General features: G+C 52.5%; 56 protein-coding genes and 1 riboswitch. Of the genes, 16 read left to right on the top strand and 40 right to left on the bottom strand.

Annotation, left to right across the window (positions count from 1 at the left end; genetic code table 11):
- The first annotated feature begins 284 nt into the window (after nucleotides 1-284).
- The 3 genes from BLW97_RS08860 (at nucleotide 285) to dmeF (ending at nucleotide 2,886) form a co-directional block, all read left to right on the top strand.
- Complete coding sequence (locus BLW97_RS08860) at nucleotides 285-1,055, top strand: COG4705 family protein (RefSeq protein WP_065957824.1); 771 nt, start codon at nucleotides 285-287, stop codon at nucleotides 1,053-1,055.
- Between the two features lie 296 nt (nucleotides 1,056-1,351).
- Nucleotides 1,352-1,630, top strand: a complete 279-nt coding sequence (locus BLW97_RS08855) for a metal/formaldehyde-sensitive transcriptional repressor (RefSeq protein WP_024895334.1) — start codon at nucleotides 1,352-1,354, stop codon at nucleotides 1,628-1,630.
- An 8-nt stretch (nucleotides 1,631-1,638) separates the two neighbouring features.
- On the top strand, nucleotides 1,639-2,886 hold the full coding sequence (gene dmeF, locus BLW97_RS08850) for a CDF family Co(II)/Ni(II) efflux transporter DmeF (protein ID WP_024895333.1): 1,248 nt from the start codon (nucleotides 1,639-1,641) through the stop codon (nucleotides 2,884-2,886).
- A gap of 198 nt (nucleotides 2,887-3,084) precedes the next feature.
- Here dmeF and BLW97_RS08845 read toward each other — a convergent pair whose 3' ends face one another.
- The 14 genes from BLW97_RS08845 to BLW97_RS08775 all read right to left on the bottom strand — a co-directional run bounded on the left by BLW97_RS08845 (nucleotide 3,085) and on the right by BLW97_RS08775 (nucleotide 14,299).
- Nucleotides 3,085-3,654, bottom strand: coding sequence for a TMEM165/GDT1 family protein (locus BLW97_RS08845; protein ID WP_024895332.1), 570 nt, complete (start codon nucleotides 3,652-3,654; stop codon nucleotides 3,085-3,087).
- Nucleotides 3,655-3,661: 7 nt separating this feature from the next.
- Nucleotides 3,662-3,850, bottom strand: a riboswitch (yybP-ykoY riboswitch).
- Between the two features lie 500 nt (nucleotides 3,851-4,350).
- The gene (locus tag BLW97_RS08840; protein ID WP_024895331.1) at nucleotides 4,351-5,367 is read right to left on the bottom strand and encodes a tyrosine-type recombinase/integrase; all 1,017 of its coding nucleotides are present in this window, start codon (nucleotides 5,365-5,367) and stop codon (nucleotides 4,351-4,353) included.
- Nucleotides 5,357-6,328: a tyrosine-type recombinase/integrase gene (locus BLW97_RS08835; RefSeq protein ID WP_075322954.1), complete on the bottom strand. Its 972-nt coding sequence runs from the start codon at nucleotides 6,326-6,328 to the stop codon at nucleotides 5,357-5,359. Before BLW97_RS08835 ends, BLW97_RS08840 begins: the two co-directional genes overlap by 11 nt.
- On the bottom strand, nucleotides 6,325-7,581 hold the full coding sequence (locus tag BLW97_RS08830; protein ID WP_024895329.1) for a site-specific integrase: 1,257 nt from the start codon (nucleotides 7,579-7,581) through the stop codon (nucleotides 6,325-6,327). The genes BLW97_RS08835 and BLW97_RS08830 overlap by 4 nt, the downstream gene beginning before the upstream one ends.
- Nucleotides 7,582-8,066: 485 nt before the next feature.
- Nucleotides 8,067-8,345: a hypothetical protein gene (locus BLW97_RS08825; protein WP_024895328.1), complete on the bottom strand. Its 279-nt coding sequence runs from the start codon at nucleotides 8,343-8,345 to the stop codon at nucleotides 8,067-8,069.
- A gap of 97 nt (nucleotides 8,346-8,442) precedes the next feature.
- Entirely contained in the window at nucleotides 8,443-8,997 is a 555-nt protein-coding gene (locus BLW97_RS08820) for an AP2 domain-containing protein (RefSeq protein ID WP_065973851.1), read from the bottom strand.
- A gap of 35 nt (nucleotides 8,998-9,032) precedes the next feature.
- Nucleotides 9,033-9,596 carry an ATP-binding protein gene (locus BLW97_RS08815; protein WP_143214866.1) on the bottom strand — a complete coding sequence of 188 codons (564 nt, stop codon included), beginning with the start codon at nucleotides 9,594-9,596 and terminating at the stop codon, nucleotides 9,033-9,035.
- A 258-nt stretch (nucleotides 9,597-9,854) separates the two neighbouring features.
- A complete protein-coding gene (locus tag BLW97_RS08810) occupies nucleotides 9,855-10,868 on the bottom strand; it encodes a hypothetical protein (RefSeq protein ID WP_065957769.1) in 1,014 nt (337 codons plus the stop codon).
- Nucleotides 10,869-10,872: 4 nt separating this feature from the next.
- Entirely contained in the window at nucleotides 10,873-11,199 is a 327-nt protein-coding gene (locus BLW97_RS08805) for an H-NS histone family protein (protein ID WP_075322952.1), read from the bottom strand.
- A 142-nt stretch (nucleotides 11,200-11,341) separates the two neighbouring features.
- A complete protein-coding gene (locus tag BLW97_RS08800) occupies nucleotides 11,342-12,031 on the bottom strand; it encodes an EcsC family protein (protein ID WP_326923816.1) in 690 nt (229 codons plus the stop codon).
- A 61-nt stretch (nucleotides 12,032-12,092) separates the two neighbouring features.
- The gene (locus BLW97_RS08795) at nucleotides 12,093-12,425 is read right to left on the bottom strand and encodes an N-6 DNA methylase (protein ID WP_024893663.1); all 333 of its coding nucleotides are present in this window, start codon (nucleotides 12,423-12,425) and stop codon (nucleotides 12,093-12,095) included.
- A 1-nt stretch (nucleotide 12,426) separates the two neighbouring features.
- The gene (locus tag BLW97_RS08790) at nucleotides 12,427-12,888 is read right to left on the bottom strand and encodes a type I restriction endonuclease (RefSeq protein ID WP_024893664.1); all 462 of its coding nucleotides are present in this window, start codon (nucleotides 12,886-12,888) and stop codon (nucleotides 12,427-12,429) included.
- Nucleotides 12,889-12,976: 88 nt separating this feature from the next.
- Nucleotides 12,977-13,531 (bottom strand): superinfection immunity protein, encoded by a 555-nt coding sequence (locus tag BLW97_RS20020; RefSeq protein WP_226831200.1) that lies wholly within the window; start codon nucleotides 13,529-13,531, stop codon nucleotides 12,977-12,979.
- Between the two features lie 117 nt (nucleotides 13,532-13,648).
- Entirely contained in the window at nucleotides 13,649-14,299 is a 651-nt protein-coding gene (locus BLW97_RS08775; protein WP_235180040.1) for an MOSC domain-containing protein, read from the bottom strand.
- A 292-nt stretch (nucleotides 14,300-14,591) separates the two neighbouring features.
- Here BLW97_RS08775 and BLW97_RS08765 point away from each other — a divergent pair.
- A protein-coding gene (locus BLW97_RS08765; RefSeq protein ID WP_423230364.1) for an ISNCY family transposase occupies nucleotides 14,592-16,077 on the top strand; the annotation gives its coding sequence in 2 pieces (ribosomal slippage) (nucleotides 14,592-15,062 and nucleotides 15,064-16,077; 1,485 coding nt in all).
- 145 nt (nucleotides 16,078-16,222) lie between these two features.
- Here the strand turns inward: BLW97_RS08765 and BLW97_RS08760 are convergent.
- From BLW97_RS08760 to BLW97_RS08750, 3 genes are all read right to left on the bottom strand, one after another.
- The gene (locus tag BLW97_RS08760) at nucleotides 16,223-16,534 is read right to left on the bottom strand and encodes a hypothetical protein (RefSeq protein ID WP_075323634.1); all 312 of its coding nucleotides are present in this window, start codon (nucleotides 16,532-16,534) and stop codon (nucleotides 16,223-16,225) included.
- Nucleotides 16,535-16,836: 302 nt separating this feature from the next.
- The gene (locus BLW97_RS08755; protein WP_024893667.1) at nucleotides 16,837-17,235 is read right to left on the bottom strand and encodes a type II toxin-antitoxin system VapC family toxin; all 399 of its coding nucleotides are present in this window, start codon (nucleotides 17,233-17,235) and stop codon (nucleotides 16,837-16,839) included.
- On the bottom strand, nucleotides 17,235-17,447 hold the full coding sequence (locus BLW97_RS08750; RefSeq protein WP_024893668.1) for an AbrB/MazE/SpoVT family DNA-binding domain-containing protein: 213 nt from the start codon (nucleotides 17,445-17,447) through the stop codon (nucleotides 17,235-17,237). Before BLW97_RS08750 ends, BLW97_RS08755 begins: the two co-directional genes overlap by 1 nt.
- A gap of 341 nt (nucleotides 17,448-17,788) precedes the next feature.
- On the opposite strand from BLW97_RS08750, the gene BLW97_RS19780 reads away from it, so the two are divergent.
- Nucleotides 17,789-18,034 carry a hypothetical protein gene (locus BLW97_RS19780; protein WP_024893669.1) on the top strand — a complete coding sequence of 82 codons (246 nt, stop codon included), beginning with the start codon at nucleotides 17,789-17,791 and terminating at the stop codon, nucleotides 18,032-18,034.
- 85 nt (nucleotides 18,035-18,119) lie between these two features.
- Here BLW97_RS19780 and BLW97_RS08740 read toward each other — a convergent pair whose 3' ends face one another.
- Nucleotides 18,120-19,259 (bottom strand): hypothetical protein, encoded by a 1,140-nt coding sequence (locus BLW97_RS08740; protein ID WP_065973562.1) that lies wholly within the window; start codon nucleotides 19,257-19,259, stop codon nucleotides 18,120-18,122.
- A gap of 21 nt (nucleotides 19,260-19,280) precedes the next feature.
- A complete protein-coding gene (locus tag BLW97_RS08735) occupies nucleotides 19,281-20,264 on the bottom strand; it encodes a site-specific integrase (protein ID WP_075322947.1) in 984 nt (327 codons plus the stop codon).
- 357 nt (nucleotides 20,265-20,621) lie between these two features.
- Here BLW97_RS08735 and BLW97_RS08730 point away from each other — a divergent pair, with 357 nt between their 5' ends.
- The 6 genes from BLW97_RS08730 to BLW97_RS08705 are packed head-to-tail and all read left to right on the top strand — an operon-like array spanning nucleotide 20,622 to nucleotide 25,354.
- Complete coding sequence (locus BLW97_RS08730) at nucleotides 20,622-21,464, top strand: type IV secretory system conjugative DNA transfer family protein (protein WP_024893672.1); 843 nt, start codon at nucleotides 20,622-20,624, stop codon at nucleotides 21,462-21,464.
- Nucleotides 21,461-23,035 (top strand): ATPase, T2SS/T4P/T4SS family, encoded by a 1,575-nt coding sequence (locus tag BLW97_RS08725; protein ID WP_024893673.1) that lies wholly within the window; start codon nucleotides 21,461-21,463, stop codon nucleotides 23,033-23,035. Before BLW97_RS08730 ends, BLW97_RS08725 begins: the two co-directional genes overlap by 4 nt.
- Nucleotides 23,001-23,276, top strand: coding sequence for a hypothetical protein (locus tag BLW97_RS08720; RefSeq protein WP_139111664.1), 276 nt, complete (start codon nucleotides 23,001-23,003; stop codon nucleotides 23,274-23,276). Before BLW97_RS08725 ends, BLW97_RS08720 begins: the two co-directional genes overlap by 35 nt.
- On the top strand, nucleotides 23,276-23,797 hold the full coding sequence (locus BLW97_RS08715) for a hypothetical protein (protein WP_024893675.1): 522 nt from the start codon (nucleotides 23,276-23,278) through the stop codon (nucleotides 23,795-23,797). The genes BLW97_RS08720 and BLW97_RS08715 overlap by 1 nt, the downstream gene beginning before the upstream one ends.
- Nucleotides 23,797-24,705 (top strand): ParM/StbA family protein, encoded by a 909-nt coding sequence (locus tag BLW97_RS08710; RefSeq protein ID WP_024893676.1) that lies wholly within the window; start codon nucleotides 23,797-23,799, stop codon nucleotides 24,703-24,705. Before BLW97_RS08715 ends, BLW97_RS08710 begins: the two co-directional genes overlap by 1 nt.
- Nucleotides 24,695-25,354, top strand: a complete 660-nt coding sequence (locus tag BLW97_RS08705; protein WP_024893677.1) for a hypothetical protein — start codon at nucleotides 24,695-24,697, stop codon at nucleotides 25,352-25,354. Before BLW97_RS08710 ends, BLW97_RS08705 begins: the two co-directional genes overlap by 11 nt.
- A gap of 53 nt (nucleotides 25,355-25,407) precedes the next feature.
- Here BLW97_RS08705 and BLW97_RS08700 read toward each other — a convergent pair whose 3' ends face one another.
- The 8 genes from BLW97_RS08700 to BLW97_RS08670 are packed head-to-tail and all read right to left on the bottom strand — an operon-like array spanning nucleotide 25,408 to nucleotide 29,189.
- Entirely contained in the window at nucleotides 25,408-25,731 is a 324-nt protein-coding gene (locus tag BLW97_RS08700; RefSeq protein ID WP_024893678.1) for a hypothetical protein, read from the bottom strand.
- A 26-nt stretch (nucleotides 25,732-25,757) separates the two neighbouring features.
- A complete protein-coding gene (locus tag BLW97_RS08695; protein ID WP_024893679.1) occupies nucleotides 25,758-26,549 on the bottom strand; it encodes a DotD/TraH family lipoprotein in 792 nt (263 codons plus the stop codon).
- 34 nt (nucleotides 26,550-26,583) lie between these two features.
- Nucleotides 26,584-27,717 (bottom strand): DUF7146 domain-containing protein, encoded by a 1,134-nt coding sequence (locus tag BLW97_RS08690; RefSeq protein WP_075322946.1) that lies wholly within the window; start codon nucleotides 27,715-27,717, stop codon nucleotides 26,584-26,586.
- Complete coding sequence (locus BLW97_RS08685; RefSeq protein WP_024893681.1) at nucleotides 27,701-28,027, bottom strand: hypothetical protein; 327 nt, start codon at nucleotides 28,025-28,027, stop codon at nucleotides 27,701-27,703. The genes BLW97_RS08690 and BLW97_RS08685 overlap by 17 nt, the downstream gene beginning before the upstream one ends.
- Complete coding sequence (locus BLW97_RS08680) at nucleotides 28,024-28,413, bottom strand: hypothetical protein (protein ID WP_024893682.1); 390 nt, start codon at nucleotides 28,411-28,413, stop codon at nucleotides 28,024-28,026. The genes BLW97_RS08685 and BLW97_RS08680 overlap by 4 nt, the downstream gene beginning before the upstream one ends.
- Entirely contained in the window at nucleotides 28,410-28,553 is a 144-nt protein-coding gene (locus BLW97_RS19440) for a hypothetical protein (protein WP_158006078.1), read from the bottom strand. The genes BLW97_RS08680 and BLW97_RS19440 overlap by 4 nt, the downstream gene beginning before the upstream one ends.
- Before the next feature lie 59 nt (nucleotides 28,554-28,612).
- Nucleotides 28,613-28,957, bottom strand: coding sequence for a hypothetical protein (locus BLW97_RS08675; protein ID WP_024893683.1), 345 nt, complete (start codon nucleotides 28,955-28,957; stop codon nucleotides 28,613-28,615).
- Nucleotides 28,947-29,189, bottom strand: a complete 243-nt coding sequence (locus tag BLW97_RS08670; RefSeq protein ID WP_024893684.1) for a hypothetical protein — start codon at nucleotides 29,187-29,189, stop codon at nucleotides 28,947-28,949. The genes BLW97_RS08675 and BLW97_RS08670 overlap by 11 nt, the downstream gene beginning before the upstream one ends.
- A gap of 82 nt (nucleotides 29,190-29,271) precedes the next feature.
- On the opposite strand from BLW97_RS08670, the gene tnpA reads away from it, so the two are divergent.
- Complete coding sequence (gene tnpA / locus BLW97_RS20425; protein WP_024893685.1) at nucleotides 29,272-29,700, top strand: IS200/IS605 family transposase; 429 nt, start codon at nucleotides 29,272-29,274, stop codon at nucleotides 29,698-29,700.
- A gap of 64 nt (nucleotides 29,701-29,764) precedes the next feature.
- Here tnpA and BLW97_RS08660 read toward each other — a convergent pair whose 3' ends face one another.
- The 3 genes from BLW97_RS08660 to BLW97_RS08650 all read right to left on the bottom strand — a co-directional run bounded on the left by BLW97_RS08660 (nucleotide 29,765) and on the right by BLW97_RS08650 (nucleotide 31,420).
- Nucleotides 29,765-30,139 (bottom strand): hypothetical protein, encoded by a 375-nt coding sequence (locus tag BLW97_RS08660; RefSeq protein ID WP_024893686.1) that lies wholly within the window; start codon nucleotides 30,137-30,139, stop codon nucleotides 29,765-29,767.
- Nucleotides 30,140-30,154: 15 nt separating this feature from the next.
- Nucleotides 30,155-30,460 carry a glycine zipper domain-containing protein gene (locus BLW97_RS08655; protein ID WP_024893687.1) on the bottom strand — a complete coding sequence of 102 codons (306 nt, stop codon included), beginning with the start codon at nucleotides 30,458-30,460 and terminating at the stop codon, nucleotides 30,155-30,157.
- Between the two features lie 126 nt (nucleotides 30,461-30,586).
- Nucleotides 30,587-31,420 (bottom strand): BRO-N domain-containing protein, encoded by an 834-nt coding sequence (locus tag BLW97_RS08650; protein ID WP_024893688.1) that lies wholly within the window; start codon nucleotides 31,418-31,420, stop codon nucleotides 30,587-30,589.
- 200 nt (nucleotides 31,421-31,620) lie between these two features.
- On the opposite strand from BLW97_RS08650, the gene BLW97_RS08645 reads away from it, so the two are divergent.
- Both BLW97_RS08645 and BLW97_RS08640 read left to right on the top strand, forming a co-directional pair.
- On the top strand, nucleotides 31,621-31,842 hold the full coding sequence (locus BLW97_RS08645; protein ID WP_077218333.1) for a DUF4258 domain-containing protein: 222 nt from the start codon (nucleotides 31,621-31,623) through the stop codon (nucleotides 31,840-31,842).
- Nucleotides 31,839-32,027 (top strand): DUF2283 domain-containing protein, encoded by a 189-nt coding sequence (locus BLW97_RS08640; RefSeq protein WP_024893690.1) that lies wholly within the window; start codon nucleotides 31,839-31,841, stop codon nucleotides 32,025-32,027. The genes BLW97_RS08645 and BLW97_RS08640 overlap by 4 nt, the downstream gene beginning before the upstream one ends.
- A gap of 722 nt (nucleotides 32,028-32,749) precedes the next feature.
- Here BLW97_RS08640 and BLW97_RS08630 read toward each other — a convergent pair.
- The 9 genes from BLW97_RS08630 to BLW97_RS08600 all read right to left on the bottom strand — a co-directional run bounded on the left by BLW97_RS08630 (nucleotide 32,750) and on the right by BLW97_RS08600 (nucleotide 40,455).
- Nucleotides 32,750-34,951 (bottom strand): DotA/TraY family protein, encoded by a 2,202-nt coding sequence (locus BLW97_RS08630; RefSeq protein ID WP_024893692.1) that lies wholly within the window; start codon nucleotides 34,949-34,951, stop codon nucleotides 32,750-32,752.
- A gap of 86 nt (nucleotides 34,952-35,037) precedes the next feature.
- Complete coding sequence (locus BLW97_RS19435) at nucleotides 35,038-35,184, bottom strand: BRO-N domain-containing protein (protein WP_158006079.1); 147 nt, start codon at nucleotides 35,182-35,184, stop codon at nucleotides 35,038-35,040.
- Between the two features lie 56 nt (nucleotides 35,185-35,240).
- Nucleotides 35,241-35,459, bottom strand: a complete 219-nt coding sequence (locus BLW97_RS08625; RefSeq protein ID WP_024893693.1) for a hypothetical protein — start codon at nucleotides 35,457-35,459, stop codon at nucleotides 35,241-35,243.
- A 29-nt stretch (nucleotides 35,460-35,488) separates the two neighbouring features.
- A complete protein-coding gene (locus BLW97_RS08620) occupies nucleotides 35,489-36,595 on the bottom strand; it encodes a hypothetical protein (RefSeq protein WP_024893694.1) in 1,107 nt (368 codons plus the stop codon).
- Nucleotides 36,596-36,605: 10 nt separating this feature from the next.
- Complete coding sequence (locus BLW97_RS08615; protein WP_024893695.1) at nucleotides 36,606-37,835, bottom strand: hypothetical protein; 1,230 nt, start codon at nucleotides 37,833-37,835, stop codon at nucleotides 36,606-36,608.
- A gap of 10 nt (nucleotides 37,836-37,845) precedes the next feature.
- Nucleotides 37,846-38,430, bottom strand: a complete 585-nt coding sequence (locus BLW97_RS08610; RefSeq protein ID WP_024893696.1) for a hypothetical protein — start codon at nucleotides 38,428-38,430, stop codon at nucleotides 37,846-37,848.
- Nucleotides 38,427-39,884: a zincin-like metallopeptidase domain-containing protein gene (locus BLW97_RS08605; protein WP_075322944.1), complete on the bottom strand. Its 1,458-nt coding sequence runs from the start codon at nucleotides 39,882-39,884 to the stop codon at nucleotides 38,427-38,429. Before BLW97_RS08605 ends, BLW97_RS08610 begins: the two co-directional genes overlap by 4 nt.
- The gene (locus BLW97_RS19430; protein ID WP_158006080.1) at nucleotides 39,874-40,044 is read right to left on the bottom strand and encodes a hypothetical protein; all 171 of its coding nucleotides are present in this window, start codon (nucleotides 40,042-40,044) and stop codon (nucleotides 39,874-39,876) included. The genes BLW97_RS08605 and BLW97_RS19430 overlap by 11 nt, the downstream gene beginning before the upstream one ends.
- A gap of 69 nt (nucleotides 40,045-40,113) precedes the next feature.
- On the bottom strand, nucleotides 40,114-40,455 hold the full coding sequence (locus BLW97_RS08600) for a hypothetical protein (RefSeq protein ID WP_024893698.1): 342 nt from the start codon (nucleotides 40,453-40,455) through the stop codon (nucleotides 40,114-40,116).
- A gap of 86 nt (nucleotides 40,456-40,541) precedes the next feature.
- Between BLW97_RS08600 and BLW97_RS08595 the strand changes: the two genes are divergently transcribed.
- Both BLW97_RS08595 and BLW97_RS08590 read left to right on the top strand, forming a co-directional pair.
- Nucleotides 40,542-42,362 carry a hypothetical protein gene (locus tag BLW97_RS08595; RefSeq protein ID WP_024893699.1) on the top strand — a complete coding sequence of 607 codons (1,821 nt, stop codon included), beginning with the start codon at nucleotides 40,542-40,544 and terminating at the stop codon, nucleotides 42,360-42,362.
- Between the two features lie 472 nt (nucleotides 42,363-42,834).
- Entirely contained in the window at nucleotides 42,835-43,107 is a 273-nt protein-coding gene (locus BLW97_RS08590) for a carboxymuconolactone decarboxylase family protein (RefSeq protein WP_024893700.1), read from the top strand.
- Between the two features lie 97 nt (nucleotides 43,108-43,204).
- Here BLW97_RS08590 and BLW97_RS20015 read toward each other — a convergent pair whose 3' ends face one another.
- Nucleotides 43,205-43,333, bottom strand: a complete 129-nt coding sequence (locus tag BLW97_RS20015) for an ANTAR domain-containing protein (protein ID WP_278278524.1) — start codon at nucleotides 43,331-43,333, stop codon at nucleotides 43,205-43,207.
- Nucleotides 43,334-43,344: the final 11 nt, after the last annotated feature.

The raw sequence follows: 43,344 nt of genomic DNA, 5'->3' as shown, positions 1-43,344 counted from the left end.
GGAAGTCCATCTCATCCATTCATTCTGGAACAGAACCTGGTACGAATTATTTAATTGCTTTAATCGGTGCATCACTTTGGTATAAAATCTCTATTCCAGATTAATAGCTTCTGGGTATTCCAGCCTGTAGTGACATTGTGAATACCCTTTTGTCCTTATTTCCAGGCTTTTCGCTTTGATCTAAGGATGGCGTTAATCCTATCAAGAACTTTTGACAGACTGGGTAGACAAGCTGATTTGCCACCTTGCTAACAGTTTCATGAGAGAGAAAATAAGGAACGTCAATGAACACAGCTGTCTTCAACCGCACTTCCGGAAATGCACCCCTCCTGAAGGTACCTAAAATTACCGCCTATTTTTGGATAGCGAAACTCCTGACTACTGCCATGGGAGAGGCCACGTCAGATTTTCTCGTATTTCACACGAACCCCTATCTGGCTGTTATTGGTTGCGGGTTATTATTCCTGATTGCTCTCTGGCTGCAGATGCGTAGCAATCAATATAAGGCACACTATTACTGGTTTGCTGTTATCATGGTAAGCATTTTCGGGACTCAAATAGCGGACGTTACCCATGTCGTACTGGGTGTCCCCTATGATATCTCGACATCCGTTTTTCTGATGGCATTGATCGGGATTCTGGGAATCTGGAAGCTCAAAGAAAAGACGCTTTCCATTCACAGTGTACATACACCTCGGCGCGAGGCTTTTTATTGGGCAACCATTGTAGCCACCTTTGCGTTGGGCACCGCCGCTGGTGACATGACTGCATCGAGCCTGGATTTAGGCTACCTTGAATCGGGGATCTTGTTTGTCATAATGTTTGGCATTCCCGTGATTGCATATTTCATGTTCGATCTTAATGAAATAGCTGCCTTCTGGATTGCCTATATTTTGACCAGACCATTGGGGGCCTCTTTCGCAGATTGGACAGACAAACCCATTCAGTTCGGTGGCCTTGGTCTGGGTACGGGCCCGGTGAGCATATCGCTAACACTGGTCATTCTGATGCTGCTCACCTACTTGATAATTTACAGAGTGGACGATCCCAACTAAAATTTAATGCGAAAGAGAGGGGTTTATGGTCACAGAAACCCCCGGCCTGTGAATGCCATTTTACGGGATATGAAAACATCTATGCCGGATCGGGCAGGAATCCTAACCTGATCGGCTTTTTTATCCAGCGTACGGCATTGCTCTGGACACACGAGGCTTCATAATCGGTGGCGGCATCCCTGTATTATGTGTGTGCCACGAACCAAGGGAATAACGCAGTACCTGACGATATATGAGGCCGCGTCGCCTTCTTTGGGCGCATTGCATAGGGTAGGGGGGTACTCTATACTGACTCTATGGCACATACCATTAAAGAGAAGCAACAGCTGCTTGCCCGCCTGCGCAGAATACGGGGGCAGATTGAAGCCATGGAACATGCATTAGAGGAAGAAAGAGGCTGCGAAGTGATTATGCAGCAAATCGCCAGTGTGCGTGGTGCCATTGCTGGATTTATGGCAGAGGTCGTTGAAGATCATGTCCGCACCCATCTGGTAGATACAACCAGTTTTCCAAAGGCTCTGAATCAGGAAGCGACAGAACAGCTTATAGCAGTAATTCGTACCTACTTGAAGTGAGGCAATATATGGCCGTTCAATCTGCCAATCTACGGCATGGACACATTTTTCTGCGAACCGACCACGAACATAATGAACGAAGAACCTGGTGGGTGGTCTGGATATGTATTGTAATGATGTTGGTAGAAATTGTCGGTGGCTTTTTATCTGGATCTATTGCCCTGATAGCCGATGGCGTACACATGAGCACGCATGCAGGTGCCTTATTGCTAACAGCATTAGCCTATCGCTATGCACGCAAACATGTTCATGACCCACGTTTCAGCTTTGGGACTGGGAAAATCGGTGATCTTGCTGGTTTTAGTAGTGCCATTGTCATGGCAATGATTGCAGTGGTGATAGGGTTTGAGGCTGTGAGACAATTTTTTGCTCCAATGCCGGTCAATTATACTGAGGCGTTGCCTATTGCTGGCCTGGCCTTATTGGTTAATGTGATTACCGGATGGATTCTTATCGGTGGCCACTCTCACCATCATGAGCACCACTCCATGCACACACATCCGCATATAACTGACCATGAAGATGAGCGAAAATCCTTGTTCCTTAACAATAAAATTATTCATCTAGAAATTTATGAGCGGGGTGTGCCGCCAAGATTTCGCATCTATAGTGACCATGCCACCGATCTAGCCAACTTGCCTGTATCCGTCGAGACCGTACGCCCCAATGGCCAGCGCCATGTATTCCTCATGGCGACTCAAAAAGGTTATCTGGAATCTGTTGAAGAAATTCCCGAACCACATGAATTTTCGGCCATAGTTGACTGCAATGGAACAAGCAGTTTGGTCCAATTTTCTGAACACGAGCACACACATGAGTCGATCGGGCGGGATAACAATATGCGTGCGGCGATTGCTCATATTGTAACAGATTCAGCGGTATCCGCTCTTGTTGTTGTTGGGCTATGGCTGGGATTTACTTTTAATTGGCTCTGGATGAACCCATTGGCCGCTATTGTTGGGGCAATTGTTATCGGAAATTGGGCATATGGATTAGTCCGGGACACCGCCAAAATTCTTTTGGATATGACCCCTGATCAAAGTCTAGCCCAGCAGATACAGGAGAAAATTGAAATGGATGGTGACACAGTGTCAGATTTGCATCTCTGGCGCCTTGGTCCGGGTCATCTTGGTGCAATTCTTTCTGTGCAGACATCCACGCAATCTAGTATTAAAGAATATCAGCAGAAATTATCATGTTTTAGGTCCATATCCCACTTAACTATTGAGATCTATAGAACTGAACCTCCAAATTGAGTGAGTGGGTGATCGAGGTGATTTATCGACTGCCTTGGTCGGTATTCTTCGGTTGGATGTGAATCTGGTACATCTGGCCACTGGAAATGCTTTGTGAGATGGATGAATAGAGGGCGTAAGCCAGATGAGCATGCGCCATCCCTACTCACCCGTTGTCGGTAAATATTACCTTTTTGGGACTACTACTTGTTGATTTTCCTACGAGGCCAAAGCTTTGTGCAAAGCAACGGCACCTAAAACCAGGAAAAGCACAGCCGCTATTGCATGTACCCAACGAGTTGGAAGACGGTCAGCAAAACGGTGCCCAAAAAACACAGCGGGACCATTGGCGAGCATCATGCCAATGGTGGTCCCAGCCACAACCGGTAACCAGACTTGAAAATGTGCTGCCAGGGCAATGGTCGCCACTTCGGTTTTATCCCCAATTTCGGCGACAAAAAAAGTGATAAGAGTAACCATGAATACCCCCCAGTGTTTACGCATGGCGAGATTCATATCGCTCTCCTTATCAGGAATAAGGATCCAAATACCCATCCCTAAAAATGAGAAGACTATGGCCCAATTCAATATCGTTGGTGTCAGCCACTGGGAAAGCCAGTCTCCAAGCCAAGCCGTGATGCCATGGTTTGCTATGGTTGCGACCAGCACACCCAACAGAATGGGAACAGGTCTGCGATAGCGCGCAGCAAGGGTAAGGGAAAGAAGCTGGGTTTTGTCGCCCATTTCGGCTAATGCCACAACAGTGGCCGATGTAAACAGTGCTTGCATAGAAAGTGCTCCTGACGGCTGCGGCTCTATGACGATGAACTCCGTCGCCGCAGCCTGCGGAACGAAATTCATCGGTCTGGCCAGGCAGGTGCTGCTTACGCCATGAATGCCTCAAAGAGGCCTCCAAGAATGTTGACGTAAGCCCCAATATCACTACTGAATACTGGGCGGCTACTCCCCAATGTGTTACCGATTTTAATCACTTCTCAGGGTTAAGGCAATGCGATCCTTCAAGAGTGTGGTAAACTTGCTATAATTTTAACCAATTGATTTTATATGCCAGAATACGAGTCGGACCACTAACAAGCTGCTGCTATTGCCTGTGCGCCCTTTTCACACAAATATTATGGCCAACATTTCGTTTTTACTTGAAAATATATTTAGGGTGAATTCGATAACGAATGAAGATATTCCCGGGTCGTTTTCGAAAGTCTTCAGATAGTGGTGAATGCTGCGCCGTAAACCAAATGGTTAGAATTCTTGAAATTCGTTCTCAAAAGACTGCCACGATTTACAGTAATACTGATGAGTTTCAAGAAGATGATGGTCTGTCCGCTGAACGACCGCTTCCGCTGCTTATGTATATATATACATAAGCAGCGTTATGTATACCTCGTGATTATGTATAGCAGTAAAGACGCGAGCCTTGCTACGATTGGTTTGTGTGGCTGAGGTAGGCTCGCGAGTTCTACATAATCAAAGCCCTTTTAGAAATTCCATCAGAGAGTCTGGTGCGTGATAACGGCTTGTGCTTGCACCTGGTTCTTGCAGATGTGCGAGCGCCCGATCCTTCATCGCCAAATCAGCTTCCACGTAGTGATGGGTGGTCGCGGGATTTTCGTGCCCGAGCCAGAGCGCGATTACATCAATTCCAACTCCTGACTGCAGGAGGTGCATGGCTGTGGTATGCCGGATCGTGTGCGGCGTGATGTGCAGTTTGACCAGATCAGGATTGGCCATAGTGGCTGTCTGAACGGCCAACTCCAAGCGTTTTGCTACGTTGTTCCTGGTCATTTCCTCCCCATCACGGTTGGGTAACAGCGCCGATGCAGGTCCAAGATAGGGATTTCGCTTCAACCACGCCCGGACTTCTTTGACGGTGGTCCGCCAGAGTGGAACCGAGCGCTGTTTACGGCCCTTGCCATGCAAATGCACAAATGAGGATTTATCAAGGACGACGTCGGATACGCGCACACCGATAATCTCGGACACTCTCGCCCCTGTGTTGTATAGTAATCCCAGCAGCAGATGATCACGCTGACTGGTCCAGCCGCTGCCTGGTGCACCAATCACCGCCAGCATCTCATCGCGAGATAAGTATCCCAGCGTGGGCCTTTCGAAGCGTTTCATCGGGATGCCCAGGGCTTTTTCGATGACATGTAACGAAGTGACATCACGATGCGCGGCGAATTTGAGAAACGACCTCAGCGCAGCAAGACGGGCATTGTGGCTCCGTATAGTGTTGTGACGTTCTTGTTCAAGATGATCAAGGAACGCCAGGATTAATTCTGGCGTAATATCGGTCATTTTCATCGTTGCGGGCGACTGCACGCAGCGGACACTCGCAAAGTTAAGGAACAGCATGAATGTATCCCTGTACGCAGCCACCGTGCACGGGCTCAACGCTTTTTGCTGCATCATATATTCAGCAAAGAATCCTTGCAGTAATGCCGACAATGTCGGTGGCGCAGTTGGTTTTATTTCACGCATCATCCACCTCCATCTCCATAAATTGCATGAACTTGGCGCCTGCCAGCGCCATTAATTCGGGCACACCCGTGAGGTACCAGTAGGTGTCCGTAATCCTCGCATGGCCAAGATAGGTCGACAGTGAGAGCATCGCTTGATCAATGTTGATACCCTGTTCATGCCAGAGCATTACTCGGCGAACGGCGAAGCTGTGTCTTAAATCGTGGATACGTGGTCCTCCGTGGCACCCGCGATCCAGCCAGCCAAGTTGATCGCGCAACTGGATGAACACACGATGTACCTGACGATCGCTCAGTGCTTGGCCCAATCGCTTGCCGCGAGTGCCCACAAAAAATGTGGTTTCCTCGGTAGTAGATATCTCCCGGGCACGTATCCGTCGGTAACGAGCCAGGGCATCCACAGTGCTGGGATGCAATGGTAATAGCCGCGTTTTCGCAAATTTACTCAATCGCACAGTCAGAGTGCCTGCGTGCAGGTCGACATCAGAATCGAGTAATTTTAATGCCTCAGATATCCTCAAGCCAGCAGAGGCAAGCAGGCCAAACAATGTCTCGTAAGTTGCTGCGCGCAGACCATTTTGGACATCAAGTCCACGCGCAGCAGTCAGCAATTCAACGATCTCGTAATCGTGGTAGATATGTGGAGCCACCCTGCCTGGTATAGGGCCAAAAACCGATTCGTCAGGTATTTCTGTGAGGGCCTCGAATTGACGTAGCCACTGGGTAAATGGGCGTAAAATGGCAAGGCGGCGCGCTTGAGTACCCAGAGAAAGAATCGCTGTTGTATCGTGGCGTGCCCAATCAGCCATGAGAGTGGTGGTTAGCGGACCCTGATGAGATCTGTTGACTGAAAATCTGGCAAAATTTGCCAGGGCCGCGCCCATATTGTCCAATTTGAAGCCCATGCTGCGCCGTTCGGCGAGATAATCATTAATCTTTGCCTGGAGATCTATGGTGTTGTTCATAGCATGATGCTCCCCGGCCACGGTAAGGCGACAGCGGCCAGACTCGTGATATCCAGCTTGGCATAAATGAGTGAGGTATTCAGCGAGCGATGCCGCAGAAGATCGGCTACTTCCTTGAGTGAGCTACCATGATTGACCAGTTGGCATGCCAGCGTGTGGCGCAATGCATGAGAGCGCCCATGCGTCAGGCCGATGCGGTGGTAGGCATCACGTATCACCCGGTGGACTGTGTCAACACTAATTGACTGATCGTGGGGCGCATAAACACGAACAAAGACCCCCTGATTGGTGGTTTTGGGGCGTTCATAGCGGATGTAGTCCGCCAGCGCCTCTCCGGTAATAGTTGGCAGTGGCAAGATGTCCTGGCGCAGCGCCTTTGTCCGATTGAGCGTGACGGTGCCGGAACGCCAGTCGATATCAGACAGCTGAAGACTGGCTATTTCACTACAGCGCAAGCCTATGTCTAGGGCGCAGCGCACCATGGCGTAGCCGCGTTTTGGAGATGGAAGCGCGGCATTGAATGATTCGAGAAGACGGTCAACATCTGCGGGTGCGAGCGCACGCGGCAAAGAAGCCAGACTCCAGTTAGCGGGCAAGGATATCACGCCAAGCATGCTATCCACGTGGTCACCGCAGGTCGCTCTATAGCCTAAATAATCGCGCAATGCAGCAGCCAACGCCTTCGCATTAGAAATTGTATCTACTTGCTTGAGCTGATTGGTAACAAATTGACGAATATCATTGGGTTGTAACGTTTCCATCTCGACGGGACGGCCTTCAAATTTGTGTAGTAGGAGCCGTTGTATGGTGCGTAGCCGCCCACGGCATGTCATTACACTGAGTCCTCGCACATTTTGCATGTATGCGTGATACCGACTTAGTTCGTCAGCAATATCGCCCGTAGGTGCGGGCTGCTCGGCGATTACTCCTTGTTCGCGCAATACCTTCAGCAGATTACCGAGTGTTGCCCGCAAGGTGAAGAAGTCACGATTAACTGGGGATGGACAGTCACAGTGGGGGATGTGATCATTTAGGAATCGATGAATAACCATCTCATTCAGTAAGTTGATGGAAATATTATCTTTAGCCATCCAGTGTGCAAAATGCACAAGACCCAAAATGTAGCCCCGGATTGTGCTAGTAGCATAACGGCCAAGCTGTAGATGGGCTGTGTATGCGTCCATGTGCGGCGCAAGCACACTGGCGAGGAGGAATGCCTCAGGAGAGGAGTAAAGTGGATTGGTACGTTTCATGATGATGACCTCCAGTAGAAGAATCATCACTTCAACGTATCACTCAGATTATGTATATCATCCGGGCGCAACATCTACAGCAAGATCAATATTTATAGGGTATTCAGCCACACCGCCGTAGATGCTATACATAATCGCGAGGTATACATAACGCTGCTTATGTGTCATTGGGTGTAGCGCAAGCGCAAGGGATGTCAGTAGGCGTCAGGATGAAACTTTATTGTCCACCATCACCGGGTCGGCAAAGGCGGTAGGGCTACTCAGGATGATGCTTCGTGAAACGTGGAAATTTTTTAAAGCGTAGAATCAATTGGATACGGCTGATCCAGGATAATACTTTTATGCCCGTTAACAAAAAATTCTCATCGCTCTCTTGCTTCAATCAAAATTTGCCAGCATGACCGTCTAGCTCAAAGATAACCGCAGTACATGGCAGCCGTGTCCATCTCCTCTTCGAATGCCAGCAGCGCACAACTCAGAATGCATTATAAGGTGACCGATGCAGATCTATCCCGATATTTACCGCACACCCTGGGTGCCATGGGAAAGCAAGCGGCGCAACACAGTTCCGGCGTTGTGTCGGGTGGCAATCCCTGGCGGTCTGGAACCATTCTGCCGGTTTCTTCCACCCGCGCCTGTCGGTTTTTAGTGAGTGCGCAAAAACCCAGGCCACCCGGAGTGGACCCTGGTTCAAAATGCTGGCAACCCTCACAATATACCTTGCCGGTTTTGCGGAGTTCTTCTTTGGTCGGAAACTGTTGCATGATTCTAATCCTTGCTGCTTGTAGTGAGAAAGTTTCGATGGACAAGATATACGTCCGTTTTGTCGTGTCCTTTGGTGAAAACCACATATATGTCCACTTATAACGTCAGACCTTCCGTAGCCGCGACTGCCACAAGCCAGTCCGGACGCTCTGGAACCGTGTCCGGAACCGGTTCACCGTCATGCCGCTGGCGTTCGGCAATCGCCAATCTCCAGGCGCATTCATATCCATATTTCCGCACTGAGTAAGAGCGCACCCGCTGCTTACCATTCACCATGAATTTAGCCTCCCAGTAGACCCGGGAAATTCTGCCCGCTTTGTAATCATGGCATAACCGCACCCCAATTTTTCCTGATCGGTTGCGGCTATACATCGTAAAATGACCGTTTCCATCCCACTTTCTGGGCTGAATGTCCAGTTCTGCCATTTTTTCATCCCGCCATTTTCGAGCAGCGATGCGCGCTGCTTCGTAACCATTATGCGCGGAGTCTGAAAAGAGTTTGCTGGCATCAGGTTTTTTTGATCCAGGGCGATAAAGCCTCACCCACCAGCCTTTCGATTTCGCATAATCCAGCCGGGTTATTCCATAATCTGTTTCGGCATTGGAGTCTCTGGCAGTTTCCTGTGGCATTTTTCCCCGTTCTAACGACATGTCCAATTCTTTACGCTGAAAATAGATAACCGTTTTTAGTCAGAGGTATACCCTTCTGCATCCAGCAGATTCAGATAATGCGCCTGACTTTGGATGGTCTGCAGTTCATGGCGAATTTGTTCGCCACCGACGCCCTTATTTCTGGACAGAAGAACAAACAGGCTTTCCGGCGCAAAATACTGGATGACAACCTCCTTAACACCCAATGCGTTGAGTGTCTGAAGATCCCGGCAGAATTGAGCATCATCCAAATTTTTGCCGTCCAATATGATCACGGAGTGATGCAGGGCTGCTTTCACCGTGTTGAGCCATTGTGTTTGGTTCCTGTCAGGTGTTTCGGGCGTTTGAATGATCGCCATATCCAGTGTGCTGTACTTTTTCTGCATCTGCTGCGCCCAGGTGCTTTTCCCGGAAGCCGTGACCCCGATCGTGATAATCACCAAAGGGCTTTGCAAAGATGTCTCAGAGGACAGAAGACGTTTTTTTAACGATGTCACGGTCATGCAGGTTGCAACTTTTTCATGAATGGAGGTTTTTCGCATCGTAGCATAAAGTCGCCTCTTTTTTACGAACCATAGGATGTCCTCATCACCTTGCAAACAAAGAGATCAGGCCCATGATCTGCGCCCAAGAATTCTCAATGGACTGAAGGAATACCGATTAGTTTATGCGCTTGCCACCCACAATTACGGACCAATGAAACATAATACCATCCAAGAATGGTGCGGCACTGAAAAAAGCCATATTACGCCACTTGTCGAGAGGTAAAATGCCATCAGCCTATCGCAGGTCACGCATAATCACCTCTGTTGGGTGAATACGCACCCTCCGGACTGCTCACAGGCTGACCCATTCCATTAGTGCTGCACTCGGGATATTTCACCCGCCTCATAGTCCTGAAACATGAGGCCCATGACCCCCGATTCTCTGAGTAAATCGAATATCCGCTCAATGACATCCGCACGAGCCTGATCCAACTGTTTCCAGGGGATATAGAGTGCCCCATACTCCTGGGTGGCATCATAAAGTTCCAGCGTGAGACCTTCCATAATCGGGTGATCCTGCAGACGGGCGAGAATCTGGCCCGACTTTTCCCCGACCACTCGGGTCACGAATTCCTCCAGAACGATATCCTGATATTCCTGTGCCCCTTCGCGAACCGCAAACACCATTCGACCCGGATATCCCAGCACGTTTTGCTGCCTATTCAGACCCAACACGGCCAAATCCGATTGTTCCGTCCAGTTTTGAATGCGGCGTACAAAGTCATCCGAAGGTAACTCCCAAGCCACGCAATGCCCTGGCATTTGTGCGGAGTAGCTGACAATCCCGATGAAGCAAATATAGGGATGCGTGCCTTCGGCATAGGCTTGTGTACTGAGCAAGGTAGCGGCTTCCCGATAGCCCTGGCCCAGTGCCGTATGGAGGCGAAACACTTCTACCGGAGACATATTCAGCAGTTGCCCGCCATCTACCGGGGCGGGATAAAAGGTAACCTTGGCATTTGCGCAGACAAGTCCGTGCGTAAAAAAGGAAGCCGCAGCCCGTTCTGCCGAAAAACCCTGAATGGATTCTGGATGGCGTACCGGTACGGCAAACAGGGTGCTGACCTGCCCTTCTTCGGTCAGGAACATTTCTGCCCGTTCCCGCGCATAATCCCGGAAATCCTCAGAGGCTTCCGGATCCTTTTCATACAGCAGCAGGGAAATGGTTTGCAGGGTTTCTTCATCCTCTTCGACGAGTAATGCGTCTACGGCTTCCCCCAATTGGGGTTCCACAGAAAATTCATTGTCCAGCAGATAGCGCGTTGCCAGTGCGGTGATAGTGAGCGCTTGCGGAGAGGCCACGTTACTGCCAGTAGAGGCTTTCATCAATTCAACCCGCCGCTGTTTTGCAGGCTTGTTGGGCTTCTTCACTCAACGCCTTGAACCAGGCAGGTTTGGGTCCTGCTCCTTTCCAGACCAGATTGGGATCCGTTGGATGCTGATACCAAAAGGCTGGGGACTTGCGCACGCGATGCATTTTCTGCGGTTCAGAAGGAACCAGTTTCAGGAGATCTTTGGCGGTCAATCCCAAGTCCTCGACGATCCGGCGTATTTCTGCCAATCCTTCTTCCTTGGCTTGTTTGAGAAGCTCCTCCACCCGTTTATCAGCGGCTTCTTTGGCTTTCTTGGCGGCTTCCAATTCTTGCAAGATGCTCATGGTTTTGTTCTCTCTGGGTAGGCGTTAACGGGACTGCTTCCGTTCCCATCGGGGATGCAGCAGTTCGGTGACTATTTCAACATCATTGAGGGCGGTGGCCACGACAAGGGTGACGACGCAGTTTTTCTTCATGTCGTTTTCTCTATTCATCGGAGTAGATTATCCCCTCGATAATAAACATCTTCTTGGCTGTTTTGCCGATCATCCGCGTCGTCACCGAGTCGAAAGCCCCACTAATTGCTCCACCAAGGAAGGGCACAAGTTTCCCCATATTGATGAGGCCTGTACTTCCCGCTTTTGTGACCAGCCGAAACCCTACCGCTTGGTTAATTTTTATCAAAATCGTCCCAGGGATTTTTTTAATGGCGGATTCGGCGACTTTCACGCCGAACTTTATGCCAAAATCTTTGGCGATGTCGGCGATCGAATTACCGGTCAAAGCCATATATACAAATGTTTTCACCTGATCCTGTTGCAGGTTATAGCCGCCCATATGCGCAATGGTCGCTGACATTCGTATTTGTATGAACACTACAGCGGCAATATTTGCCGGTATGGCCACGGGCAGCGTAATCAATCCACCCATCCCCGATAAAAAACCGGCAGTGCCCGCTTTGGCTATCTGCCAACTGATGAGGCTCTCAGCCGCTTTCTCGGGATCTCCGTCATTTTTCTGAAGATAATCTTCTGCAAGTTCTATGGCTGTTTCCAAACCCAATCCGCCAGTTGTGGCTTTTTCATAGGCGTAATCCAGCACTTTCATCATGTTGGATTTTTCGTCTTGATTATCGGTACGTGTCACCATGTTGAACATTGCATGCTCTCTATTCATAAAAAAAGAACCCATCTGAATGACTACCTGGTGAGCCGTGGAAACGGTTTGCCCTATAGATTCAGTGATGTCTGCCCAGAAGCGGCAACCCCAATTCCTGCAAAAAGGCATTATGCCGCTGGGTAGCCTCGGCGATCTGGTCTTCCAGTGTCGCCAGTTGCTGATGGACGGCTTGCAAATCAATTTCCTCTTCCGGTGTTGCTGTGCTGATATACCGGCTGATATTGAGGTTGTAGTCATTGTCCGCAATCTCGGTCATGGGCACGCGACGGGCATAACGCTCTTCTTCCCGGCGAAATTGGTAGGTCTCAATGATCTTGTCGATATCTTCAGGGCGTAAGCGATTCTGGCGTTTGCCTTTCTCAAAGTGTTCGGCGGCGTTGATGAAGAGCACGTCATCGGGTTTTTTGCATTTTTTCAGGACAAATAGCGCGAAGGGGACTGATCTGCAGGGTTTTGAGCTCGATCTGGACGACCGGTACGCCATTGATAAGCAGCATCACGTCATAGCGATGATGGCTATAATCGGTGTTGATGCGCAGCTGATGGATCACTTCAAAGGTGTTTTTGCACCAGTCCTTGATATTAACCAGAGTATAATGGAGGGCCGTACCGACATCGCGCTCGAAATGGTTGCGTTCCTGCAGGATGCGAGATGCTGCATACACATCGGGGGTCACAATCGTCTCCAGCAATCGGGCAAATTCACTATCGCTCAGAGAAACATGATTCAGAGCTTCAAAATGATGGCGGAAGTTGGCTTCCAGTGCGGCCCGATCATGAATATCCGGACGATAGCTGTACTTCAGATCGCCCAGTTTTTGGATGAGGGCTTCTTCAATTTCTTGTTCGGTCATGTTGCGGGATGCGGCTTCCTGATAACACTCCCGCCCATGGTGCGAGGTTCAGGGGCTTTCGTCAATTTTTGTAGGGAATAGAACTGGTTCAGAGGGAGGGTTTGTGCCGGGAGGGACCATCCTCATCAAAGGTGCCACCGTTACCCGAAGCCATGGCCCAGATTAAAGCGGCGATCCAGCCCAGTACCGTCCATCCCAGAAAGATGTCCAGGAGCGTGATGGCGGTGAAGTATGGACTTCCCATGGTCCAGGCCAGAAAAATTGGAAGCGCATAGACCAGTGCAGCGATTACAAAGGCCGCTATCAGCAAAAACAGAAAACCTGCGCGACTATCCATCATCCAGTGCATCATGAGCGGCATCCTTTTTTCTATGAACAGGCCAACACAATTAAGCCTGCGAAAGCAGCAGAAGTCTTTCCTTACCGGTGATCTTACAAACCTGAGACGTGGGCGTAAATAAGGTTTTACTGTTATCCCGATCATCAGAGCGAACTGCGATTGTGAAAGGCCTGTGGTTTCACGGATGGCTTTCACATCGGGATCCGGAATTTGGATAGTCCGTCCATCCGCTTCCTCACCGCGCATATAGCGACCCATCCAGCGCAAACTCTTCATGAGTTCCACAAATCCTTGATCATTCATGATCCAACTCCTGCTCAATGAGCTTTCCTAACTGACGAATTTGATCCTGCGTCAAATCGGTCTGAGTGTTTTTCTGGTAGGCAGCGCTGTATTCTAATAGAGGATGACAGGACGGCTTTATCGGTGCGTATCTTTCAGATAGACGATGCGCTTTTCAATTTTCAGTCGAAGGTTATCGGCAAGGCCAGGTGCTTCCATCCATTTTTGCAGCACACCCATAGCCTCCGGATCGTCGCGTCGCATCTCTTGCAGCAATGAGCTCAGGCGATAGCATTCATTCACGGATTCCAGCAACTCCAGTTTGTCGTACTCCTTAACCATGCCCGCCTTAAGAACACGAAAATACCATCCCGTTATGAAGGTTTCGGCGATATAGGCTGCCACACCTTGGCAATCCAGTTTCTCATCAATTTTCCAACAGGGACTGCGAGGTTGCGATATTTGCAAGAGCCCTTCACCTAATCGCCAGATATCGCCGATATGCACATCATGTTCATCCAGATCAGGGCATGAAATATTTTCGCCAATAGCACCAGGAAACAATTTTTCATGCATTGTCGGAAAGCGCTCTGCCAATGCTTCATAATGTTTAACGGGATATAACTGAACAGCTTTATCTGGGCCACCATGAACCCGTAGGTCTGCCTGATGATCCCCTTCAAAACCGTTTATTTCCAATTTCACCGGCATTTTCGTCGGGATTTTGTATATACCGCTGGGTCGAGCTGATTGGGGTAACAACTGGATAGTACCCACAAAAATCTGCACGGCTACGGATTTTTTGATGGGTGTCATTGGATCAGTACCTGTAATGAAAAAATGGCTGATACGCGATCAATTTGTATCCTGAGCACTGTATATTCTGGTAGTTTAGTGCCTGACCGAAAATATAATTGCCTTTAATAAACAGCGTGTTATAATGCGTTCTGCCGTTTGATGTTGCCGATTTTGCGATGCGACGATTCTCTTTTTATGCCTTTTTTCGGCTTCTGAGGCGGCTATCCATTGAAAGTATGGGTGTTTTTTAACGCAATATCCAGACTTACGGAAAATCTTCGTCATGAGAAAAGTGATTAACGCGCAAATGGTTTTTGGAGAAACCGATATTTCTGCTATCCAGATTGATCCCAAGTCGCGGGATGATATTCCGCGACTCTTGCGTGGCCTTCAACACATTTATATGCAGCCGGAACTCCGGGAACGGGTATTTACCATCCTGGAGGATATGCGCCCCGTACAAGCCGATGGCAAAACCCTGGTCAGCGCCGAAAAAGGCCGTCCTGGAATGGCCCTCTGGAAAATATTGGTGTTGGGTACGATGCGGCTGGGTCTTAACGCAGATTACGATCGCATCCATGATTTAGCCAACCATCATCTGGTCATCCGGGAAATGCTGGGACATGGAGAATGGGGAGAAAACACCGATCAACGGTACCATCTGCAAACCATCAAAGATAACCTGAGATTGTTTACCCCGGAAATATTGGATCGGATCAATCAGGAAGTGGTGCAGGCGGGGCATGTTCTGCTCAAAAAAAAAAGCCGAAGAAGGGCTCAGCGTTCGCTGTGATTCTTTCGTCGTAGAAACGCGGGTGCATTATCCGACCGATATTAACCTGCTGCTGGATGCGATTCGAAAAGCCATAGAAACGGCAAGCCAGGCAGACCAATTACTCGGCTCGACGACGTGGCGACAATGGCGCTATCAACTGAACCGCTTCAAAAAAAGCTACCGGACTCTCCAGAAAATAAAACACTCAACGGCGCAAGACCCGCAGAAGCGTGCGGCACATGATACGCGGATGCGGGAAGCCTATGCGGATTATCTGGCTCTGGCTGAGCAGCATGTCGCACGGGCCACAGAGACCGCTCATGCTTTGCAAGCAGAAGGCCTCTCCGATGCCGCACAAGCCCTCGAGGGTTACCTCAAACATGCCCGTCGACAGATCGACCAAATCCGTCGCCGGGTATTACGCGGCGAAAAAATTCCACACAGCGAAAAGGTTTTTTCGATCTTTGAACCCCACACGGAATGGATCAGCAAAGGAAAAGCAGGGGTTCCCGTAGAATTGGGTTTGCGGGTGTGTATCGTCGAAGATCAGCACCGTTTTATTCTGCACCATGCGGTGATGGAGCAGACGACCGATGACCAGTTGGCGGTCCCGATGACCCAAGCAACGCAGTCCCGTTTTAGTGACGTACATTCCATAAGTTTTGATAAAGGATTTCATAGTCTAGCCAATCAGGCTGCGCTCAGAGAAATACTACCCATGGTCGTTTTACCGAAAAAAGGGCGTCCATCTGCGGAAGAAAAAAGGCGAGAGTCGGATCCTGAATTCGTCCGTCTACGCCACCAGCATTCGGCGGTTGAGTCGGCGATTAACGCCTTAGAACAGCATGGCCTGGATCAATGTCCGGATCATGGTATTACCGGTTTCAAGCGCTATGTGGCATTGGCTGTGCTGGCCCGGAACATTCATCGATTGGGGGCTGTTTTAATAGCCCAGGAGGCGGAGCAACGATGTATCTATCGAAAAACAGCTTAAAGTATAGGATTTTTGAAGTGTTACCGAACTTCCCAAGGAAACGGCTGTCGAAAAACAGCTGAAATCATTAAAAATGGGCATAATATCTTCCGGAGTTGCGAAAACGGGTATTAAAATTCTACCCATTCATCATTTCGCTCAGATTTTACCCGACTGAATTTTGAAAAAACGCCCTTTTTCTGTCAGGCACTAGTTTAGTTTCTGGTGCCGGATCACCCTGACAGGCGCAACCGGGTATGGTGCTGGCATAACTGACGCCTAAATCCATGCAGAGTAACTGGTTATTTTCGCGGCGATTCAGCTCCATGAGCGTGACATCATCCAGTAGTGCATAGCTGCCATGCTCTAAAGCACTTTGTAAGGGCGCAAACAGAACGTCCTGTGCCAGTAAATCGGCGCGCAACAGGTACAGAAATTCAGGCTGTCCCCAAGCTCTGAGTGTAGAGCTGGAAAGCATGGTGTTCAAAATTGATTCCAACTATCAGCGTATGGGTTATTCATGGTCATCTTCGATATTCTCATTAAACGCAGCGGATCAATCACAACGCAGTCCTCCGCGTTGGATTGTGTCAGCGGGTTGATCAGATTAAAAATAAAGGCCCTCCCGCTTCCACAGAAAACCCTTGACCGGCCAGAACTGGCTCGATCTTGTTCATAAGTGTTGGTCGATGGGTACAGACAGCGACGTACTGAGCATTATCGTATGGCCATTTTCTTTGCTTTCAATCATCCCTTATATGGGTTGATTCTTAGCTTTGGTCAATCTTTCTCACCGCTCTTGGAGAACAGCGACACGTCAGGCATAGCCTCGAAATGGGCATCACAGGTGAGCAAAGTGGCCCCCTTACGTCTCGCCGTTGCGTAAACGATGGCGTCAGCCGTGGCGAGTTTATATTCACGGTGCAAATCAGCTGCCAGTAGCGCAATGACAGTATCCAGCGGCACAACGATACATTTTTGCGTATAGGCAATTACCTGGTCGGCCTGGTCCTCGCCAACTTCACGCACTAACCACTTCGATAGTTCCAGCTGCACAATCGTGGGGACGATACAATGTGATTTTTCTGGAAACTGTTTTCCCAGACGCCTACCGGTGGGCGTGTCAGCAAGCCATTCAATCCATGCTGAGGTATCGACCACGAAAGGCACTAAATCCATCAGAATCGATCCTGGCGATCACGCCAATCGTCAATGTGAGCCCCTTTGGCAATGCCGACTAACTGTTCCTTCTCGGGCACGGGTAGCACCAGGACACCCTTACCTTTGGGGATGAAGACAAACTCTTGTCCGGCTTTCCAATGTTGTTCATCACGCAAAGCCTTGGGAATGGAAATCTGGAACTTGCTCGATAAAGTGGCTGTGGTATTCATGGCTCGTACTCCATACTGATCGATCGGCTTTTAGTAAGATTATCTGATATCCATTCGCAATACCACGAGAATTCATAGATCAAGCAGGGTCAAACTTCAATCCTGCCGATTGTACCGCTCTTTTGTCGATTGAAAACTCAGTAATAGTATCAGCAGGTTGTCATTCTTAAACTGCTCCGAACTGATCCTTTCCCTCATACCTACAGGCAATGAGTCCATCCCCGTTATTCTGGAAAAACTATTTTGGAAGATGGTCTGCAGTTCCTGTTTTTATATGACGCATATTGTCGCAGCATGGTGTTACCGTATCTCCATCGCCCAACCGCAGCAAGGAGAACGCCATGCGTCTTGAATCCATCATTCAGCAACAACAGGAAACGCTACAGGGCTGGCACCAACAATCTCAGCGGGATACCGAGGATCTCGTCGAATTACTCATTGAAAGCTTCCAGGTGCGTTCTCCTGTGTGGCGAAGGAGAGCAGAAATGCGGAGTACCGCATACGTGCGAAACAGGGCTGGTTCAAGCGCACGCGGTATGTCAAAAGGATACGCACAAGTTGCCATCAGAAAAGTGATTCGGCAGTGATCCTTGACCGGGTCTGGCTGGAGAATTTCACGGCCATACGCCGTAGTCATGGATGATGTACAAAAAGCCTGGAAGGCTGATTCACTCAATACCGCACAAAAGCCGGTATCGTCCCCGGCTTCGGCTTTTCATCGCCAATCTGGACCATCCCCACGCCGTTCCGCTCCAAAGCCTCCCATACCATCATCAAACATTCTTCCCAGGTCCGCTTGTGCATGTCCGGGGTCACATACAGCCAGTTTTTGATGCCATTGCCCAATATCCATCCCCGCATCAGCCCCGTCTCCATGCGGGTCAGCCGGAATGGGCCCTTGCTTTGCGTGATAAAATCATCTACCTCGCGCTGCTTCGCTATCCAGCCTCCCTGATATTGCGCCCGACGCATAAAATCCAGTTCACCCACCACAAAAGGATTCTTGTTCAGCCAATAATCCATATCTTGTGAGGCTTCGTTATCTTGCGAAGCGCCCTGTAGAAAAACGGTTGTCTGGCGGGTCGGCGCAATGACTTCCTGCAAATGCTTGCGTACCGTCTGGATCGCTTCCGAGGTCCAGCGACCTTCTATGCTGCCCATCACCACCAGAAAATCCCAATCCCATTTTTCATCATCTGTCCGGTAGTGAAAACGATCCGCCCGTCGCCGGGCGTCAAAACGCAGTTCTTCTATCCGCGATTCCGGCAAGCGGTCATAAAACAGTTCATCATGCACCTTGAGCCATTCCACGACATGTAATTCCGCAACCGGGTAATCATCGACCAGCCCCGGAAACCAGTGACCGCTCACGCCATGATCCTTGCGCAGTCGCTCATTCAACGCTTCCAGATGCAAATTTATCCCTTCATCTAGTATGGCCCGAATCGGAAACGCAATAGGGATGGCGACCAGATTGCGTTCTCCAGCAATCGACTGGCGGTTTTTCAGCGTCACGACCTTGGATGGCATGGTCATTTCCTGTTCATCCAGCGAGATACGCTGCGCCAGGTCATAACACAAATCCCAGTATTGGGTGCTGGCCTGATTCCGAATCACAAACTGCATGGCTTTTTCTTCTTCGGACAGACCCAGACGTTCTATATAGCTGTTCAGTGCCTTCAACAATTTGTCTCCGTCACCTTCGCGCATAGCCGCCAGCAATGCCTCGCGCAAAAGATCCCGGAATTGTTCCTTTTGCTCCGTAAACAAGGCATAAGCCCAATCCGCCATCTTTTGTGTCGATACGGTCATTTTTTAATGTGTCTCCTTTTGTTAACCATTACCCAGACCAGAGCGCATGGGAAATGATAAGGGTACCCGGATATGCTGCCTGACTAGCGCCGTCAATGCACTGGATACTTCCGGTGCGGTAATCCCTTTTCCCGTTTTCCCCAATGCGCCCCGGCCATAATGGGTTCTTTGGGTCTGGTCCGAACTATGCCCCATCATCGCCGCTATCGCTACCGGCGGTGTACCACGCGCCCGCAGGTTCGCCGCAAACTGGTGCCGCGCCGTATACAGCGTAATCCGGGGACGCAATGACCGGAACTCCTGATCCCAGGCCCATCTTAACCGCTTCGCCATTTTTTTTAACAGGGACAGGCGCTGCTCCGGTGTTTCCCGCAAAGCGATCCAGGCCGTTATCAGGTCTTTCTCGGCCTTCGGCCAATGCGACAAATCCAGTGTGCGCGTCCGGGTTAATCCCCTGATCCGGTTCCCCTGATCGTCAAAAGCGCCTTTTGCGCAGGGTATCGCTAATGTTCCGCCATTCCAGGATACCCCCCGTACCCATTCTATCGGTCGAACGCCTGTGCGCATGACCGCTTCCATCCACAAGACGGTTTCCCATTCCTCAATCGACATAAGACGCTGACGGACCTGTTTCCATCGCGCCCGACCGAAGGATCGCATCCTTTTCCCCGGGGGGGTTTTTTGCTCCGGGAGCGTCAGGCTTTCTCCGGCCCAGGGTAAGCGGATCGCGCTAAGAATCGCTTCCCGATGGTCCGGCGCTATCCAGAACGGGCTTTGCGGGAATGTATCCATACTCTCCATGAACCAGAGCAGGGCCGCGCGATAACGTCTGACCGTGACCTCGGACCAGGGCTGTACCCGTAAGCGTTCGAGCCAGACGATCCAGCACTCCGTACCGCGCAAGCTCTGCGCTTCCGGTACAAAACGTCGCGCCAGACGACGTACCAGATCGGTGTAATCCTCTACCGTCTCCGGCGAGCGGGTCCAATGGGGCAAGGTGTCCATACCCGTATTCTGCCTTCCGAAAGGGGGCCGATTCAAGGTTGTCGCTTCCGTTACTGTTCCGCTTCTCGCTCGTTTTCCAATCCGAAAATGTATCTATACGGTGTCCTTCCAGCATCCGCACGGTGTCCATACGGTAACTTTTCAGCAGGCTCCAATAAAAAGTATCCGTACGGTGTCTATGCGGTGTCCTTCTAGCATCCGTGCGGTGTCCGCACGGTGTCATCCAAATAAGAGTATCCATACGGTGTCCTTATAGCCTCCGTACGGTGTCCCTACGGATACATTTATTTTTCATACCTGATCGGAAAATCGGCATCACCCCTGTAGAAAGCCGAATCCTGAAAGGAGAAATACCCCATGCAGCATGTTGAACCCGTCAGTATTGTTCGCAGCATTGAGCAGTTAAGCGCCTCAGATCGTCCTGCTGTAGTTCGCAAGCTGGCAGGCTTGCAGGAACGGTCCATGCGCAAGGAAGCCCTGTCATTAGGGGCGCAGGCCGGATTGTATGTGCAGGGCAAAAAGCTGGATGCCTGGCTTGTGACGCGGGCGGCGCAGTTGGACAAGACCTATGACTTTCGCCGGCTGGTCTATCCGGCTTCCCTGCATGTGCAGGATCGTTTGACCGGAACCAGTCTCTTGCCGCCGATTGTCGAGTTTTCCCACGATTTTACCCGGCTCGAAGGCCCGGATACCTTGCATGTATCCCGCAGTTTTTACCGGATTTCGCAACAGGCCCGCTTTTCCACCGTGGTCCCAAACTGGCGGGAATATCTCATACAGGGTTGGCCCAGGCCGGATATTCAGGCGGTTCCGCGTGTTTTACTGCCGGACGATGCGGCGGAGAGAAAAGTCTGGATAGAGGCCGTCCAGCGCGGGTTTATGTTAGGCAAGGCGCAGGCCATCACCAATTTTCGTACCAGTCTGGCACGGTTGCAGCGGGATTTTCTCGGTATGGTGTTGTACCGCAAGCTGGAAATGCAGGGAAAGATCAGTGCGCCCATTCTGGCGCATGCCAATCAGGGCAACGTGGTTTCGGCTCAGGGTCGGGATTTGCGGATACACAGTGAAGATTTGCGGATTACCCGTCTTCCTGCCTGGCACCCGAACCAGTATTGGCCGGGTACGGCCTGGAAATCGCCGGAATACCGGACGCGGGCTGATCTGAAAGGTCATCCTGAAAGGACCAGGGCTGCGCAATGAGTGATTTGCGCATAGAGCGCCAGTTGGATGAATGGCTGGATGAGGCGGTAGAGAAAAAAGCCTCGGACATGGATTTTCTGATTGGCAAACCGCCCATTCTCAAGGTCGGAGCCAGACGTTTGTTCATGGACGCGCAACCTTTGACCGATCATTTCATGTTGGGGCTGGTCAACGTGCTGTATCCCAATGCGGCGGAAGAAATGGCGCGATCCAGAACGGGCGTAGCGGCGGCGTATCGGCGCATCTTTCGCAATTTGCCTGTCGGTCATCCTGACCGGGGCAAAGCAAACCGGTTTCGAGTCAATATTGTACCGGGATTGTCCGTAGAGGGCGGCTTCGGGATGCACATTACCATGCGCGTGATTCCGGGGAAGGTGCCTTTGCCGCATGAAATTGGCTTGCCGGAAGAAATCATCCCGTATTTCCGGCATAGAAACGGCCTGGTCCTGGTCACAGGTCCGACGAACTGCCATACCCCGGGGCATTTGATCAGAATGGCGGATGGGACGCACAAAGCGATAGAGCAGATCAATCCTCTCACTGATCTGGTCATGGGATGGGACTATCTGCCGCGCCGGGTACGCAACATACACCGTGGAGAATCGGACATGGTGCGGATACGCGGGATCGGAGACGATCTGGGGCGTCCGCTGGAAGCGTTTTCTGTTACCGCAGACCATCTTTTGCCGGTAGCGCTGCAAAGTGTGGACCTGTTGCGCTGCGATCTTTCTACGCATTTGGTTCATGCCCGCGATTTGCCGGAGGATCGGCCCTTTTATCTGGTTCAACGCGCCCGCGACCAGTTTTTGTTGCGCCGTTGCGTGCGGGAGCCGGGCGTACAGAAAGGTTTTTTTGCGGGCGTGGAACTGGCGCAGGTAACGGACAAACTGTATCAGGATGCGACGGGCATCATTCATCATAATTCGGGTAAAAGTACGGCACTGGCTTCGGTCATCCGGTTCCAGGCGGAGCGGGAGGCAATCAAGTTCTTGACGCTGGAAAATCCCATTGAGTTTCCGCTGTCCGAAATAGAGAACATCAAATCCACCATTTATCAGGTGGAAGTCCCCACACACGTCAAGAGTTTCAAGCGGGGCATTGAGGAATACATGCGGCATTCACCAGACGTGATTCTGGTCGGTGAAATGCGCGACGCGGAAACCATGAGCGCGGGGATTCTGGCCTCAGTGACCGGGCATCAGGTGATGGGCACGCTGCACAGTATCGGCTTTGCCAACACGATCAACCGGATTGTGAATAATTTGCCGCCGGAAGATGCAGCGGCCATGCGGCATGACCTGATTGACAGTTTGCGTTTTGTGTTCACCCAACAGTTATTGCCCACCCAGGAAGGGGAACGGACGGCGGTGCGGGAATGGCTGGTTTGCGACGCCTATGTGCGGAAGAAACTGCATGAGGCCGCAGAGAAAAACACTTTGCAGAAAACGGGGCATGAACTGGTCTGGCGTTTTGGTCGGCCCATCATGGATGACGTGGAACGATCTCATCGAGAAGGACGTATTCTGGATGTGGATTATGAAAATTTCAGGAGGGATTTCGGTGGAAAATGACGTGGTTTATTCCTGGCGGGATGCCGGGCGACGTTTGAAGTTTTTTATGTTTCCGGCTTTTACGGCGCTCCCGGCATTCTGGGTGATTTTCCACCTGTTTCACTGGACGGCCTGGGGGCTTTGGCTGCTGTTTTGTCTTTTGGGCTGGTTCATGGCGCGGCGGGAATTGTGGCCGGACGAGTTCTGGCGGGCTATCCGGGTTTTTCTGGCTGGCAAGCGGCGGCTACGGAGTGTGTTCTGATGGCGAGGATCGGGCATCGTAGGATATTGCTGCGATTCTACGATGATACACCGCAGCACCAGGAGATTTTGCGCTGGATAGACGGCTATTCGGGTCGGGGTTTGCAGGACATATTGCGTGGAGCCTTGCTCATTGGGTTGCCGCAACTATTGGGGAATCCCCTGCAGGGCGCAGGCCCATTGCAGGGTGCTGATTCATCGGATTCCGGTTTCGACGTGAAGCCGTCTGTTCCCCAGGCGATGCCGGATAAAACCTCTATGACAACAGCACACCGGAAAGAATCCGCGCAAGTCGTACCAGATTTTGTGGCCTCGCAGGTCGCCAAGTCTATGCAGGCTGCAAGCCCTGTGCAGGGGGCTAACCCTGTGCAGGGAGCAAGCCCTTTGCAGAATGCCAAATTATCGCAGGATGTGAAAAAGCAGGTTGGTTCAAGTAGTCCGGCAGTTCGGACAGAGCAGGAAAAAGAGGCGCATCAGGAAGTGGTGCGTAGTGCCTTACAGCAAATCTTGGAGGATGACTGATGGAAGCATGGGGATTGGATGATGGTTTTGGAGAAATCAAAGTGGCCTGGGCAAATGGAAAAGGGGCGATTCCTTCTCTGGTGCGTCCGGGGGCACGTCTGGAATTGGGCAAGGATGGTCAGGAAAACGCCATTTATCACACGGAAGGGCAATCTTTCACGATGGGGGGTGGCGTCGATACGCTGAACACCCGTTTTGACGGATATGAGCGGAGTGCGATGAACCGGGTCATGAGTTTTCATGCGCTCTTGTCTCATGGTTTTGCAGAAGGCGATACCATTGTGACGGGCTTGCCGGTCCGCCTGTATTTTCGGTCTGACGGCAGCATCAACAAGGAAGCGGTAGCTGCGCGAAAAATTTCTTTGCAGGTAGAAGTGCTTGACGCGGATAAAAAGCCCTTGCCCAAACCCGGCAAGATCAAGGTGGTAGCACAAGGGCTGGCGGCATTGATGGCACTGGATTGCGGGAGTGCGGCGATTCTGGATATCGGCGCACGGACCATGGACGCGACGGTCTTTCAGGATGGACGTATTCTCATGGACCGGACGGGCGGGCGCAATCTGGGGGTTATGGACATGCAGGCCCGTTTTGCCGAGCGCATTGCCGGACAGTTTGCCTATCCGCTGGAAAGCCATCTGGTGTACCGGGCCTTCCGGGATGGCCGGATCAAGGTCATGGGCAAGGAATATGATCTGGCGGCGGATCGTCAGGCGGCGATTCAGGACGTATCTCTGAATATCTGGCAGGAAGCCGCGAGTGTTTTCAAGACGGTGCAGGACGTGGATACGGTCGTGCTGATTGGCGGTGGGGCCTCTTTTCTGATGGAAAGCAGTCCCTGGCCGCATGTGCAGGTAGCGGATGATCCGGTATTCGCCAATGCACAGGGGATGTTGGCTTATGGTCTCTGAAAATTCCCTTGGCCGGGCGCATTCCCTTGGCAGGGCGCAATCCCCCTTTCAGGATGTGCCTGCTGAAACGCTGGTGGAAACGATTCTGCGTTCGCACAAGATATTGTCCCGCGTTCATGAGGAGGAATTGCAGGAGGCGCGGGATCGCAGCGTAGAAATGATCGCGGCCCTTCGCGCTCTGGAAGAATATCGGACAGGTATTGAAAAGGCCATTGCAGAAGTCAGGACCGTCACGGCGGAACAGGCCAAACTGGTCAATGCCTGGAACGGGCGTCATCAGGATTTTCTGGAGAACTTCGACAAAAAGAGCGCGGCCATCATGGAGCAGGTGGCCGGAAAACATCTGGCGTTGCTGGATAAGAAAAGTGCAGAGGTCAATCAGAAAGCGACAGAGCAGTTCAAGGCCATTATTAGCCAGCTGGCCGCTTCCTTGCAGTTGGAAATAGATGCTTTGGACAAAAAGGTCAAAGATATGAGCAATAATGCCATACACGATCTGAACGATTTCAGTAGTGCGGTCCGCAAAGCGACCAACAGCCTGCAGGAACAGAGTCTGAAACTGTATGGACGGGTATTGGTGCTCTCGGTATTCGGGGCCTTTACGGGCACCGTAGTCGCTCTGATCGCTATGCACTTCTGGAAAAAATAAAAGGCTTGCGGAATGGCAAGCCTTTATTCAGGAAGCCCTTCTGCAAAAACTTATTACTGGTAGGCTTTCCAGACGCCGCCCACATGAATGAGCCGGATTTCTGCGGTTTCATGCGGTCCGTTTGTGTCCTGCACATAAACCGCGCAGGTCCATTGTCCGGGTGACGCATTCTTGGCGCAGCGAGCAACGCGCAGGCGATGCCAGGCATGTTTCCAGGGCGTCGGAAGGGTGGCCTTGGTCAGATGATAGCCGCCCATGATGTTTTCGATGTAGGCGATCTTTGCGGCTCGCGCAGGCGGGCCATCATGGGTAGCAGAGCAGCCCGCCAGGATCAATATACTGGCGGCAAACCATCCAATTTTCGATAGCTGGTTCATAAATTCTCCTTTTTCTGTTGTGGAAATCAGGGCCGATACAACATGCCGCCTGCCGCCATCCACTGTTGCGCGATCTGATCTTCGGCGGACGTGGGATGCCAGGGCATGAGTAATTTCCAGTGATGGGCAAGGGCTTTCTGCAAGGGGATATTCGGGCCATGCGGCCCTTCCGGCAAGGGATGCAGGGAGCCGTGCTTACCGACCGTCAGCAGGTGGCTGGACGCCCCCTGCTTTCCTAACGTGGCTGGTACGGATGTTTTCTTGTCAGGATGGCAGGCGGGAACCATCGGGCCAAAGTAAACGGGCTTTTTGTGGGTCAGGACGGGATGCTCTGGCAACCATTGGGCCTGATAGGGTTCCAGGACCAGGGTGCGACCGAGGGGCAATAATCGCAGGGTGGCCACATGAACCATTTGCTGATTGATTTCATGCACAATGACAGGAAGTGGGGCGTTCTGGTTCCAGATCGCCACGTCCGGCATGGGGTGTGGGTGGATCGTCAGGGCATACCGCCAGCCGATATGTTGAGCGAGTTGCGCCATTAAGCGGTTGACGGGACCGGACCAGTGCAGATGCAGGTGATCGGTCAGGCCGGACACGCGGGAGACATGGGTCACGCGCACAGCGGGATTGGTGAGATGCACTTCGGTAATCTGATCCAGGTTTTTCAGTGAATGGGCCGCGACTGCCGCCGAGTGATTCAGCCACAAGGATGCCTGGGTCAGGGGGGCGGGTTCTTGTGTCTGCATGGTGGGGTGTGCAGCACAACCACTGGCAGCCAGGGCAATCAGCACGGAAAGAGTGATACGCTTTTTCATGTTTGCATCCTTTTCATCAAAAAATAACGGACTCCTACCTGGGTGATGCCGATTTTGACGGTGCTTTTTGCTGCAGGATGTTATTCCAGTCCGCGCCGGGTTGCGGCGGCATTAAAATATCGGTAGCGGCGTCCGGACGATACTGGTGCAGACGCGCCTGCAGCTTTTGGGCGGCATGCATGCCGGCACTGTCGTTATCGGCCAGGATCGCAATTTGTCGGGCGGAAATGGGCGGCACCCAATCGGCCAGCAGGGAAGTGTTCAGTGCGGCCATAACGGGCAGAATACCGCCTTTCTGACGGGTGATGGTGTGCATGGAAAGGACCGTTTCAATGCCTTCGCCAATGCCGATCATGCCGCTTTGCGGGTCGGGCGGATGAATCCTGACCGCGCCGCCATTCAGCCGTTCGACACATTTCTTGAGAAATTTACTGTTACCGCCGGGCACGTTAGCCTTGCCGGAGCCGTCCGGCTGGATAAAGGTTTTGTGAATACCGAGAATTTCCTCATGGACATTGGTCACGAGAGCGACCATGGCTGGGCCCTCATGGATGATGTTGAAGCCGCCCTGGCCGTCTGCCTGGTATTGTGTCAGCCAGCGATGAAAGCGCAGATGCGCGTCTATGGGGATACTGTCGGTCAGGATGCCGCGACTGGCGAGATATTTATCGGCAATCGTCCCTCTGATGGATACAGCCTGGTTCCATAAGGTCTTGACGCGGGACAGTTCCTTGCGCATATCCATTTTGGAGGGGGATTGCTCCCTGCCAGGGGCGGGTTTGCTGTCTGCAAAAGATGCTGGAAAAGAAGCCGTACGTTCGATTTTGGAACCCATGCCCAAAGCCGCTTTGACGGCCTGAAAGCTTTCTGGGCGGGTCCAGCCGTGAACGTGTTCCAGCAGGATGAATCCGTCTCCGGCCAGGGTATCCCCGTTGCCCTGGGAGCAGACAAAGGTCCCGTTGCCGTCCCTGTCATCGAAACGAGAACGGTCTTTACCACCGCAGCCGGGGCAGGCGCCGTGTTTGCCATTCAGGGCATGTGTATCGACACCCAGAGAGGGCAGAAGGGTTTTCCAGTGGCCCCTTGCTGCCGCAGCAACTTCCGGGAAACCTACGGGTTCCTTGCCGATCTCGTGATAGCGTCTGGCAAAATCACTCAGGTTCCCCATGATGTGCTCCTTCTTTATTCGGTGTGATCTGGACAGCCAGTTCCTTGATGCCTTCTTTCAATAGTTTCTGCTGTTTTTCTATCTCATGGAGGCTACGCGCCATTTGATCCAGCCGATCCACCAGTTTTCCCAGAGTGGCGTCCAGGCGATTGATGAGATGGTCGGGGTCTTTAAACATTTGCTGTTGCAGGGCCAGCCCTACGTTCATGGCGTCGATGACGGGTGCAAAGACGGCACGGACTTCTTCTGCCAGGGCTTCCAGGCTTTTGGGATGGCTGGCGATAATGCGTTTTTCGATTTCGGTAGTCATGAGACATTTCTCCGTTCGGACGATCCGGGATAAAGGCCGCGTATGCGGTATTTCGCGCCGATTGCCTGATAGCGTTTCAGCAGTTGATGACGCAGGGCGGGCGGGTAATAGACATTGCCGTACAATTGTTCATGCAGGGCTTCGGCTTCGCTGTTCAGGTGTTTTTCTTCGGCGGCCCTCTCCAGAACATGTGGGGCATAGGCGGGGGATTCCAGGATGGCCAGAAGGCCCGCCGGAATATCCTGCAAGCCGACCAATTCCCAGAAGGGCTCCTGGTCTGCAGGCCGAAAATCGCCGCCATGCGCAAAAATTTCCCAGATCTTTTCAGGCAGATCGGCGGGTCTTTCGCGTCCTGCAAGGGGCTTGCTCTCTGCAAGGGGCATCATTGGACATGCCTTGCGGAAGGGGCAAAGCGCAACAAAAAGCGTTCTGCAGCCTGTTGATGTTTCGGGTTGCGGCGATCCCGCAGAGCAGAAAGTACCAGGGTCCAATAGGCTTTTTGAGCCAAATCTTTTTTTCGTGTCATTACGGGAAAAGCTCCTCTTTTGATCTTCTGTACCACCGGGGTGGTGCCGATTTTTCAGATCAAAATAAAGAAATTTGTGCCGACGCGGTTTTTTTGAACAGGGGTGCGGGGTTAGGGGCTTGGACCCCTGCATTGGGTTTGCGGTTGGCTAAAGTTTTTTCGCTTCCTGCCAGAGGGGTGTCGCGCATCTTGTGCATGGCGAGCTGCACGATTTCCTGTTGGTCATCGCGCAGATAAAAATGGAGCAGGGTGTTTTCGGTCATTTCCTGTGCCCATTTTTCAGCAAGCCGACCGGTAACGGGCTGCATGGCGAGAAAATGCTGATACCACGCAGCATAGGCCGCGATCCATGTGTCGCGGTCCTCGAATGCAGCAATCTGGCGGTTCAGCAATTCATGCGTCATGGTGCAGTATTTTGATCTGGTAGGTATCGGGGCCAGTTTGCGTCACCTGTGCCCGACCGTGAATAATTTTGGTCAGGACCCGTAATATAGGAGGCGGGGGTAAATTCTTTGCTTGCGCCCCTTTGATGAACGCCGCTTGTTGACGCTTTTCTTTGGCAATCTGCGCCGCTGTCAGCGGAATAGGCATTTCAAAGAGTACCGGCGTTCCCCGCACGAAATGCACTGTTTTCACTATTGGTTTGGAGTCCCCGATAGGGGATCCGTAAACCCCCCGCCTTTAGGCGGCGGATAAGTCCGGTGGTATAACCACAGCTATGGAATCTTATAAAAGTGGTACTCACACGGTTTGGGATTGTAAGTATCACCTAGTCTGGACGACGAAGTACCGATATCAGGTATTGGCCGGGGATGTAGGGCTACGATGTCGGGAATTGCTGCGAGAGATGGCGCGTAGTAAGGAAATGGTGATTTATGCGGGGTCGATTAATAGGGACCATGTACATCTATTGATAGGGATACCGCCGAATCTATCGGTATCCAAGGCGGTACAGTATTTGAAAGGGAAGAGCTCGCATCGGTTGCTGACGGAGTATGCGAAGTTACGCAAGAGATACTGGGGCCAACATTTGTGGGGGCGAGGCTATTGGGTCGCGAGTAGTGGGAATGTAACAGATGAGGTTTGGCAGGAGTACATCAAGAATCAAACCCCACCAGATCCAGACGATGACTTTCATGTCGTGTAGCGACAGCCGTCGGCCTCAGTGCCGACCGATCCGGCTTCCAGCCGTAACCTGAAGCCACCGGCTTTTAGCCGGTGGAGTATTCACAAGCATTAACAGAAACAGGCATGGGCGGCATCAGCGCAAACATGAATCCTAAAACAGGCACGACCCCGGCAAGCAGTAAAATGATCCCCTTTTTCTTGTCACTGTAACGCTCCCAATAGGGTCGCACCACATTTTCTACCATGAACAGCATCAGATAGCCCACTACAAAAAACAATCCGACAGCGAGCAGGATTATCCAGAAGATATACAGCGAAAAAGGGTGCAGGGCGAAAAACCGCGTCACGCCGTCCAGATTGGCAGAAAAACGGAAGCCGGAGAACGCACAAAAGGTCAGAAAAAGCCCAAGAGTTATCATCCAGGGCATAAAAAACAATGCCATTAATCTCTTGAGCATGTTGGTTCTCCTTTATTATTGGGGCACACAGGTATATCCCGCAGGGCATACCGGATTATTGGCTGGCGGCGCGTAGTAGCCGGGCGGCACATTGTTCCGGGCGCTATGGGCTACGCCATACCCGGCCAATCCACCGAGTCCCGCGCCGATGGCCGCACCGGCCAGAGGACTTCCGGTCTGGTTGCCGATCACGGCACCGGCAACTGCGCCCAACAAGGCTCCGCCGCTGGCATCTGCCGTAGTGCCATTGCTGGCATAGGGATTGTTGGCGCAGCCAGCAAGGCTGCCTGCTATCAGAAACAAGATGATTGAGCGTTTCATGAAAACGTGTCCTCTGATATGGTCAATGACACCAGGGTGATGCCGATTTCCAGAATTGAAATACTGTTGACAGTTGGGTTTGTGGCATTAAGAACCTAACAGTCAACAATATGTGCGGATAGATTTTCAGGCTTCCAGCGTCAGAAGGTTCGACACGCTTTCCAGTTGTTTCAGGATGGCGTTTTCCCGCCAGCGCAAGAAAGGGGCGCGGTGCATGGCGACCTTGACCCATTCCCAGAGTCCTTGCGCCTTGCTGGTCGGTTTCCAGCTTTTCCCATCGCGCACCTGCAACCCCTGGGCTTCCAGGATGAGGTTGACCTGATGGCCGGTTTTTCCGCCTAGCATCTGACCGATTTCCGTGGGGGACACCAGACGGTCCTCGATGGTGGTATTTTTGACGGAATGTTGGACCGGGCAGGGCATGGGCGCGATCCGGTCCAGCTCGATACCATGCCGCGCCCGCAAAACGGTTTCGACAGCCGTTTGCCGCGCAGCTCCGCGTAGCCCCATGACGCGATACAGCGCGGAATAGGATTGTGCCAGATCAGCAATCTCCCGGTTTTTCCGGGCGACTTCGCGCAGAGGCACTTTGTCCGGCCTCTTGCCGAGGAGGGCATAACTGCCCGTCTTGCGGATGGACGGCAACACGTCATGCACGATCCAGCGTTTGAACGCATTCGCTTCGGATTTGCGACTGGTGAAGATCAGTCGGTACAAACCCGGTTCGTTGACCACGTTCAGTAAGTTATTGATTCCAGTACTGTCGGTTTTACCGACGGTAGCAGGATCAATAACTTGCGTTTTCTCGTCATCATCCAGTTTGGTCAGTGCATCGCGGGCATTGGCGATTTCCAACACTTTGCACACGTCCACGGCGACAAACCACGGCTCGCCGTTCTCATTGTTGCGAATCACCCGGATAGCATGGTTCCGGTACGCGAAAGGCATCAGATTTTGCATCGTACTTCTCCTGTTTTGGACAATCTCAGAAGGGTGATGCCGATTTGGTGAAGCCCTCTGCCGATGACCGGGATATTTTGCTAGACTACATGGATGAATCTCTATCTGATCGTATCGTCTGGACGGCAAGGTGGATAACCTTGCAGAGCGCATGGACGCTCGCCTGAGTGCATAGCCGACGCTTTGAGCGTCCCGTCGTGATGACGCATCATGCAAGAAAGAGGATGCAGGAACGCGGGATCAGTGAGGCTGAAATCATGGAAATCGTCGAGACAGGGACTATTCGCGCCAAGGATGAGCGCCGCGCATGGATTTACCGTGAGTTCCCGGATCGGCAAGACAATTTGTTGTGTGTGGCAGCTCTGCTGGATGATGTCATTATCATTAAAACCATCATGACCTTTTGGGAGGTGTCCCCATGAAAACCGACTATGACGCAGACGATGACATTCTGGTACTGCGTTTCACGGACAAGCCCGTCACTCGTGAGGTGTCACAAGACTGGAACCTGAATATTGCCTATGCCGATGACGGAAGCATTGTGGAGATCGTGATCCTGGACGCAAAGGCTTCCGGCGCATGGCCGATCCCACAGCACGCGGCGTGATGATTTGTGGCCCCGGATCACCTTCAACACATTGTTTGCTGGTGTGCTGCCCATAATCTCCTCCGTTTCTCAAGGATAAGGAGGCCAAGTCATGAGTGATTACTGGATTCCATTCATTATTGTGATGGGCATCTCCAACCTGATGGGGTCGACGTGATCCTGTACCTCAAGCGTGACCAGAAGGGGCGTAATCATCAGCACAGGCATGGATGACGGACGGAAGGACTGAAAACGTTCCTGCAGAAATCCCACGATTCCCGCCTTTCAAGAACGCAAATCCTTTTGTGAACAGGTCGTTGTGCGACTTGCAGTCGATGTCGCACAGACCAACCCCGTTTTTCTCACGGCCACAAGTAAAACAGACGCTTGTGTTCCCGGTCCGCCCCGAAAACTTGACACCTCACCATCCGGGGTGCTAGAACGCAGACGTTAGCCCAAGCATGGGTGCTGAGAGATGTCAAGGGGGTGGGGTTATGGGTCAATATGACAAGTATGACATTCTTGGCGCGCATGAACCAGATAATTACCACAATCCAAACAACCCAAATAACCCAAAGAATCGCTCGGGAGTTTACATTTCTCAGGATGCATATAGTCGAGCAACGCCACTACTCATCAGTCGGAAAACCCTTTTGTGGATTTTCGCTATCATTGCTTTGGCCAATCTTTTTCTTTGGATGTTTTAGTTGCTCACCAGAAATAACGAGCGACCATTTTTACCTTTATTTTTCTCCAGGTGGTTTTGGCTTTCCGCTAAGAACAGCGTTGGGAGCATTCTGTGCATGTTTTCTTGCTGCCTCATGCGAACCCTTCTGACTTTCCAAGGTTCTGTCCTCGTTGTAATTCGCAATGCCAGCACTGGCCCAATTCATGACCCGTTCGGGTAGTACAAAGACCAGCTTGAAGCACTCATAGGCGATGATGGTGACCAGGGTGACGTAGATACCGACCATGCCGATCATGTCCAGAGGGCCGGTAAAACCGCCCCCGGTATTCTGGCTGGACGTGACGGCTTTCAGGATCATCGGCGAAATCAGGGCCGTAAAACCCATGAACAGGGCATATCCGCCGACCAGTCCCAGGATCATCAGAAAGGGTCGGGTCATGATGGCAAAAGCCATCTTATAGCCGTTTGCGCCCATGCCGACGACCTCATGGCCTTCGGGGTGCATGTGCATGACCGCCCAGAGGGGCGCGGCCACGATCATTTCAAAGGCCATGAATAAAAATCCCAACAAGGCCGAAATCCAGACCATGAAAGGAATCAGGGGCACGATAAAGCTCAGGAAAAAACCTTCGATGAACAAGGCGCCGGCGAGGGCCAGCAAGACCGGACTCACGTCATAATAAACGATCTTGGCGGCGGCATTGGTCCCATTGCCGACGAGAGGCACGTCTTTATCAATACCGCCGTTAGCGGCTCCCGCGCCGCCTGTCAGAAGCAGATCACCGGCATAGACGATGCCACCCGCTGTTTCCATGGAGGCGCCGATATTGCGGACAGTAATGAGCGGATTGCTGCTGACGATGCCGAGCCCGCCCCCATAAATGGCGGTATCCGCTTCGGCCACCACCGAGTCAATCATGGATTGCCCGTTGGAAGAGGGCTGGATATGCCCGACCAGACTGCCGTTTTCCTTGATGAAACTCTGGATTCGGGCTTGCGCATCCTTGACGTGGGAAGAACCGATCTTGCCCAGGAAACTGCCGAAATTCATGCCGGTGGCATCTCCCAGGTTATCCGCCGCTTTCTGGGCGACACTGTTCCAGCGCACGAGATCCCAGAACCATTCTCCCGCCGTCGCGAAACCGTCCACTCTGGCGGCAGCTTCATATTTCTGGACCTGACCACGAACCGCTGTAGCCGTAGCGTTCTGGATATCGGTCTGCATGGTGGTGTCATAGGCGTTGATGGCTTTTACGAAGTCATGATCGCTCCGTCCAGTTTTGATTTCTGCATAGAGATTTTGGGAGATCGGCGCCAAAGAACCGATCAGCATACCAATGGCCGTTCCGTTGTCCGTACCGATGGTTTTCATCATGGTAACCGATGGGCTGTTGTGCCCGTTGCTGACCACGCCGGATATAAAGGCAGTCTTGCCGCAGGCCGAGGGTAAAATTTCCATGCTGGACAGATCACCCAACAAGCCGCTGCTGTCTGCGGTCCATTGGTAGAGGCTGTATTGCGTGGCATAGGCATGACCGCCTGGCAAGGGTTGCACGGCCTCGTCGTAGCCCTCGACCAGATGGGTCACGCCGCCGATGGGGTTCAGGGTGTGTTCGACGGTCGGTCCACTCCGGCTGATAGGGTTACTGTTCGGGAAATAGTTGTCTGCGGTTTGATTGATGGCCCTTTCGCAGACCTGGGAATCCATGATGCCCGCTGCCAGTTGCCCGGTATGGATGGGATTGACGACGACCGAGCCTACGGGGTCAGTGGCGATGTAGGAAACGGCCTGATCCCAGGCAGCGTCACCTGCGCCGATGCTGAACGTCAGTAGCCAGATAACGATGCCTTGCGCTGCAGACAGTCCGCCCAGACTCGGCACAGGCAGGATCAGCGCCGCGCCCGCCGCCGCTTTCATGGGAATCCACATGGATGACCATTTCTGGCCCATGGGCTCCCCTTCATGCGCGGTTTTCAGGACGCTGGCCCCGATCACATAAGTCAGCAACAGACCGCCGACAATCAGCACCAGGGAATTGATGTCCATGAGCAGCCGGGTAATGTCGGACAACGTACCCGTTCCCACACCGCTGATCTGGTGAATGGACGGTCCGATGGTTTTTGCCAGGATGTCGAGGAGCATATCGTCGCTGGCAGGTTTGGGATTAAAGGTGCTGGCAAACCCTGGCAGTGACCAGCCCAAAAGCAGCAGGCCAAAAGCCAGAAGGCTGCGGTTTTTTGTGTTTCGATAGGACATGAGCGCGTTCCTTGACTGAGGCGTATCACCCATGGTGGTGCCGATTTTCGGAATGGGTCTGGAATTTTTTTGGAGCCTGACAGTAGTTAAACTCTGCAAAAGTCGTAAATGTATGTATCCGCAAGTTCCAGCACCTTGCATACATCCACAGCGCCGAACCATGGTTTGTCGTCCTCACCACGCATCACCCGAATCGACTGATTCTCGTATTCAAAAGACATGATATGTTGCATTGCACCCTCCTGTTTTCTGGAACATCAGAAGGGTGATGCCGATTTTTCAGTTCAGATTACGGACGCGGCACGGGCCGGGGTTCGGGTGCGGGTGTACTCAGTACATCCAGCAGGTCCATGAAGTGCATGATGTGGTCCAGGGATGGATCGACAAACTCCACGCCTTCATCCAGACTTTCATCGTCTATTTCGTCGCCGGGCTCGCTTGCGGATTGTCGGGCCAGTGCTTCCGCTTGTGCGGCCTGCAGGTTGGCGATAGCCTCATTCACGTCCATTGCTTTTATCCTCTTTCATTGAAAAACATTCAGCGCACCGCGTTCGTACCTTGATTTTCCACGACCTTGCGCATGGCCTGTTGGGTCTGTTGCGCGAGCAGGGTAGCAAGTGCCGCTTCCTCATTGGTGCGTTCCCGAAAGGCGATATAGTCCTTCTGCAATTTTTCAGCGACCATGAGCAGCTGTTGTTTTTCTATGGAAGCCTCATGCAATGCTTGCAGCTTGACGTACCATTTCGGGTTGCCATAAGTGGCCTTGTCCTGCCAGGCCATCGCCTGATTCAGTGAGGCATTTTTGGCAATGTCCGGCACGTTACCCAAAGACTTGTTCAGGGTCTTTTTCATTTGCGGCCCCAATCCCTGAACCGGTGCTTGCATGGCGGCAGCTTGTGCAAGGATGGTCTGGGCGAGATTCATGCGGGCCTGCATGGACATTTGCAATCCGGCCTGGGTTTGCCCCTGGACCGTCTGATAATCCGGTTTTTTGAGCCTGGCTGTCGGCATGGTGTTGGTCAGATTATGGATCAGGGCCGCCCGCGCCTGGGTATCCCGTTTGGGGTGCGCCGGATCATGATTTATCGCCGGAGTATCCAGTAAGGTTGAACCGCTTAAGTCGGCATTAGGTTTGCTGCTTACAGCAGCGCCGGGACAAACACCGGCTTTGATTTCCGCTTGTGAAGCAAAGCGGTCACAATGGGCCTGATAAGTGACCAGACCCCCGAACGCGCTTTCTGGCGTGGTCAAGGCGGTATTGCTGCGTATTGCCTGGGCGGCTGCGCCGCTGATAGGATTGGCCGTACCCATAACGCCACGACTGCCCGCAATGACCGAAGAGAAAACCTGTTGCCCGGTACAGCCGTCCGAGCCGCAAGGCATCCCGGGCGGCGTTTGTTCATCGGCATAGGTCTTTTGCCGGACATGGGCCTGCAGGACTTTTTGCGAGGCGGTATTGAGATCGAGGGCCAGCCCCTGCGTCAAATCCTTGCGCACCGCATTGTTTTTGGCCTGGGCCGCTTCATACAGAGGCACCCAATGGTTGAAATACAGGTTATTGATCCCGGTCGTAAACCCGGCGGCGCAAGCGGCAGTCGGAAAACCCAATGCCAGGATGAAAACCTTCCTTTTAAGACGCAACATAAGCATCCCCTTATTGCACCGTGTTGGTGCCCTGATTTTCGACGGTCTTGCGCATGACCTGTTGCGTCTGTTGGGCCAGCAGGGTGGCCAGAAGTGATTCGATATTGGTGCGCTCCCGGAAGGCCAGATATTGATACTGCAGGGCTTGCGCCTGCATCAGGACCATTTGTTTCTGTACGGCAGCCTTGTGTAAATCCTGCAATTTGACGTACCACCTGGGATTGCCGTAAGTGGCTTTATCTTCCCAGGCCAGGGCCTGATCCAGTGAGGCATTGCTGGCGATAGGCGGCGTACCTCCCAAAGACTGGTTCAGAGTCTTTTTGATTTGTGGCCCGAACCCCTGGATGGGCGCTTTCATGGCTTCCACCTGGGAAAGTACCGTCCGTGCCAGATTCATGCGGGCCTGCATGGACATTTGCAGCCCGGCCTTCGTCTGACCTTCTACCGTCTTGTAATTGGGCTTTTGGTTTTTTGCCGTGGGCATGGTATCGGTCAGATTATGGACCAGAGCCGTTCTTGCCTGGGCATCCAGTTTGGGATGTGCTTCATTATTGGCGGTACTCGGCACGGAAAGCAGGGTGGTTCCGTCCAGATCGGCATTGGGCTTGGGGCTGACGGTGGCCCCGGGGCAAACTCCGGCACTGATTTCCGCTTGCGAGGCGAATTTGCCGCAATGCGCCTGATAAGTGACCAGACCGCCATCGGCGCTTTCCGGTGTCGTCAGGGAGGTGTTCACGGACTGGACTTGTGCAGCGGCACCACTGACCGGATTGGCGGACCCCATGACGCCATGACTGCCCGCAATGACGGCGCTCATCATTTGCTGTCCCGTACAGCCATCGGAGCCGCAGGGCATCCCCGGTGGGGTCTGTTCATCGGCATAGGTTTTGGCGCGTACCTTGGCCTGTTCTATTTTCTGCATGGCCGTGTTCACATCCAGTGCCAGTCCTTGCGTCAAATCCTTGCGGATGGCGTTGTTTTTGGATTGCGCCGCTTCAAACAGTGGCACCCAATTATCAAAATAGATGATATTGAGGGCGTTCACGATACCGCTTTCAGCGGTATTGATGTTGCCGGGCGTGGCTACCTGCCCCTGGGAATAACCGCCACTACAATATCCGGTAACGGGAACCACATTGGTTCCGGCTCCGATGGGCTGCGAGGTCGGCTCCTGGCCCAAAGCCCAGGCGGGCGTACTGATGGCCAGGGCTACGGCCAGCAAAAGGCTTTTTTTCAACATGATAATCCCCTTATGGCAAGACATTGTTGTACCAGTTACTGACCTGATTACTGGCCTCACCCGTGGCGGTACTGGTGGCATTACTGGCGATATGGTTCCAGAGATTACCATTGTTGCTGTTCTGGAAGTTCACACTGGAACGGCTGGCCGGAGCACTGGAAATGGTAACGGGTGTAAAACTGCTCATGCCTGTCAGTTGGGTAAATTCACTGGATGGCAAATTGAAATTGAGCAGGCTGTTTCCGTCAGAAACGGTCTGACTGATGGCATTTTGCGCCGCCGAACAAGCCGCCTGATAAATCTGATGCTCCAGTTGTTGAATCAGTCCCGACACGTTGGAAGAAAACATGCTGCTCAGGGAGAAATTGAGCGCGGTGCCCAGACAGGTATCGCTATTGATGGCATTTTGTGGATTCGGTGGCTTGGCTACGGCCAGCGTCTGTTGCGCCTGTTCCTGAAAGGTGTTGATGGCATGTTGACAGGTGCTACAGCCCGGATCGCAGGGGGCCGTTGCCGAAGTAGTGGCCCAGGCGGGACTTGCGGCGATCCAGGTGGCGTTTAAGGCCAGGGCCAGTATCCAGATTTTTTTCTTCATGGTTTTGTCATCCTGGTGGAAAAACTCAGATTGGATGGTGGTATATCCGGTGGTGCCGAAAAGGTTTGCCTACTGATAAAGGATTGCTCCCTGCCAAGGGGGTGCTCCATGTTCAGGGCGGCCAGATCAAAGGGTGCGTAGGAACGGCAGGTGGCTTGCCGATCAATGTCGTGGGTGATGGCGATCTTTCTCCACAGCGCGTTTTCATCCAGTCCGTAGCGTTTCGCGTAGGCGGCTACGAAGCGGGGCGCATCGACATCTTCTTCCAGGTAGGCTTTGCCGCCTCTCGGAGACAGATAGGAGTAAGGGGTAATGTCCTGAGCGATCCCCAGAAGGGCAATATCCCGGGTCGGAACGACCAGCCAGCCGTGCCCCGGATCGGCAGTAAAGGTGTACCGCTTTCCCGCTTTCAGATCGGCGGGAGTAATGGACAGGTCCACAGCAGCATCCTGTAAATGCAGGGTAAAGTCCTGGTTCACGGCCGGCTGGATGGTTTCGTTGCGCCGTTCCTGCAAGGCCAGCATGAACTCCGGCGTACAGACAATATCGACGGCATTCTGGGCATAGTTGGCCGCCTGTAAAATCATCTTTTTGTGATTGTCGGCAAAATGCCGCAAGCCCCATCCTTCGATATAGGATGCGGTACTGGTGGTTTCCATGGGCAGGCCCATGGTTTGCGCGAGCAATAATGATCCCAGTTCTGCCCGCAATTCGCAGTAAGCATTTTCATCCTTGCCCGTCAGCTTGTTGTCCCGGATGGACTTCTGGAACGCCTCATCCATTTTTTCCGTGGCATGGGTCAGCTCATGGAGTACGGTGGCATAAAACTGACCAGCGCTTTCAAACTGTCCGGGTTTGGGCATAAAGATTTCGTGTGTATTGGGGTCATAGCAGGCCTGGTTGGAAGCTACTATGGTGAGCTTGGCGATGTCCTCTACACGGCTTTTCAAGGTCGGCCAGATCGTGTCTGTATCCCATTGGGGCGGGGGCAGATTGCCATACTGTCGCTCAAAGAAGGCTTCTCCTTCCTGGGTCTGGAAAATGTGAAAGCCAAAAGCCAGCTTGGTACCTACCAGTCGTTTTTGGGGTTCGCCCCCTGCAAGGGGTTCGTTGTTTTCATCCAGGCGATCTTCATCTTTTTTGAAAATGGGAATCAGGATGGGGGTACTTTTTTCCCCTTTTTTGACAAACAGGTTCAGAGATTCCCGTTCTCCAATCGCTTTCCATTGATTGAACGTGGCAAACAGGGAGGGTTGCCCCTCGAACCGGCCCAGAGCCATGACGATGGCATTACCGCCCCGGTAGGGTTTTTCGGTCAGGGCATTGATCGGTGCGCGAGGGCCGGGTGGTGGCGTCCAGGGCTTGCGCCAGGAGGGAACCCCGGAAGGATCGTGAATCATGGAGATGATCTGATCCGCGACGATTTCCGCCGCCGTCTGTTTTTCAGCGGCCATCGTCTTCATGCCCGATAATGTTGCCGTCGGGGTCCAGCAGATTGCCGTGCATGTCCACGGCCGCTACAGGTGGCGATTCCTGGTCATCCTGCACGGCGGCATCCAGCCGAAAGCCAGCGTCGTCAAACTCTCCGGTGAGAAACGGGGTGTGATAATCCATGATGTACTACTCCTTTATCGTGCGATCTGACAGGGTGGTGCCGATTTACACAACAGGTCTGAAAATTTCTTATCCATTTTTCTTCCCCAGATGTAGCACCTTGGTCCAGATCAAGGCCTGGATACGGGTTTGCAGGACGTTGCGCTCACGGTCATTCAGTTTGGGAAAGGTTTCGGGCAGGGGCGGGTGCTTCTCCATCATGGGCAAGGCGTCCATGACCGGCAGATAGATCAGGGTTCGAGCCCAGGAAAGTGCGTCATGCGGTGGCGATGATTGATTGAGCAGGTCTTGCAGGATACGAAAGCCGTTGACCTGTTCCAGTTCGGCGTCCTGTATGGTCCAGGACTCGGTGTGTTGCGGAAGCGGGCGGGATTCCCACCATTGCGTCCGCCAGGGGGCGATAACAGCCATCTTTTTTTCTCCTTTCAGGGTTTCTCACCCGGGTGATGCCGAAAATCGGCACCACCCGGGTGATTCAATCGAAATGGAGAAAGACAATGGCTTTGGAATATACGGTAGAACCCAGAAAACTCAGCGATCAGGAAGTGCTACCCGCTGAACCGGGTGAGGCGGAGTTTTACGGCGTTTATGTAAAAGGGATTGCGTCTTTTTGGGGCGTGGGCAAAGGGGAACCCGATGCGGAACATCTGTCCAATCATCTTTGGGATTTTCCCGATCAGGCAAGCGCACAGGCTTTTGTGGATCGTCTGCAGGCCAACGCGCCGCAGATTGCCGCTCTGGACAACAAGGAACCGGTAACGGTTGCCGGGGTGCGTTATTTTAACTCTCAGGATGGGACGCATTATACCGCTGAGGGCGGATTATCCGCTGGTTACACCACGCCCGCCGTCAGCACCTGGGAAATCGATCGGTATCTGAAAACGGGCGAATTGTCGCCGGAACTGGCTGCGAACACGATAGCGCACCTGGAAAATCTTGCGGGGCGCGAGCCCATGGCAAGCCTGGATGATTTTGAAAAACAGGCTTTGCGCAATTTTGCGGCCAGCACACAGCAGGACCCTTCTTTCCGCGCTTTTCGTGAACTGGAATCGGAAGCCTATCGGCGTCAGGGCGCCCATATCCCCGAAGGAGTGAATTTTCGCACCTTCATTATCGACGATATGCCGAAATCCTTACAGGATTTTGTCTGGCACCCGGAGTTCCCGCAGGAAAAGATGACCGTTGAGCAGAGATCGTCTGGTGAACAGCGCGGCATAGCGAGTCCGATGGGCGGGCTGGACATGGCGGGTATGGCCGAGGGTACTACCTTGCTGTATAGCCGGGCCGATGCCCCGGACACTTTGCGTACGGGGGTGTTGATGCACAATCAGGAGACCCGGAATGGCCAACGTCTGGACATTCTGAACGACCAGGGCTTGCGGGAACGCCTTTACACCGGACCGGATCAGGGCAGCGAAGCGGCACATAATCGGCTGGCTGCTGTAGTGGGTTATGTTCTGCCCACTACGGAACCGCTGTTTGTGGCAGGCGTAGGTGCAGACGGCAAGATTGTGGAGAAACCGCAGGACGCGCAGAGTTTCGGCGTGTTTCATCATAACGAAAACGGCGAAGCGGTTCCGGTAGGGCAGGCGGTCACGGCGGACCTGGCCGAACAGTTGAAAGGGCAGATCGCGCAGGGACGGACCCCCGCTCCGGTAGAAAACCTCAAAACGGTTTCCACGCTGGGCCAGTTGCGGGATTTGCTGGATCTGCCGGAAGCAAAACCGGATTTGGCTCAGCCCGTTGAACCAAAAGAAAACCCGGACAAACCGAAAGAAGAGAAACCGAAGGAGCCCAAGCCGGAACAACCGCAAGTGGTACATCAGCATATCGGGCTGCTTTCGAGCTTGCTGATGCACACGGCCAACATGGGGCGCGGAGTGGCGCGGGCCATACGCGGGCCGGATGCGGAGGAATGGCAGCACCGGGCACATGCGCACATGGATCGGGCACAAGCCCATCTGGATGCGATTGCGCAGCACCCCGCCGTACAGGAATATCAGAAGATGGAAAGGTTGCAGGGGATGCCGGACCGGGCCAAGGCCATTTATGCGGACACTCTGTTACGGAACAATCCTGATCTGTCCGCCCATTATGTCCAGGCCAGCTACAATGTAGAAAAGGCTCAGGATGCCATGTTCTTTATGAACAAGAAAAATGGTCATGCAGACCCGTCCATCCTCGAAAAAGCTGGCAAGATACATCAGACGGCGAGCAAGCTGCCGGACATGGAGGGCGGTGTCAGTGGTGGACTGTTCAGCAAGCTCACATCTTTTTTTACGGCGCAGCAAAGCCAGGCCACCTTGCGCAGGGCCTGATGTTAAAATAGGCCTCGCCGTTCAGGATGGGGCTTTGGTGCGCAATTAGTCAAAAAGTCGCCCCTGTTTATCGGGGGCGATTTGTTTACCTGTTTATGTGCAAATCATAGCCTGCACCAATGGCAGGCAATGCCGCTGTTTAACAGCCTGTGCAATAACCATATTCACCAACCCTTCCTGTTAATAAACGGTCAATAGAGTATCATCCTGGATCAGCCGTATCCCATTGATGCTACGTTTTGAACAATTTCCACGTTTCACGAAGTATCATCCTGAGTAGCCCCACCGCCTTTGCCGACCCGGTGATGGTGGACAATAAAGTTTCATCCTGCCGCCTACTGACATCCCTTGTGCTTGCGCTACACCCAATGACACATAAGCAGCGATAGCAGACATTCACAGATAGCCCGGGAAGGGCTATTTTTGACCAGAAGGAGACGTCCGTCAGACTCTTCTAGATTGGCGAAAATTAGTGTTTGGTGAGTCAACAGTTAGCTCGAAGTCGGACACTATCCAGAAAGCCCTCGAAAATCTCCGTAATGGTCCCTTGGCCGAGCGCGAAAATCTGTTGCTGGATTATGTGGTCCGTGCGGTGAGAAATCCTCATGCTGTCAAAGATGCTGAGGTTGACCAACTGCGCCAGGAAGGCTGGACGGATCAGGACATTTTCGAAGCTGTTGCCCACGGTGCCCAGCATACTGCCGTAGATATTCTCTTTGAAACGTTTCGGGTGGCGCCTTTATAGTCTCCTGAGCATCTTTATGGCAGGCAAGATGGATAAATCCGCCCTGATTAATGCCGGATTGGCGTGAAGTATGATCCGGCGGAGACTGGCCAGGAGATCAGGAGCTGCCTGCTTCGCCCACCGTAATGATCATTTCGGCAATTTCTCCCAGTTTTTTTCCTTTGTCCATGGCGAGCCGCCGCATGCGCCGGTAGGCTTCGGCTTCGTCAATCTGCAAGTCGCGCATGAGGATGCCCT

It is taken from the genome of Acidithiobacillus albertensis, assembly GCF_001931655.1.
Taxonomy (GTDB): Bacteria; Pseudomonadota; Gammaproteobacteria; order Acidithiobacillales; family Acidithiobacillaceae; genus Acidithiobacillus; species Acidithiobacillus thiooxidans.
Note: the sequence above shows the minus strand (reverse complement) of the source record. Positions and strands in the feature narration are given on the sequence as shown.

Excerpts from the sequence above, each read along its gene's own strand:
- BLW97_RS08860 (WP_065957824.1), top strand. The coding sequence starts at position 285 with ATGAACACAGCTGTCTTCAACCGCACTTCCGGAAATGCACCCCTCCTG.
- BLW97_RS08855 (WP_024895334.1), top strand. The coding sequence starts at position 1,352 with ATGGCACATACCATTAAAGAGAAGCAACAGCTGCTTGCCCGCCTGCGC.
- dmeF (WP_024895333.1), top strand. The coding sequence starts at position 1,639 with ATGGCCGTTCAATCTGCCAATCTACGGCATGGACACATTTTTCTGCGA.
- BLW97_RS08845 (WP_024895332.1), bottom strand. The coding sequence starts at position 3,654 with ATGCAAGCACTGTTTACATCGGCCACTGTTGTGGCATTAGCCGAAATG.
- BLW97_RS08840 (WP_024895331.1), bottom strand. The coding sequence starts at position 5,367 with ATGATGCGTGAAATAAAACCAACTGCGCCACCGACATTGTCGGCATTA.
- BLW97_RS08835 (WP_075322954.1), bottom strand. The coding sequence starts at position 6,328 with ATGAACAACACCATAGATCTCCAGGCAAAGATTAATGATTATCTCGCC.
- BLW97_RS08830 (WP_024895329.1), bottom strand. The coding sequence starts at position 7,581 with ATGAAACGTACCAATCCACTTTACTCCTCTCCTGAGGCATTCCTCCTC.
- BLW97_RS08825 (WP_024895328.1), bottom strand. The coding sequence starts at position 8,345 with ATGCAACAGTTTCCGACCAAAGAAGAACTCCGCAAAACCGGCAAGGTA.
- BLW97_RS08820 (WP_065973851.1), bottom strand. The coding sequence starts at position 8,997 with ATGTCGTTAGAACGGGGAAAAATGCCACAGGAAACTGCCAGAGACTCC.
- BLW97_RS08810 (WP_065957769.1), bottom strand. The coding sequence starts at position 10,868 with ATGAAAGCCTCTACTGGCAGTAACGTGGCCTCTCCGCAAGCGCTCACT.
- BLW97_RS08805 (WP_075322952.1), bottom strand. The coding sequence starts at position 11,199 with ATGAGCATCTTGCAAGAATTGGAAGCCGCCAAGAAAGCCAAAGAAGCC.
- BLW97_RS08800 (WP_326923816.1), bottom strand. The coding sequence starts at position 12,031 with ATGAATAGAGAGCATGCAATGTTCAACATGGTGACACGTACCGATAAT.
- BLW97_RS08790 (WP_024893664.1), bottom strand. The coding sequence starts at position 12,888 with ATGACCGAACAAGAAATTGAAGAAGCCCTCATCCAAAAACTGGGCGAT.
- BLW97_RS20020 (WP_226831200.1), bottom strand. The coding sequence starts at position 13,531 with ATGAATGATCAAGGATTTGTGGAACTCATGAAGAGTTTGCGCTGGATG.
- BLW97_RS08760 (WP_075323634.1), bottom strand. The coding sequence starts at position 16,534 with ATGCTTTCCAGCTCTACACTCAGAGCTTGGGGACAGCCTGAATTTCTG.
- BLW97_RS08755 (WP_024893667.1), bottom strand. The coding sequence starts at position 17,235 with ATGGATTTAGTGCCTTTCGTGGTCGATACCTCAGCATGGATTGAATGG.
- BLW97_RS08750 (WP_024893668.1), bottom strand. The coding sequence starts at position 17,447 with ATGAATACCACAGCCACTTTATCGAGCAAGTTCCAGATTTCCATTCCC.
- BLW97_RS19780 (WP_024893669.1), top strand. The coding sequence starts at position 17,789 with ATGCGTCTTGAATCCATCATTCAGCAACAACAGGAAACGCTACAGGGC.
- BLW97_RS08740 (WP_065973562.1), bottom strand. The coding sequence starts at position 19,259 with ATGACCGTATCGACACAAAAGATGGCGGATTGGGCTTATGCCTTGTTT.
- BLW97_RS08735 (WP_075322947.1), bottom strand. The coding sequence starts at position 20,264 with ATGGACACCTTGCCCCATTGGACCCGCTCGCCGGAGACGGTAGAGGAT.
- BLW97_RS08730 (WP_024893672.1), top strand. The coding sequence starts at position 20,622 with ATGCAGCATGTTGAACCCGTCAGTATTGTTCGCAGCATTGAGCAGTTA.
- BLW97_RS08725 (WP_024893673.1), top strand. The coding sequence starts at position 21,461 with ATGAGTGATTTGCGCATAGAGCGCCAGTTGGATGAATGGCTGGATGAG.
- BLW97_RS08720 (WP_139111664.1), top strand. The coding sequence starts at position 23,001 with ATGAAAATTTCAGGAGGGATTTCGGTGGAAAATGACGTGGTTTATTCC.
- BLW97_RS08715 (WP_024893675.1), top strand. The coding sequence starts at position 23,276 with ATGGCGAGGATCGGGCATCGTAGGATATTGCTGCGATTCTACGATGAT.
- BLW97_RS08710 (WP_024893676.1), top strand. The coding sequence starts at position 23,797 with ATGGAAGCATGGGGATTGGATGATGGTTTTGGAGAAATCAAAGTGGCC.
- BLW97_RS08705 (WP_024893677.1), top strand. The coding sequence starts at position 24,695 with ATGGTCTCTGAAAATTCCCTTGGCCGGGCGCATTCCCTTGGCAGGGCG.
- BLW97_RS08700 (WP_024893678.1), bottom strand. The coding sequence starts at position 25,731 with ATGAACCAGCTATCGAAAATTGGATGGTTTGCCGCCAGTATATTGATC.
- BLW97_RS08695 (WP_024893679.1), bottom strand. The coding sequence starts at position 26,549 with ATGAAAAAGCGTATCACTCTTTCCGTGCTGATTGCCCTGGCTGCCAGT.
- BLW97_RS08690 (WP_075322946.1), bottom strand. The coding sequence starts at position 27,717 with ATGGGGAACCTGAGTGATTTTGCCAGACGCTATCACGAGATCGGCAAG.
- BLW97_RS08685 (WP_024893681.1), bottom strand. The coding sequence starts at position 28,027 with ATGACTACCGAAATCGAAAAACGCATTATCGCCAGCCATCCCAAAAGC.
- BLW97_RS08680 (WP_024893682.1), bottom strand. The coding sequence starts at position 28,413 with ATGATGCCCCTTGCAGAGAGCAAGCCCCTTGCAGGACGCGAAAGACCC.
- BLW97_RS19440 (WP_158006078.1), bottom strand. The coding sequence starts at position 28,553 with ATGACACGAAAAAAAGATTTGGCTCAAAAAGCCTATTGGACCCTGGTA.
- BLW97_RS08675 (WP_024893683.1), bottom strand. The coding sequence starts at position 28,957 with ATGACGCATGAATTGCTGAACCGCCAGATTGCTGCATTCGAGGACCGC.
- tnpA (WP_024893685.1), top strand. The coding sequence starts at position 29,272 with ATGGAATCTTATAAAAGTGGTACTCACACGGTTTGGGATTGTAAGTAT.
- BLW97_RS08660 (WP_024893686.1), bottom strand. The coding sequence starts at position 30,139 with ATGCTCAAGAGATTAATGGCATTGTTTTTTATGCCCTGGATGATAACT.
- BLW97_RS08655 (WP_024893687.1), bottom strand. The coding sequence starts at position 30,460 with ATGAAACGCTCAATCATCTTGTTTCTGATAGCAGGCAGCCTTGCTGGC.
- BLW97_RS08650 (WP_024893688.1), bottom strand. The coding sequence starts at position 31,420 with ATGCAAAATCTGATGCCTTTCGCGTACCGGAACCATGCTATCCGGGTG.
- BLW97_RS08645 (WP_077218333.1), top strand. The coding sequence starts at position 31,621 with ATGACGCATCATGCAAGAAAGAGGATGCAGGAACGCGGGATCAGTGAG.
- BLW97_RS08640 (WP_024893690.1), top strand. The coding sequence starts at position 31,839 with ATGAAAACCGACTATGACGCAGACGATGACATTCTGGTACTGCGTTTC.
- BLW97_RS08630 (WP_024893692.1), bottom strand. The coding sequence starts at position 34,951 with ATGTCCTATCGAAACACAAAAAACCGCAGCCTTCTGGCTTTTGGCCTG.
- BLW97_RS19435 (WP_158006079.1), bottom strand. The coding sequence starts at position 35,184 with ATGCAACATATCATGTCTTTTGAATACGAGAATCAGTCGATTCGGGTG.
- BLW97_RS08625 (WP_024893693.1), bottom strand. The coding sequence starts at position 35,459 with ATGGACGTGAATGAGGCTATCGCCAACCTGCAGGCCGCACAAGCGGAA.
- BLW97_RS08620 (WP_024893694.1), bottom strand. The coding sequence starts at position 36,595 with ATGTTGCGTCTTAAAAGGAAGGTTTTCATCCTGGCATTGGGTTTTCCG.
- BLW97_RS08615 (WP_024893695.1), bottom strand. The coding sequence starts at position 37,835 with ATGTTGAAAAAAAGCCTTTTGCTGGCCGTAGCCCTGGCCATCAGTACG.
- BLW97_RS08610 (WP_024893696.1), bottom strand. The coding sequence starts at position 38,430 with ATGAAGAAAAAAATCTGGATACTGGCCCTGGCCTTAAACGCCACCTGG.
- BLW97_RS08605 (WP_075322944.1), bottom strand. The coding sequence starts at position 39,884 with ATGGCCGCTGAAAAACAGACGGCGGCGGAAATCGTCGCGGATCAGATC.
- BLW97_RS19430 (WP_158006080.1), bottom strand. The coding sequence starts at position 40,044 with ATGGATTATCACACCCCGTTTCTCACCGGAGAGTTTGACGACGCTGGC.
- BLW97_RS08600 (WP_024893698.1), bottom strand. The coding sequence starts at position 40,455 with ATGGCTGTTATCGCCCCCTGGCGGACGCAATGGTGGGAATCCCGCCCG.
- BLW97_RS08595 (WP_024893699.1), top strand. The coding sequence starts at position 40,542 with ATGGCTTTGGAATATACGGTAGAACCCAGAAAACTCAGCGATCAGGAA.
- BLW97_RS20015 (WP_278278524.1), bottom strand. The coding sequence starts at position 43,333 with ATGCGCGACTTGCAGATTGACGAAGCCGAAGCCTACCGGCGCATGCGG.